Below are 52,856 nucleotides of genomic sequence, written 5' to 3'. Positions count from 1 at the left end.
TCCGCATGTTTTCGATCGCGGCCGCTGGACCGGCGGTGCAGCCGCCAAAGGTCGAGATATCGCGGAAATAGTTCATCGGGTCGCTGGTGTCGTCCTTGAACATGTCAAAGACTTCCTCGGTGGTGACCATGCATGCAATCGCGGCATAGCCTGAGGCAACGCCTTTGGCCATGGTCACGAAATCGGGCTTGATACCATACTGCTGATAGCCGAACCAGGTGCCGGTACGGCCAACGCCGCAAACGACCTCATCAATATGCAGCAGGATATCGTATTTCTTGCAGATCTCCTGTACGCGCGGCCAATACCCTTCTGGCGCTTCGATCACACCGCCACCGGCGGTGACCGGCTCAAGGCACAATGCGCCAACCGTCTCGGGGCCTTCACGCAGGATCACCTCTTCGATCTGATTGGCCGCCCATTCACCAAAGTTCTCAACAGGCGCGCCATCCAGCTCGTGCTTACGATACTCCATGCAATGGGGCACCCGCACGAAACCCGGCGCGAAGGGGCCATATTGCGCGTTACGCTCGTCTTGCCCACCCGCCGACATGGTCGCCAGAGTCGATCCGTGGTAATCGCGATCGCGATACAGGATCTTGGTCTTTTTGCCACCATAGCGCTTGTGCGCGATCTGGCGGATCATCTTGAAGGCTTTCTCGTTCGCCTCAGAGCCTGAGTTCGTATAATAAACCCGGCTCATGCCTGGCATCTTTTCGATCAGCTTTTCGGCAAACAGGGCACCGGGGATCGAGCCGGCTGAATTGGCGAAGTAACACAGCTTCATCAACTGGTCGTACACCGCCTTACAGATCGATTCGCGGCCATAGCCCACGTTCACAGTCCAGACCCCGCCCGAGACCGCATCCAGATGCTCTTTGCCCTTCTGATCCCAGACACGCATGCCTTTGCCTTCGACAATGATGCGCGGATCATTGGTTTCAAAGGGTTTATGCTGGATCAGGTGGTGCCAGATATGGGCGCGATCGGCCTCGACCACGCGGGAAAGATCGTTTTCGTTGAACGTGCCGTCCATGACATGTCCTTTCAATGAGATGCGGTGCGCGGGAGATGGACTGACCATGTCCCTGCATGTGTTTAAGATGCTTCAGATCACCGCGAAAGACCGGATGTAGATAGGGCCAGATCACATCATCCCGTATCGCCAGTCGGCGCGAGCGACGTATTTCTACGGGTTTGTCAGACGGGTGACTTTATGCTCAAGTCGCGTGCACTGCGATTACGGAGGATCCGCGGATGACTGCCCCAAACATCTACGAACGTCATTTGGATAAATGCCGCGCAAACTACACGCCTCTGTCGCCGCTCAGTTTTATTGAGCGCACCGCGCAGGTGTATCGGGATTACCCGTCGGTGGTGTATGGGGTTCGCAGATACACTTGGGCAGATACCTATGCCCGCTGCCGTCGGCTGGCCAGCGCCTTGGCCGCGCGGGGCATAGGGCAGGGTGATACGGTTTCGATCATCGCCGCCAATATCCCCGAAATGTATGAGGCGCATTTTGGGGTTCCCATGGCAGGCGCGGTTCTGAATGCGATCAACACGCGATTGGATGCGCCGGTCATCGCTTTCATTCTGAACCATGCAGAGGCCAAGGTGCTAATCGTCGACCCCGAGTTTTCGGAAGTCGTCAAAGAGGCCCTAAAGCAGGTCGAGCGTGACCTTCTGGTCATCGATATCGAAGATCCCAGCTTTGATGGCGGCGTGCGTCTGGGGGACCTGACCTTTGACGCATTGCTGAGCGAGGGAGACCCGGAGTTCCAGTGGTCCCTACCTGCGGATGAATGGGACGCGATCACTCTGAATTACACGTCGGGAACAACCGGTAACCCAAAGGGCGTGGTCTATCACCATCGTGGGGCCACGCTGAATGCGCAGTCGGACATTCTGGACTGGGATATGCCCAAGCATTCTGTCTACCTGTGGACGCTGCCGATGTTTCACTGCAATGGCTGGTGCTTTCCTTGGGCCATGGCGGCCAACGCGGGGGTCTCGGTCTGTTTGCGTGCGGTGCGGGCCGAACCAATCTATGCGGCATTCCGGGATGAACAGGTTACCCATTTTTGCGGCGCGCCAATCGTTTTGAACATGCTTGCCCATGCGCCAGATCACCTCAAGGATTTCGACCACCAGATCAAGGTGATGACCGCCGGTGCGCCGCCGCCTGCTGCGGTAATCGAAGCGATGGAGGCGATGGGTATCGAGGTGACCCATGTCTACGGGCTGACCGAAACCTACGGCCCATCGGTCGTGTGTGCATGGAAAGAAGAATGGGATGGCAAGACCGCCGAAGAAAGGGCCGGTCTCAAAGTGCGGCAGGGGGTCAGATACACGGCCTTGTCTGGGCTGATGGTAGCCGACCCGGAAACCTTGGATCCGGTGCCCGCCGATGGCGAAACCATGGGTGAGATATTCATGCAGGGCAACGTGGTGATGAAAGGGTATCTGAAAAACCCCGAGGCTACGGATGGCGCCTTTTCTGGCGGCTGGTTTGCCTCTGGTGATTTGGGTGTGATGCATCCCGATGGCTACATCGCTTTGAAAGACCGGTCCAAAGACATCATCATCTCGGGGGGGGAGAATATTTCATCTGTCGAGATTGAAGGTGTGTTGTACAAACACCCCGCCGTGATGGAGGCCGCAGTCGTGGCCCGGCCGGATGAGAAGTGGGGCGAAACGCCTTGTGCGTTTGTCGAACTCAAACCAGATGCCTCAGTCACCGAAGCAGAGCTGATCGTCTTTTGCCGGGACAACATGGCCCATTTCAAAGCGCCAAAATCGGTGGTGTTCGGAACCTTGCCCAAGACGTCAACGGGCAAGGTCCAGAAATTCGTCCTGCGAGATCAGGCGCGCGCCCTGATTCAGGCGTGAGCCTTGTCAAAAATGGATAGATCCAAGTCCAGCATCTCGCCCATCCAGATTGCGCGATCACGGTGATCTGCAAGATGATCACCGGTTTCCGGATGAGTGAAGATCGTCAACCCTTGTCGGTTTAGCATCAGCCATGGAATGACCTGATCAAACGCGCCTGCCGCAAAGCCCAGCTGGCAACTCCAGCGCGGATGCGGTCCTACATTCCGCGTGTGCATCCGTCCCATTTGGACGGGAAAAAGGCGCGCCATCTCTTCGCAGACCTGTTGCGCTGTCGCTTGCGTGTCTGCGTCGAAATAGACATGTGCATGGTAACCGGTGATTTCTGGCATCTGAACCTCATTTTGCATTGGAACAATGCTACGTCCAACCGACGCTCTGGACTACCCGCACGTGCACACAGGGTCTGTGCTGAGCGCCACGAACCGAGTCACCGGAAGGCTTTGGAAAACGTATTTGTTCTGGCTAGTCTGACGCGTGCTGGTCAGGATGGGCTGCAGCAAAGGCCGGATGATCGCTGCAGGCGGCCTCGACAGCCAACAGGTGTGGCATGTGTGACAGATCAACCTCCCAACGCCGCGCGTTGTAAAGCTGAGGAACCAGGCACAGATCGGCCAGCCCGGGTTGCGCGCCTGTGCAATAAGGCGCTTGCTTGAACCCGGCCAGCAGTGCTTCGAACGCCTTCAGTCCCGGGTGAATAAAGTGCCGCATCCACGCGCCGGGCATGTCGGTGGCATCCGCGCTGAGCGTGGTCGCATGTTTGGCGACGGCAAGATTGCAGATCGGGTGTATATCGACCGCTAAGGACTGGGCCAGCGCCTGTGCTTTGGCGCGATCAGCCGGGTCTTCGGGCAACAGGTTTAGCTGCCGTGTGCGGTCCAGATATTCAATGATGGCTAAAGATTGTGTCAATTTCAGCCCGTCAATCTCCAGAACAGGGACCAGACATTGCGGGTTGCGCGATCGATGCGCGTCGCCCTTTTGGTCTCCGCTGACCAGATCCACGACAACTGCGTCGTATGTGATCCCGGCCAAATTCAGAGCAATCCGGACCCGGTAGCTGGCCGAGGATCTCCAAAAATCATAAAGAACGGTTTTGTTCACGCGGTGCCCTCGCTAAGTTGTCTTCAGTCGTGCCGCGTCGATCGCTTGGGCCAGAACCGCGTTGTCGCCGATGTGATTGGCAAGAACCAGAACCAGCCGCGCGTTCAACGCGTCACTGTCGACTTTAGCCATGTGATCATGCGCCGCCAACAACTCCGCATAGAAGTCATCCGCCTTCTCGATATTCGGGGTGAGGATCAGATCAGCCATGTCGGTTACTCCTTCCCACTGGCCCGGCGGATCGCATGCCGGAACGCGTTTTCTTCATAGGTGCCGCGCCGCGCAGCCACATGCTGATCCGGGCGGATCAAATAGACCGCGCTTGGCGCATCGCCCAGATAGCGCCGTTTAAGCGCCAGCGTCATGTCATCCTTGACCGACAGCGCCAACCGCCTGACTTCGGTCTCGTCTTCTTGCAGCATGCCCGGCGCATCGGCGTCAATAGTCAGCAGGGTGAACTGTCCGGCCAGTTTGGGCAAAAGAAAATCGTCGCCCAAAGGTACGTCAGGACAGGTCGAGCCGGGGCGCGTTTGCGCGGGCCCATCCAGCGCATCGGCCGAATTCAGGGAGGACCCGTCATATGTGCAAGGCTCGCTCAGCCGGCCCGAGTTTACCATGGGGCGGGCAAATTCGTAGTGCTCGCTCAGGTCCAGAACCGCATCCCTTAGCACGCGGGACATATCGGATTTCGGCGTGATGAAATCGGTCGAGCGGCCGGATTTTCGGATGTTTTCGTCCGCGCCCTGTATGCGTTCGAAATCATAGCTGTCCAGCAAGCTTTCGGGCGCGTCGCCATCCAGCACCAGTTTGAGTTTCCAGCACAGGTTGTCGATGTCCTGCAGGCCGGAGTTTGCCCCCCGTGCCCCAAATGGGCTGACCTGATGTGCGCTGTCTCCGGCAAATATCGCGCGACCGCGTCTAAAGCTCTCCATGCGGCGGCATTGGAACGTATAGATCGAGACCCATTCAAGCTGAAACTCGACATCTTCACCTAGCATCTCTTTTAGGCGCGGGATCACATTCTCAGGGCGTTTCTCGCTCTCTTTGTCGATGTCCCAGCCCAGTTGCAGGTCGATACGCCAGACATTGTCCGGCTGCTTGTGCAACAGGGCTGATTGCCCCCGATTAAATGGGGGGTCGAACCAAAACCAACGTTCAGATGGAAAGTCCGCCTCCATGATCACATCCGCGATCAGGAAATTGTCTTCAAACACCCGCCCGTCAAAATCGATCCCCAACATCCGCCGCGTGGGCGACTTGGCACCGTCGCAGGCAATCAACCAATCGGCCTCGACCGTATAGGGGCCTTCTGGGGTTTCGACCTCCAACCGGACATGATCGTCATGCGTGCCGATAGCCTCGACCTTGTTGCGCCCGTGTATTTGAACCGGCGCGCCTTCGGCCTGCAATGCGCGCAGCCGGTTCATCAGGACGTTTTCAAGATAGTATTGCTGCAGATTAATAAAGGCCGGGTTGGCAAAACCTTCGTCAGGTTGCAGATTGAACTCATAGATCTGGCGGTCGTCAAAAAACACTTTGCCACGGTCCCAGCGCACACCTTTTTCCAAAAGGTTTTGCCCACACCCGAGCCGATCAGCAATATCCAACGTGCGCTGGGAAAAGCAGATGGCACGGCTTCCGAAACTAACTTTGTCATCGTCGTCCAGGACCACAACCTCGACATCTTGCTGCGCCAGATCGATGGCTGCTGCCAGACCCACCGGCCCGGCACCGATCACAATCACCTTGTGTCGAACAGGTGTCGCAGCGTCCTGATCCGGACTGCGTTCATAAGCATAAAGTGGAACTTCGAAAATCTTATTCATGGGCTTTCCCCCAAGCAGATGCGCGAAAGGTCGCTTTTCAGTTCCGCTGGCAGCTAGCACCAGCGGTCTTGAGCTTATGGTTTCACCGATTTGCGTTTGTGAAAACGATCTGGATCAATGTCCGCGGACTTTCTTAGTCCTGCAGCGCCTCCCACATCTCCAGATCGCGCTGGGCAGTCCAGATGCGGGGCGTATCGATGCCGCGTGCTTCGTCATAGGCACGTGATACGTTGAATGGCAGGCAGTGTTCATAGATCGCATAGTCTGAAAACTTGGGGTCACATTCGGCCCGCACCGCGTCCCGCGCCTCTTTCAGGGTACCGCCACGGGCAGCCACTTTGGCTGCTGGGCGATATGTGCTGTCCACGAAGTCGCGCGTGCTTTCGATTGCGGCGTTCACCATGTCCTTACCAAGCAACGCATCCCCGCGACCCGGAGCAATTGCGTCTACATCGAACCACTTGATCTCGTCCAGCGTGTCTCCCCAATCGCCAAAATGTCCGTCGCCGCAATAACAGGCCGAGTGGTATTCGACGATGTCACCGGTAAACATCACGTTTTGATCCGGCACATGGATCACGACATCGCCTGCCGTATGGGCCCGGCCCAGATGCATCAGGTCGACTCGGCGGTTGCCAAGATACACAGTCATCGTGTCGCTGAATGTGGTTGTCGGCCAGGTCAGACCGGGAATGCTTTCATGCCCCTGGAACAGACGCGGAAAGCGTTGAAACTCGCTGTCCCAATCTTCTTGCCCTCGTTCGACAACCATAGAACGGGCCATGTCGGACATAAGGATCTGTTGCGCGCCAAACGCGCTGGCCCCTAGCACACGCACCGCGTGATAGTGGGTCAGTGCTACGTGGGTGATTGGCTTGTCGGTGACCGAGCGCACGCATTCGATCACCTTATTCGCCAGACGCGGGGTGGCCTGCGCCTCGACGATCATCACGCTGTCATCGCCAATGATGACCCCGGAATTCGGATCGCCCTCGGCTGTGAAGGCATAAAGCCCCTCACCAACTTCGGTGAACGAGATTTTCTTTTCCGCCATGTCTGTCTGAGACGCAAATGCCTTGGCCATGACAAGTTCCTTATCGCGCGTATGGGGTGTCTAAGGCGGGCAGGATGGTGCCGACACAATCGCCAAATCCGATCGTGTAACCATCGCCCTTTGCCGCGCCTTTCAGGGTCAACGTATCGCCGTCCTCGATAAAGCTGCGTGTTTCACCCGTGTCCAGCGTCAGCGGCTCTTTACCACCCCAGCTGAGTTCCAACAGGGATCCGCGTTCAGGTTTGGTGGCGCCGGAAATTGTACCAGATCCCAGCAGATCACCGGTGTTCATCGGGCAGCCCGATGTCGAGTGGTGCGCCAGTTGCTGCGCGGCAGAGTAATACAATTCACTGTAGTTGGTCCGGGTGATGGTGCTGGCATCTTTGCCATCCGGGGCCATCGTCACTTCCAGATCGATATCATACAGCATCGGACCGCAGTCCTTCAGGTGATCAAGCAATTCGAAGGTGCGTTCAGGCGTGTCGCATCGGAAAGGTTCCAGGGCAGCCTTGGTGACGATCCACGGGCTGACAGAAGTTGCGGTTGTCTTGGCTTGGAACGGGCCCAGCGGCTGATACTCCCAGGCTTGGATGTCCCGCGCGGACCAGTCGTTCAGCAGGACATAACCAAAGATGTTGTCGTCGGCTTCTTGCACGGTGATCGGGCCGTCAGATGCCGTACCGACGATGGCACCCATTTCAAGCTCGATGTCAAAGCGGCGGCTGGGCAGGAACGCAGGCAATTCCTGATCTGGGGATTTCAATTGCCCCCATGGGCGGCGAATATCAGTGCCCGAGACAACAACAGATGACGCCCGACCATTATAGCCAATCGGAATGTGCAGCCAGTTTGGCGGCAGCGCGTTTTCAGCACCGCGGAACATTGTGCCGACATTTTGCGCATGATGCCGACCTGCGTAGAAATCGGTGTATTCACTGACCGCGAACGGCATATGCATCTCGACAGTGTTTTGCGCGACCAGCAAAGGTGCGACCTGGCTTTGCTCCTCCGCCCCGTCTTCCAGCAGGGTTGTCACCCGGTTCCTGAAGGCGGTCCACACAGCTGGCCCTTCCTCCATCAACGGGTTCCAGAAGGGCAGGTCGAACAAGGGCTCATCGGTCAGCGCGATCACCCCCTCGGCTTCGGCCGCAGTGACGTCGAGGATCATGTCCCCGATTGCAACGCCGCATCGGGGCTCAGTGCCATCGATCGAAAAGACCCCATAGGGCAAGTTGTTCAGGGGAAACGGGTGTGACGCATCATTGGCCGAGGTCACCCAGGATTTCATCAAAGGCATGTTTTCTCCAAACCTTGGAAGTTAATACGGTTACTTCTTGCCGGGCGTGCCGTCGAATTTCTTCTCAAGCGATGTCCAGCAATCGATATAGTCATCCTGCAGCGGGGCCTCGGTCGCTGCAAATTGCGTCAGATGCTGCGGGAACCGGGTTTCGAACATAAAGGACATGGTCTGATCCAGCTTGTCGGCTCCCAGATTGGCGTTGGACGCTTTTTCAAAGGCTTCCTTGTCCGGGCCATGTGGGATCATCATGTTGTGCAGGCTCATCCCGCCGGGAACAAAGCCCTGAGGCTTGGCGTCGTATTGGCCGTAAATGTTGCCCATCAACTCGGACATGATGTTTTTGTGGTACCAGGGCGGGCGGAACGTATCTTCCATCACCATCCAGCGCTCGCGGAACAAGACGAAGTCGATATTGGCCGTTCCCGGCTGACCCGAAGGCGCGGTGAGCACGGTAAAGATTGACGGGTCCGGATGGTCGAACAGGATCGCGCCGACCGGGCAATAGTTGCGCATGTCGTACTTGTAGGGCGTGTAGTTGCCGTGCCAGGCGACCACATCCAACGGGCTGTGAGGGATCTTGGTGGTATGAAACTGTCCGCACCACTTGATGGTCACGGTCGAAGGCACCTCTCGATCCTCAAAGGCGGCTATGGGTGCTTTGAAGTCGCGTGGGTTGGCCATGCAGTTGGCGCCAATCGGACCGCGCCCCGGCAATTCGAATTTCTGCCCGTAATTCTCGCAAACAAACCCGCGCGCAGGGCCTTCCAGAACCTCGACGCGGTACAGCAACCCGCGTGGGATGATCGCGATTTCTTTGGGTTCCAGATCAATGATCCCCAATTCGGTCGCGAACCGCAGACGGCCCTCTTGCGGCACCACCAGCAATTCGGAATCAGCCGAGAAAAAATAGTCATCCACCATCGATTCCGTGACCAGATAGATGTGGCTGGCCATACCGACCTGAGTGTTGACGTCGCCAGCGGTCGTCATCGTCCGCATGCCGGTCAGCCAGCTCAGCCCGGCGTCTGAATGCGGAACCGGATCCCACCGATACTGACCCAGACTGATCACATCCGGGTCAACGTAGGGGGCGGATTTCCAGTAAGTCAGGTCGATTTTTTCGTAGCGGTGTGAGTGCTTTACCGACGGGCGAATGCGGTAACACCAGGTGCGTTCCGGCGGGTTGGCGGTAAAGGCTGTGCCGCTCAGCTGCTCTCCGTAAAGTCCATAGTTGCACTTTTGCGGGCTGTTCATGCCCTGCGGCAACGCATCCGGCAGGGCTTCGGTTTCAAAGTCGTTGCCAAAGCCGGGCATATAGCCGGCATGGGTTCCAACGGGCGTACTGGCCTGTGTCATCGAGTGTGGGTTTGTCGGACGATTCATCGTGTGTTCCTCCGTTTGCTACTTGTCGAATAATAGTTGTTTTTGTAACTAACAAGCATGACAAACGATGACTCCGACAAAAAAGATGATTTTGAACTGCAACATTTCCTGCCGTTCCTGTTGAATCAGGCAGCCGAGGAAAGCTCGCTTGATTTTCAGCGGGTCTACAAGGACCGCTATGGCATGCTCAGGACCGAATGGCGGGTGCTGTTTCATCTTGGGGTTTTTGGCCAGATGACTGCAAAAGAGATTGGTGAACGCGCCAAAACCCACAAAACCAAAATCAGCCGCGCGGTTCGCAAGCTGGAACAACGTCGATACCTGACCCGGACCCGGGATCAGGATGACCGCCGGGTGGAATGGTTGACGCTGACACCCGCCGGTAAAACGGTTTATCGTGAATTGCGCGGGATCGCGGAACAGTATGATGCAAAGCAGGCAAACCTGTTCAGTGCAGACGAAGCAGCGCTGCTACGCCGCATGCTCCGGCGCCTTGCCGGAATGGACTAACTACTGGTAATTCTGCGATGGCATCCCCAGATGTGTCACATGCTTGATATGGACAAAAACATGACGTCATTCGATCCCGCGACGGCCCCAGTGACCAACCTGATCGATTGGCTGGTTACCAAAGGGCTTGAAGGCGCTGGACAGGAAGAATTGCTGGAAGAGTTCTGCAATCGGCTTGTCGGGATGGGCGTTCCGCTGATGCGGTTTCATGCGGCGCAATCAACCCTACATCCGGTCTATGGCGGAACGGGCTATAGCTGGTATCAGGACAGAGGCGGTGAATCCGAAAAGTTCGAGAACACTGACACGCCCAGCGAAGTCTGGCAGCGCAGCCCTCTTTACGCTTTGCTGCACGAGGATCTGGGCGAAATTCGTGTCAAACTGGTTGATCAGAATGAACCCAGTCGTTTTCCATTGCTGGACGACCTGCGCGAGGTTGGAGCAACGGACTACTACGCGACAGCCATGTCTTTTGAAAGCTCCGGGCAGGTGCGTCCGAACGGGGTGCAAAAGGCTACCGATGGTGTTTTGATGTCGTGGACCAGCAATGCCCCGAAAGGGTTCGAAGACACAGATCTGTCTGTGATTCGCGAGGTCCTTCCACATCTGGGCCTGGCGCTGAAGTCAGCCAAGAACCAGACAATGGCACGCGATCTGCTGCGTGTTTATCTGGGGCGGGATGCAGGTCAACGCGTCCTGTCAGGTGAAATCCGGCGCGGTTCGCTGCAGCAGATCGATGCGGTAATCTGGAATTTCGATCTGGAAGGGTTCACCAACCTGTCCGAAGAGCTGCCCGGGTTGGATATCATCGAAATGCTGAACGACTATCTTGCCGTTGCCGTTCGCGTGGTTCACGATTGCGGCGGAAACATTCTGAAATTCATGGGCGACGGACTGATGGCCATGTTTGACGTGGGCGAGATCGACGCAGATGCGCGCGCCGCCTTGTCCGCTGTTCCGTTGCTGCAGGCCCGTATGGCCGAGCTCAACGCGCGACGACAGGCCGCCGGACAACCCGTGGCCAATTTTACGCTGGCGCTGCACTCGGGCGAGATTCTGTATGGCAATATCGGCTCGGAAACACGGCTGGACTTCACCGTGATCGGACCTGCCGTCAATCAGGCGGCCCGGATTGCCGGGATGCACCGCTCGTTGGGGCAACGGATTCTGATTTCGGACGATGTCGCCAGTGCGGCGAAGCCGTGCCCGCAGGAACTTGTGTCGGTGGGTCGCTATATGCTGCGCGGCGTGTCCGAGCCCAAAGAGCTGTTCACGATCTATACATCGGCAAGTTAAAAGTCGATCTCAACGCCCGGCAGGTTCAATTCGCGCATCATGTCGCGTAACTCCTGTCGCGCGGCGATGTTCGAGATGTTCAGCTGTTTGACCCCGATATCCTTGAGGTCCAGCAGTGTCAGGCCACGCGGAAACAACTCGCGAAAGATGACCCGCTCGGAAAAGCCCGAGGCGACGCGAAACCCGATGCGCTGCGATAACATCTCGATGGCGCGCTGCATCTTTTCCTTGTTGAGCATACGCTGGGTGCCGACCCGGTTGCGCACAACGACCCAGTCGATCGGTTTCAACCCGGCCTGTGCGCGCAACTGCCGCGCGTTCCAAACCATTTCGGAATAGACCGAAGGGCCTAGAATTTTCTCACCCTTTGAATCGATCCGCGCCAGCAGATCGAAATCGATGAAACTGTCATTCAGCGGTGTGATCAGCGTATCAGCCAGCGAATGCGCCACCTGACTAAGCCGGGTATGCGAGCCGGGGCAGTCGATCAGGATGAAATCGCTGTCGCTTTCCAACTCGGCCACGGCGGCGGACAAGCGGTGGTCATAGATGTTTTCGCCGGGCTTCAATTTGCTGGCGTCAATCTCGGGCAAATCATGATGACGCGGGCTGGGCAAGCCTGTGTCCGCGCCATTCAAAAAGTTGATGCGGTTCTCAAAGTAACGTCCCAGGCTGCGCTGTCGCAAGTCGAGGTCGAGCGTGCTGACCTTGTGTCCCAGCCGTGCCAAAGCGGTGGCCACGTGCATCGACACGGTCGATTTTCCCGCGCCGCCCTTTTCGTTTCCGACCACAATGATATGTGCCATGCTTGTGTTCCCAAGTCGTACCGTGTTTGTCCACACGTTGTTGTGAGCCACTATATGTTGTGTCAGCGGGGAAGGAAAGAACCTCAAGCGGCGCTTTGGGTCAATATCAGTCTCTAATTTGGAAAACCAAGCCCGTATCACGCTTTACAGCGAACCACTTGCTAAAGGCATCCCCCTGATTCACTGTCCAAACCAGTTTTCAGCGAGGAGAGCCCGGGGTGGAGCACCTGTTCCTGAATGTTTTGAACGTCATCCTACCCGTCCTGATTTGCGCTGGGATCGGGTATGGCCTGGCGCTTATCAAGGCGCCATTTGACAACAAGGTCGTTGGTGGGATCGTCTCGAAAGTCGGATATCCGACACTGATCATTTCGCATCTTTCGACGACCAAGCTGGATGTCAGCACCTTTATCGACATGATGGTCGCCGCGACACTGGCTGTCACCGGGTTCGGCCTGCTGGGGTTTGTTGCGCTCAAAGGGATGCGTTTGCCTGTGCGTGCGTTTCTGACGCCGCTGATGCATGGCAATGTGGGCAACATCGGATTGCCGATCACGTTGTTGGCGTTGGGCGATACAGGCATGGCATACACGATGGCCTTCGTTGTTGTTGTGCTGATAAGCATCTTTACCGTTGGTATGTGGATCCCGGCTGGTGAGTTCTCGCCAAAGAAACTTGTGACGTCTCCAATCATCTATGCGGTGATCGTTGCGCTGACCCTGATGGCAACGGGGCACAGCCTGCCGCAACCCATCGCCAAGTCCTTTGACATTCTGGGCGGTCTGTCGATTCCACTGATGCTGCTGACGCTGGGCCACACCCTGGCCACGATGAAGATCAACAGCCTTGGCCGTTCTGTGTTGCTGACGGTGCTGCACCTGCTGATGGCCGTGGCAATCGCCAGCGCGCTGATCTGGCTGTTTGGCTTTACGGGCACTGAACGCGGCGCGTTGATCCTGTGTTGTTTGATGCCTTCATCGGTGGCGACCTACCTGTTCATTGACCAGCACGTTCCAGAATACGGGCCGGACGTTGCCGGGTTCATTCTGGTCTCGACATTGGCGACGATCCTGGTGTTGCCAGTGGCGCTGGCGTACTGGGTATGACCCTACTGATTGAGTGGATTTCCTGTTCACAAAGCGTGACCAAAAGCTGGCGAAAAGTCATACTCATCCATTATGAGAGAGATATGATACCAGAACAATTCAGCACCGAGCGTCTCGTGGTTCACCACTGGGGGACCGTTGTCAGAGATAAGCAACGCCGCAAAAACCTCGTTTCTGCGTTGTACGGCATTCTCACTTCCTCGGTACTCGAACACCTTCCGCCGGCTCTTCAGCTGGATGACGCGGCAGGTGGGGTTTCATCTTGGATTGATGCGCGCGTGGCTGAAAGTGATGTGTTTTTGGTCAATCACAAACAGGGCAAAGAACTTGTTGGCCTGATGATCCTGGCGTGCGATCCAGACGCCGATGAGTTACCGACCATTCACATCGGTTATCTGATAGCGGAAATCGCATGGGGGCAGGGTATTGCCTCGGAACTTCTTGCTGGCCTGGTTTCCGCAATGGCGTCCCGGCGACAGGTGAGGTTGATAGGTGGAGTTTACAAAGGCAATCCCGCCTCAGCCCGGGTGCTTGAAAAAGCCGGTTTCGTTTTAGATTCGAACCTTTCCGAACCTGAGATCGATATGTTTGTCCTTGTTTTGGATTGAGAGGATCACGTCGTGTTCGCGTTGAACTCAGACCCGCCTCTGCTCCAACAAAAAAGCCGCCCCAACGGGACGGCTTTCGCAATCGAATTCTTGGGTGGTCTTAAAAACCCAGACCTTCGTATTTCTTCTTGAACTTCGACACACGGCCGCCCGCGTCCATCAGGCGCGACGAACCACCGGTCCATGCAGGGTGCACGGAGGGGTCGATTTCCAAGGCCAGCTGGTCGCCTTCGGCGCCCCAGGTGGATTTCATCTGAACCACGGTGCCATCTGTCATTTTGACGTCGATGACGTGATAATCGGGATGGATGTCTTTTTTCATCTTTCCGTTCCTTACGCTTCGGCGCCAGCTTTGGGCTTGTAGTTGGTGACCTCTGCGATACGTGCGGATTTACCACGGCGCGAGCGCAGGTAGTACAGTTTGGCGCGACGAACGCGGCCACGGCGGACAACGGTGATGCTGTCGATGTTTGTCGAGAACAACGGGAACACACGCTCCACGCCTTCGCCAAACGAGATTTTGCGAACGGTGAACGAACCGGCAATGCCATTGCCGTTGTTGCGCGCGATGCAGACGCCTTCGTAGTTCTGCACACGGGTGCGCGACCCTTCGGTCACCTTATAGCCGACACGAATGGTGTCTCCGGCTTTGAAATCGGGAATGTCTTTCCCCAGGGCGGCGATCTGTTCCGCCTCAAGCTGTGCGATCAGGTCCATCGCAGGTACTCCTATTTGCTCGTGGTTGGTCCACGAAGTTTGGGCACGGCCTGAGAGCTCTTGGTCTTCACCGGGTCCTGAGTACAGCCCGCCAGAGGTCAGATCGAATGTTCCTTTGATCTGGTCTGCCCTGTCGCGCCATGGCAGAAGAAAGCCGGGCGTCACGTCAGGATGCAAACCAAAACACCGGAGTCGCAAAAAGCGGCACCGGATTGCGGTCGTTTAAGGGCTTTGCGAGGAAGGATCAAGACTAAATCGCTGGGAATTGCAGCATAGGCTGGTGAGATTCCGCCATATGCAAAATGCAGCGTTGCCTTGCGCCCACGATCAGGCATTCTGAAGCCAATAAAAAGAGCAGAGATTTAGAACAGGAACACATCATGCGATTTGCGCTTTTGCTGGCTTTTGCAGGTGCTGTGCTTGTGTCTTGTGGGCGTGGCGGCCCACAACCTCAGGTTATCGAACCTGCACCGGGCGTCGACAGAACAGCACCATCGGTTGTCTACCCGGATTTTGGCGACGATGACCCACATGAATGGGAAGGGCGGCATCCCGGTTTATACCCTGTTCATGGGCTGGATGTTTCGCGCTGGCAGGGGCCGATTGATTGGCGCACAGCCAAGGCTTCGGGGGTCAGCTTTGCATTTTTGAAAGCAACCGAAGGCGGTGACGTTGCCGATCCGCTGTTTGACGACCACCGGCGTGGTGCGCAGGCGGCGGGGGTGCCTTGGGGGGCGTATCATTACTATTACTTCTGCCGCCCGGCACGCGAACAAGCCCGCTGGTTTATCCAGAACGTCCCGAAAGGCGCCGATCTGCCGCATGTCCTGGACATGGAGTGGACGCCGCATTCCAGAACCTGCACCTTGCGACCCGACGGTGCAACCGTGCGCGCCGAAGCCCAAAGGTTCCTTGATATTCTCGAGCGTCATTATGGCCGCCGGCCCATCGTCTACACCACCGTAGATTTTTTCGAAGATACAGACATCGCTCGGCTGCCCCGGACCGAGTTCTGGCTCAGATCGGTGGCGGGTCACCCGCGTCAAGTCTACCCACGGGCGCTTTGGCGGTTCTGGCAATACACGGGCACCGGGTTGGTGCCAGGCGTGCGCGGCCGGGTCGATATCAACACCTTCAATGGTACGCCTGAGACCTGGGCTCAGTGGAAGGCTAGTGGGTCTTAGACCCTAGGCACGCCGTAGGTTGCGACGGTGCCGCCGCTAATCCGCGTTATCCTCTTGGAAAGAAACATATTCCTCCCACATGTCCGGCCGCCGTTCCCGAGTGATATCCGTGGCTTTCTTGTGTCGCCATTCTTCGATGCGCCCATGGTGACCGGACATAAGGATGCCGGGGATCGGGCGGCCGTTCCACTCGGCCGGGCGGGTATATTGCGGATGCTCCAGCAGGCCGGACGAAAAGCTTTCTTCTTCCGTCGAAGCCTGGTTTCCCAGAACTCCGGGGATCAGCCGAACGGTGGCGTCAATCAAGGCTTGCGCAGCGATTTCTCCGCCGGTCATGACAAAATCACCCAACGACACTTCCTGGACCCCGTAGTGTTCGAGCACCCGTTCATCCACACCTTCGAAGCGACCGCACAGCAAGGTCATCCCATCGCAGCGTGCCAGGGTCTGCATCATGCGCTGATCCATCCGGCGTCCACGTGGGCTGAGGTAGATCAGCGGCCAGTTGCCCTGAGCACCTTTCATGGTGTGCTCGATCGCCGCGCCCAGCACGTCGGCGCGCAAAACCATGCCTGCGCCACCCCCTGCGGGTGTGTCGTCAACATTGCGGTGCTTGCCAATCCCAAACTGTCGCAGATCCACGGTTTCCATCTGCCACAGCCCGTCTTGCAGGGCCTTGCCAGTCAGGCTTTCACCCAGAACACCGGGAAAAGCCGACGGGAACAAGGTGATGATCTTGGCTTTCCACACGCCGTGCAAGTCCGGCGTTGGGGTCATCAACTCACGCGGTGTCAGCGTCGGGCGCAGCGCCTTGCGGCCGTGGGATTTGTTGGGCTTCTCTGTCATTTTTGACCGATCATTTCGCTCTGAGCGGATTTAATGACCGCCGTCTTGCGGGCGCTCAGCGCCGCATCTTCCAGTGATGAGCGGTTCAGAGCCAATAGGTCCGCCAGTACCTCTTTAGTCGGGCTGGAGTTGGTTCGGTCGGGGGCTACAAGCCGTGAAGCCTTGCTTCGCGAAAGGTCCAGAAAGTCTGCAAATGGGGTGCCTGGGCCGAATTGATGCTTCTGCAGGTCTTCCAGCCAAGCGGTCTTGACGGTGACCGAAGGAAGCCTCTGACGGATGGTGTCTGCGGTGTCTTGAAGACCTGGCAACTGGTCGAGGTCCGTGCAGAATTCATCGAAATCCCTGACAACCCGGCTGTGCTGCAGGTCATGTGCCCACAAGCTGTACAGCCAGCTGTCCCGCTGCCGTAGGGACAGATACACCGTCATGTCGACCTCTTCCCCCAGAAACCGCCGCCGAACAGCGCTGACAACAGTGGCCACAAGATCCGGTGCCGCAGCGTATCCTTCGACCCTGTTTCGGCTTGGGCGCAGACCCGAGAAATTTTCTTCGCTCAGGATCAATCCGCGTCGGGTGCCGAAATCCAGCTTGCCCAGAAAGTCGTTCAGCCTGATCCCGAAATCGGACAGCGTTGAATCCAAACGGTAAATCGAATGACGTGTTGCGGCTTCGGACAGCCCGGCCTTGCGGGTCTTGTAAGGTAGGGCCAGTGAAAAATGCGGCCAGATCAGCTCACGGTTTTCGTACAGAAACGATTGCGCCGCCGTGGTGCCGGTTTTGTGCAGCCCCAGATGCAGCAGGACGCGTCGCATCAGATCAGGCCCTCGGGCGGGTCGGCAACGATACGGCGCTGATCCAAATCGACTGTGGGTACGGCTTCGAGAGTGAAGGGCAGCAGAACCGTGGATTTCAATCCCGCGCCGTGAAGCTCCAGCAAATCTGTCGCGCCATGGTTCTGAACGGATTTGACCTGACCCAGCAACGTGCCACCGGTGTCATACACATCAAGCCCGATCAGGTCGGTGTGGTAGAATTCATCGTCGGGAAGCGACGGCAACTGATCGCGTCGGGCATAAAGGCGCAGGCCGTTGATCGCGTCTGCCTGTTCCTTGGTCTCGATCCCACCCAACCGGGCCGCAAAGCCGTTTTTGATCGGTCGGGTCAGAACCACAGGATAACGCTCTTGGCCCGTCTCATCCGTTAGCGGGGAATAGGTCTCGATATCTTCAGGCATAGCGCAAAAGCTTTTCAGCCGCACCTCACCGCGTACCCCGTAAGAGCCCGCAATGCTGCCGACGCAGATAAGATCATTCATTGGGCTGGCCCGTCGTTAAGCATATTCCGTTTCGCCATTCTCCAAGCCCATCGCAGGCCTCTTGCTGATTGTTGCGTTCAAAGAACACGCCGACAATAAATGCGATCAGCAGCAGGATGGGAAGTCGTATCAATCCAAACATTATCAATCACCGCGTTTCGATGGGCAGGCAGTTGTCACGGGTTTCCCAGCCGACGCGCTCAAGCTCGGGTATCTCAGAGGGTTCTTCGGGCCAGCCAACGCAAAAATACCCGATGAGCCGCCAGTCACCGGGGACCTGCAGGTCCCGGGCCATCTGGTCGGGGTCAAGTATGGACACCCATCCCAAACCCAGACCTTGTGACCGCAGTGAAAGCCAAAACAGGGTGATGGCAGAAACCACGGAATACCGCCGCATCTCTGGCATAGTGTCGGCACCCAGACCCTGCCCTTTGTCCGTGGCATCGTCGCAGAAAACGGCCAGCTGTACCGGGGCCTCCTGCATGCCGGACAGTTTCAGGCGGCTGTAGAGCTGTGCCTTCTCGCCGGAGTAGCCTGCCAGAGCCTTATCATTTGAACTTTGGAAATTCTCTAGTGCGGCAGTACGTGCCGCTGCGCTTTCGACGCGGATCACGCGCCAGGGTTCGCTCAGCCCCACAGAAGGGGCCAGTCGAAACGTGCCGAGGCAGCGCGTCAGCACTGCCTCGTCTATCGCGTCGGTGCGGAACCGGCGCACATCACGCCGGAGCCGCATCAACAGATCGAACTGCGTGCGAAAATCGTCAGTGAAAGCCTGATCCTGCACGCGCCCGCCTGCTTACTCTTCTGCAGCCGCTTCTTCAGCCGGTGCAGCCGCCGCTTCAGTCGCTTCAGCAGCCTTGGCAGCTTTTTCTTCTACGCGCTCCTGAGCTTTCTTGCCCGGGGTACCCTTGTTTGGGTTGTTGCGCTCGGCCTTGTCACGGGTGCCTGCTGCTTCCAGCATACGTGCGATCCGGTCGGTGGGCTGAGCGCCCTGATCCAGCCAGTACTGAACGCGCTCAACATCCATTTTTACGCGGTCTTCGCTGTCTTTCGGCAGCAGCGGGTTATAGGTGCCCAGCTTTTCGATGAAACGACCGTCGCGCGGCATGCGGCTGTCGGCAGCCACGATGCGGTAGAAAGGACGTTTTTTCGAGCCGCCGCGGGCGAGACGAATTTTCATTGCCATGGTGGTATCTCCTTTGAATGGCGTGACCGGAAGATGTCCGGTTATTTCTGGTGTTTGTTGAACCAAAGGTTCACTTTTGATGTTTCCTGTGGTGTCGGATGACTTCCTGAATAATGAAATTCAGAAAAGCCTTGGCGAAATCGGGGTCCAGATCGGCCTCTTTCGCCAGGTCTTCTAACCGTGCGATCTGCGCGGCTTCGCGCGACGGATCGGACGGGGGAAGGTCGTATGCGGCCTTGAGCTTGCCAACCGCCTGCGTGTGTTTGAACCGCTCGCCCAGCGTATAGACAAGGATCGCGTCCAGCCGGTCGATGCTTTCGCGATGCTCTTTCAACAGCGTGGCAGCCTGTGTCACGGGGTTGGTCATTGGCCGGTCCTCTCAGCGGTCAACGCAGGGGTATCTACGTCAATTTTCGGGTGGCGCCAGATCTGGCAGCGTTTGCCCAACAACTCGGCATTCTCTTGCTCCAGTGTTGCGCCTAGGCGTTCGGCCAGTGCGCGCGAGCGGTCGTTAGCATGGGCGATGTACGAAATCACTCCGTTCAGACCCTGGTGCTGCGCGGCGTAGGTGCGCGCGGCCTGCGCGGCCTCAAAACCAAGCCCCTTGCCTTCGGCCTGCGTCATCAGGGTCCAGCCCAGTTCGGGTTCGTGCCAGCCAGGGGCGTAGATCATACCGGCCCAGCCGACGAAATCCCCACTGGATTTCTCTGTAAGGTGCCACAGGCCATATCCGTTCAGCGCCCAATGACCCAATCGTTTGACCAGAGAATCCCAACTGCCCGAAGCGTCTTTTGGTCCGCCGACCATGTGGCTGCGTTCTGTCGCGAAGAATTCGGTCATCGTGGGCAAGTCGTCCAACGCAGGCGCGCGCAGGACCAGGCGCTCAGTTTCAACCGACGGGATGGTAAAGGTCGTCATACGCCACCCTCCGACAGTTGGTCGGGGCCAGGGTGTCGATAGACCAATTCGGTTCCGTGAGAGACGTTTTCATAGCTGCGCTCGTACTGTGCGCCCAGCCGCTCTGCTAAAGCAATCGAGCGGTTGTTGCCCGGTATGATATTCGAACTCAGCGTCTCGAAACCCAAAACCTCATAGGCATAGCGGCGTACCTCTTCGGCAGCTTCGCGGGCGTAGCCTTTGCCTTCGCCGCCTTCGAACATGACCCAGCCCAGTTCCGGCTCGGGCCAGCCTTCCGGCCCCCAAACGCCAACGATGCCTAAGGGCTGGCCGTCCTTGGTTTCCACTGTCCAGAAACCGTACCCATGCAGAACCCAATGGCCAATCATCGAAGCGAACCAGCGCCACGCCTCGTTGCGGCCCAGCGGACCGCCAAAGCCCCAGCTACGCTCTTTGTCGGCAAAGAACGCAGCAATGCTTTCGAAGTCGCGCGCTTCGGGGCCGCGCAACGTCAGACGTTCGGTTTCGAGCGAGGGAACATGGAGGTCAATCATGCGTAGGCCTCTAGTCCGCCATTCACCAGGTCGGATGGCGCGGGATGCCGCCAAATCTGCGTTTTGCCGAAGGCCGGGTGTTCAAAGATGTAGTCGAACTTTGCGCCCAACCGTTCGGCAACAGCCTTGCTGCCCAGACTGTCAGGGTCGATCAGCGATATCGCCGTATCCCAGCCCAGAACATCATAAGCATGCGCACGCGCGGCCAGCGCAGCCTCGGTCGCATAACCCTTACCGGTGGCGTGGTTCATTAGGGTCCAGCCAATCTCGGGTTCGGGCCAGCTGTGTGGGAACCACAGGCCGATATGGCCGACATAAGTGCCGGTGTCTTTCTCCTCAACGCCCCAGAAGCCATAGCCGCGCATCGCCCAATGCCCAAGCAGCATGGCGATGGTCCGCCACGTCTCATCCGGGCGCTTCGGGCCACCGACAAATTTCGAGGCATCGCTAGCGAAAAACTCTGCCTCGGCCGCAACGTCCGCTTCGCATGGCGCACGCAGGATCAAGCGTTCGGTTTCAAGCCGTGGGATGCTCATGGCGAGTGTCATGCCTGCACCTCGCCATAACGCCAGACACGCTGTTCTGCACCAAAGTTACGTTCAGCAACCTTGTCCCGGGTTGCGTCCAGCCGCTCTGCAAGAGCATTTGAGCGGGCATTGGATTGCGACACGTAGCTTACGAATTGTCCCGATCCCAACAGGTCGAAGCCAAAATCGCGCACAGCTGTGCAGGCCTCGGTGGCGAAGCCTTGTAGCCTGTGTTCGGTGCTGAACATGTAGCCAAGTTCCGGTTCTTGATCGTCCCACTCAAGGCCGAGAATGACGAAGCCAATGACCTGATCATCCTCTTTCAGTGTGACCGAAAACAGGCCGTGGCCGTGCAAAAGCCAACCAGATGTGTAGTACGAAAATTCGGTCCAGGCTTCCTGCTCAGTATCGCCAAAGCTCTCCTTGCAGATCGAAGTCCAAACAGGCAGGTCGTCCAAACTGGGGGCACGCAGAACCAACCGCCGAGTCTGAATGACCGGCAGAGCTGCGCGATACTGCGCTGCTGCCATCGCCGCCTTTCCGGACGGGGGCTGGGTGCAGCGTGCTGGTGTCACTTCTTCTTTCCGAACCCGCTCAGACCCTGAGGCAGGCCCATACCGCCACCAAGACCGGGCAGGCCGCCGGGCATCTTGCCGCCCATCGCCTTGGCCGCCTGTTCCAGCGCCTTGGGGTCCATGCCTGCGGCCATGTCTTCGGGCGAGGGGCCGCCTTTGCCGAACATGCCTTTCATGGCCTGTTTCAGCATCTTGCCTTTGCCCATCTTGCCCATCTTCTTCATCATGTCCGACATCTGCCGGTGCATCTTGAGCAACTTGTTGAGGTCGCTGACATCCATCCCAGAACCCGCCGCGATCCGCTTCTTGCGGCTGGCCTGCAACAGTTGAGGGTTGGCGCGTTCGCGCTTGGTCATGGACTGGATCATGGCGATCTGGCGCGTGAGCACCTTGTCGTCCATGCCCGCGTCTTCGACCTGTTTGGCCATTTTGCCCATGCCCGGCATCATGCCCATCATGCCCTGCATGCCGCCCATCTGGATCATCTGTTCCAGCTGCATTTTAAGGTCGTTCATGTTGAACTGACCTTTGACCATGCGCTTCATCATGCGCTCGGTCTGTTCCATCTCCATCGTTTCCTGGGCCTTTTCGACCAGAGCAACAATGTCACCCATACCCAGAATACGACCAGCGATCCGGTCCGGCTCGAAGGTTTCGAGCGCGTCCATCTTCTCGCCCAGACCGACAAAGCGGATCGGTTTGCCGGTAACCGCGCGCATCGACAGCGCCGCACCGCCGCGCCCGTCACCGTCCATCCGGGTCAGAACGACGCCCGAGATGCCGACCTTGGCTTCGAACTCTTCAGCGACTTCAACGGCGACCTGACCGGTCAGCCCGTCGACCACCAGCAGGGTCTCGCGCGGATCCACCGCGTTGCGAACGTCTTCGACTTCCTGCATCAGCACTTCGTCGATGTGCAGACGGCCCGCGGTATCCAGCATGTAGACGTCATAACCACCCAAGGTGGCCTGCTGCTTGGCGCGCTTGGCAATATCAACCGGCTTTTGGCCCGGTACAATCGGTAGCGTATCCACACCAACCTGCGTGCCCAGAACCGCCAACTGATCCATCGCTGCCGGGCGATAGACGTCCAGCGAGGCCATCAGGACCTTCTTGCCTTCTTTCTCTTTCAGACGCTTGGCGAGCTTACCGGTGGTGGTCGTCTTGCCCGAACCTTGCAGGCCGACCATCAGGATCGGTGCAGGCGGATTATCGATCTTCAGAACGCCGGAATCTTCCTCGCCGCGCAATACCTCGACCAGCGTGTCATGCACGATCTTGACAACCTGCTGACCGGGGGTGATCGACTTGGTGACAGCCTGACCGGTGGCCTGATCCTGAACCTTTTTGACGAATTCACGTGCGACCGGCAGCGAGACGTCGGCCTCAAGCAAGGCCACGCGCACTTCACGCAGGGCGGTTTTGACGTCTTCTTCGGACAGCGCGCCCTGTTTGGTCAGCCGGTCAAAGACACCAGAGAGGCGTTCGGATAAATTTTCAAACATGCCTGCGGCCTCCTAGCCCGGTTTAGAATTGGCGCTTCTTAGATAAGAAACACCGGTTAAATGCACAATTGCCCCCTCCCACACAAATAGACGTGGGGGTAATGCCAAATGGCATTGCCCCCACGGGCGAAACTCGCTGGTGGGGGGCGATCCCTGAACGACTCAAGGGACCGGAAGATCAGACGCTTCCGGATGTTGGGGTGGCATTTAGGCGGATTGAATGTCCGAGTCAACCTTATGCGCTGGCAACCAGTCATTGATTGCCTCAACCAGCCGCGCAGAGTCCGACCCTTTGGTGTATCTTTTCAGAAGGGGATGCCGACCGGCGCTCATCCCCTGATCCAATACCAGAACCGGCCTGTGTTGGTTTGGGACCAAAATCGAGCCTTTGGGCATCGCGCTGTCCACCTCAGCATGGGAGACTTCAGACAGGGAATGGTCGATGACCTCATATCCGAATATTGATTTCTGTCGGATTTCCAGATTCCCTTTCGTGCGGTCAAAAATGACCTGCACGCGCCTGACAAATATGTGGAACGTCCAAAAGCCGAAGGCAGAACCAAAGATGATCATGGCCAGCCCATACAGCAGGGCCGTGCCTCCGGTAAACGTCAAAATAAGGCCCAGTGCGACAAAAATTAACGTGTTGAGGGCAAACAGAATTCCAAAAAACCAAGGCGTGTCGGTAAGGATCAGTTGGCTCGGAGTGCTGCGGGCGACTTTCATGGGCGCAGTCTAGCACTAAGGGTTTGACATGTCCCGCGCTTGAAATCTGTCGCCCGTTGCGCGATGAGCGCCGGACAGGAGGTTCTCATGGACGCATCATCGACTTTTCAGGATACATTGCCCGTCAGTTCCGATGCGCTTTTGGCGCGATTGGACGACTGGAACCTGCCTTATCGACTGTATACTCATGTGCCACTGCGCACTGTCGAAGATGCCAAGAGTGTTGAAGGACAACTCATGGTTCCGGGTGAGGACGCCCTGCGGCTCAAGAACCTGTATCTGCGTGACAAGAAAAAGCGAAACTACCTGGTGACACTGGAACAAAGCCGCGAGATCGACCTCAAGGCGCTGGGCGCCGAGCTTGGGGTGGGAAGCCTGTCATTTGGTTCGGCGGATCGCCTGTTTCAGAACCTCGGAATTCGCCCAGGCGCGGTCAGCCCGCTGGCGATGATCAACGGTGTACAAAACAACGTGCAGTTCTTCATGGATGCCGCCGCGCAGCAGGCAGATGTCATTTACATGCACCCGCTGGTCAATGATCGAACCGTCGCGATGGCGCGCGGGGATGTGATGGGGTTCTTAGATCGCATCAAATGCGACTTTAGCTGGTTGCCCTGAACCAAAACTCAGCTTTCGCCAAGCGCTTCCGTCAAAGCTGCGGCAACATGGGCCGCGGACGGATTCACAAATAGATGCCCCTCGGCCTCGAATACCGGATCATCCAGATGGTTGGGAAAGGCCAGCGGCAATTCGGTGCAGGCCAGCAAAATGGCGGTACCCGGCGCGGCGTGACGATTGCAATAGGCCACCAGTCGGTCGCGGGCGTTCGCGGACGCTCCGCCATAGAAATCCCTATCGATCATCGCCTGCATTTCGGCGATCTCGGGCTCGGGTAAGCGATTATTGGCGGTGATGCCTTCTTGCGCCAGACGGTCGGCATAGTTACGCGCCTGCATCGTGACCGTGGTTCCAAGAACCAGGGCATTGCGGGCTCCGGTGCTTGATGCAGCATCAGATGTTGCGTCGAAGATACTGATTATCGGCAACTGCACGCCTTGTCGAATGGCGTGCAGCCGTGCATGTGGCGTGTTGGATGCGATGATCGCAAAATCACAACCGGCGCTCTCCAAAACCAGCAGTGCGTCCCGAAACACGGTGTCAAAGGCGGTCCAGCTGTCCTCATCCCCTGCAACACCCCGCAATTCACGTGTTTTGGCCTGGGTAACGGATTCGATTGTCATGGGCGGAATTGGCAGCGGGGATGAGTAGCCGCGCTGCGAGAAATGTCGGCTCGCACCCTCGGCAATGGCTCGGTAATAGTCCACGGTCGATGCCCATCCGACCCCACCCAAAATCCCGATCTTCTTCATCGCTTACGTCCAATCTGCAGAACCGCTGTTTAGGCTCAGATTGGACGTTTCGTTTTGCAAAGGCCAGCACCGGATCAGGCGGCCAGTTCCGAGACGGCCCTATGGGCGTTCTTGACAGCGGTCTCAGCGTCCAGCGCCATTTGATCGGCTGCGATTACATCCACATGGTGGATTCCAATGAAACCCAGAACGTGTTTGGCGTATCCGGTAGCAAAATCGATTTCGGATCCCACTGCGGTGCCACCGGAGGCGATTGCCAGGACCGCGCGCTTGCCGTCCAGCAAGCCTTTGGGGCCGTTTTCCGTATAGGAAAAAGTCAGCCCCGCACGCGCCACCAGATCGATCCACGCTTTGAAGGCGGCGGGGACCGAAAAGTTGTAGATGGGCAAGCCGATAATGATGGTGTCGGACTTCTGGATTTCTTCCACAAGCTCATCCGACAGGGCCAGTTGGTCGCGCTGAACGGCGTCCCTTTGGTCTTCGGGGGCAAATTTGGCGGTGATCCAGTCTTCGGTCAGCAAGGGCAGAGGGCTGGCCAAATCGCGTCGGATGATGCGGTCAGCACCTAAGTGCTTGACGATGCGGTCGGAAAGATCGCGGGTTGCAGATCCGGTGCGTCGGGCAGAGGCGTCAATGTGAAGGATAGTTCTGGTCATGTTGTGGCGTCCTTTGAGGGGTTTGGTCGTTGTCTTCCCTTCAATATGAATGTTGCACTCACGAACAAAACTCGGATATATCAACAGTTACTGTTGGAAATTGCACAAAGACGGCACTGCCATGGACAATTGGGATGAAGTGAGAACCGCGTATCAGGTGGCGCGGATGGGAACGGTCAGCGGCGCCGCCGAAGTACTTGGCGTGCACCATGCCACCGTGATCCGCCACATCGACGCAATTGAGGCCCGGCTGGCCGTCAAACTGTTTCAGCGTCATGCGCGTGGCTATACGCCGACCGAGGCCGGGGAAGATCTGTTACGTGTGGCCCAGGCGACCGAGGATCAGTTCAACCAGCTAGTCGGTCGGATGAAGGGCCGTGGTGATGATGTCTCGGGCGAGTTGGTCGTGACCTCGCTGGCGTCATTGGCCCCTTTGATCGTGCCGACACTCAGCGAGTTTCAAAGAGCTCATCCCGATCTGATAGTGCGCTATTTGACCGGCGATCGCCTGTTCCGGCTGGAATATGGCGAGGCGCATGTGGCAATCCGGGCCGGGGCCGCACCGGATCAGCCCGACAACGTGGTGCAGCCGTTTATTTCGCAAGAGATCGGACTGTTTGCCAGCAAGGACTATATCGCGCGGCGCGGCAAACCTTCCGGTGTGGAGGATTTCGCTAACCACGCTTTTGTCGGCAACGATGATGAAAACAGTCGTGCACCTTTTTCGCGCTGGTTGCGCCAGAATGCGCCTTCGCAGGCAATTACGTTCCGCTGCTCGAACAACTTCACGGGTGGTGAGGCCGTGCGGGCCGGGGCCGGGATTGGATTCATGGCCCGTTGGGAAGCCGCCCGCCTCCCCGAGCTGGAAGAGGTCATGGAGCCCCTGCCGGAGTGGTCCGGCAAGCTGTGGCTGGTAACCCATGTCGATTTGCACCGCACAACCAAGGTGCAGGCTTTTTTGAAATACCTGAAAGAACAGGCCAAGGACTGGCTACCATGAGACCACAAGCGCGTGGCCATCTGGCCATGCTGGTGTTCTCGGCGCTGGTTGCGGGCAGTTTCTCACTTGGATCGATGATTGCCAATGAAATCGCCCCGGCCGCGTTGAATGCCGTTCGATTTGCCATCGCCGCAGTGGTGATCGGGTTTGCTGCACTGATGACGACAGGGGTGTCACGGGACGCCGTGCAAGCACCCTGGCGGTACCTCATATTGGGCGGCTTGTTTGCGACCTACTTCCTGCTGATGTTTTACGGCCTCAAGACGGCGCCGCCCGTCAGCGCAGCAGCAGTGTTTACCTTAACCCCGGTGATGTCCGCTGTCGCCGGTTGGTTTTTGTTGCGACAAATCACGACGCCGCGCATGGCATTGGCGCTGACAGTCGGGGCCATCGGAGCACTATGGGTGATATTTCGTGCCGACTGGCAGGTGTTCTATGCTTTTGAGATTGGCATGGGTGAATTCATCTACTTCTGCGGCTGCGCGGCGCATGCGGTCTACACACCGATGGTCCGGAAGCTGAACAGGGGTGAACCGGCGGTGGTGTTCACCTTTGGCACTTTGCTGGCCGGCTGTCTGTTGCTTGGTGTTTTCGGATGGTCCGATATAGTTGCAACCAATTGGGCCGCGCTGCCGGGCATTGTCTGGATTGGCCTTTTGTACCTGTCTTTCTTTGCCACCGCAGCTAGCTTTGTTCTGGTGCAGTTCGCCGCGTTGCGCCTGCCATCGGCCAAGGTCATGGCCTATACTTATCTGGTGCCCAGCTGGGTCATCCTGTGGGAGGTGGCACTCGGCAACGGCGTGCCGCCGGGGCTGATCATCATTGGCGTAGTGTTGACCATCATCGCTTTGCTGTTGCTGCTGAAAGACGAGATTTCGAGCTCTGTACCAACGCCAGGCATTTCTGATTGAAACTTGCTTTCCGGGCAGGTTCTCATCGCCGCAACCGCCTTTGAGGCAGATCAAGGCCATCACCAAGCGTCCCCTCTACCATCCTTTTGAGTAAGAGGAGAAAGCCATGTTTGACCACATCATGATCCCCGTTGATCTGCATATGCCGCCAGAGGTGCGCAAAGCCACAACAGTCGCGGCAGAGGTGGCCAAATGGCAGAATGCCAGGATCACCCTGGTCAGCGTGACCGGTACGCAACCCGGCGATGTCACCCAATCCGACTCGGCGATTGCCAAGGACCTTGCGGCGTTTGCCGACCAACTGGCCGAACAAAGCGGCTCGCAGGTGGACACACGTAACATCCATTCGGTTGACGTGGCTGCCGAAGTTGATGGTGATCTGACACGAGCTGCCGAGGAAATCGGCGCCGATCTGATCGTCGTGGGAACCCATGCACCGCGGATCACCGACTATATATTCTCTAGCCATGCGGGATATCTGGCCAAGCACGCTAAAGTTTCGGTGTTCGTGGTCAGATAGACTCAGCCTAAGTGTCTTCCGCAGCCGGAAGCTCAACTTCCAGAAACCGTTCGAACGCGTCCAGATTGACGGGTTCGAACTGACCAAACCCCTGCATCCAGACAGACGCAGCCCGCAAGGCGTCGGGTTCCAGCTTGCACCATTTTACACGTCCGCGTTTTTCCTGTGAAATCAGACCGGCCTTGGTCAGGATGACCAGATGTTTCGAGATTGCGGCCAGCGAGATATCGAACGGTTCGGCGACATCGGTCACGGCCATATCATCCTCTAGCAGCATCGCAAGAATGGCGCGTCGGGTCGGATCGGCAAGGGCGGCAAATACAGTGTCGAGATCTTTGGACATGCTTTTGCTGAACCACAGTGCCTGAGTTTGGTCAACCATTTGGTTGAATATACGATTTTGCGCGTTTGTAGCCGTGGCAGGGTGTTGTTGGCCTGAGTGGCCTTTGCTGGGTGTCGATTTAATCACCTAAAATCAATAGGTTGAACTGCGTCAATTGTGGCAGTCATTGGCGTTGACTCTGTGCCCCGCGCCCCTTAGCACCATGCCCAAGACTGTACGAGGGAAACGCCCGTGACCGATGATGACCAAAAGCAGCGTATGGCGCAGCTGGAGGCCAAGATCGCGGCGACGAAAAAGGCCCAAAAGCCCGAGACCCGTGCAGACGCCGACTTTTCCGGGGGCGAGCTTGCCTGGCGGATGGTCATTGAAATGGTATCCGGTCTGGGGATCGGATTTGGCATCGGATACGGGCTCGACAGCCTGCTCGGGACGCTCCCGATCTTTCTGGTGCTGTTTACATTGCTGGGTCTGGTCGCCGGGGTGAAGGTTATGCTCCGCAGCGCACAACAGGCTCAAGAGAAACAAACGGCGGCCGAGGCCACCGATAAGGACGAGAGGGATTGAACGTGGCGACTGAGACCACCGCAGCAGAAGGCAGCAGCCTGGTATTCCACCCGATGGATCAGTTCATCGTCAAAATCCCTGACTTTCTGGGCGGCGGTACGGATCTACAGTTCTATTCCATCACCAACGTTACAATTTGGTTGTTCTTTTCAGTTCTGGCGGTCGTCGGTCTGCTGGTTCTCAGTACGTCTAAACGTGCCATCGTGCCGTCTCGCATGCAGTCGGTGGCTGAACTGGCCTATGGTTTTATCTACAAGATGCTCGAAGACATCTGCGGTAAAGAAGGCATCAAATACTTCCCTTATGTCATGACCCTGTTCATGTTCATCGTGACCGCGAACTTCCTGGGTCTGATCCCGACATCGTTCACCACCACATCGCATTTCGCCGTGACCATTCCGCTGGCGCTGGCCGTGTTCCTGACCGTGACCATTTTGGGTTTCGTCAAGAACGGCGCCGCGTTCCTGGGTCTGTTCTGGGTGTCCAGCGCACCGCTGGCGCTGCGTCCCATTCTGGCCATCATCGAGCTGATCTCGTACTTCGTACGCCCCGTCAGCCACTCTATTCGTCTTGCCGGTAACGTCATGGCAGGCCACGCGGTTATCAAGGTGTTTGCAGGCTTCGCCGCAATCGCCGTGATCTCGCCCGTGTCCGTTCTGGCGATCACCGCAATGTACGGCCTCGAGGTCCTGGTGGCCTTCATTCAGGCCTACGTCTTCACCATTCTGACCTGTGTTTATCTGAAAGATGCGCTGCATCCGTCGCACTAAGGTCTGATACCCAAACATAGAAACTTCCAATTCGTAAGGAGAAACATCATGGAAGGCGATCTCGCACACATCGGCGCAGGCCTGGCAGCAATCGGTTCCGGCGCAGCCGCAATCGGGGTGGGCAACGTAGCAGGCAACTTCCTGGCCGGCGCCCTGCGCAACCCGTCGGCGGCTGCTTCGCAGACCGCAACCCTGTTCATCGGTATCGCATTCGCAGAAGCCCTGGGGATCTTTGCATTCCTGGTCTCGTTGCTGCTGATGTTCGCCGTCTAATCTGCGGAACCTGATCCTTACGCGCGGGTGGGCCCAAGCCATAGCGGCCCACCTGTTGTAAAGACAACGTTCCGACGGAGGACAACATGGCGACTGAACCCATTGCCGAAGAACTAGCTGGCTCGTGCGTCGACTCCTATGGTTCTGCCATCGGGATGCCACAGCTTTGCTTCGATTGGTTCCCCAACCAGATTTTCTGGCTGGTTATCACACTGGTCGTCATCTTTCTGGTCTTGTCCCGCGTGGCTCTGCCTCGCATCGCGGCAATCCTGGCGGAACGTCAGGGGACCATTACTAACGACCTGGCTGCAGCCGAAGACCTGAAAGCCAAGGCTGTTGAGGCTGAAGAGGCCTACAACAAGGTGTTGGCCGATGCCCGTACCGAGGCACAGCGGATCGCTGCCGAAGCTCGCGCTGAAATCCAGTCTGGTCTGGATGATGCGATTGCCGAGGCAGATTTGGAAATTGCTGCCAAAACGGCTGAATCGGAAAAGGCTATTGCCGACATCCGGGCCAGTGCGCTGGATAGCATTCAGGTGGTTGCCAAGGACACGGCAGCTGAACTGGTCACTGCACTGGGCGGCAAGGCAGATGCCAAAGCCATCGACAGTGTCGTTGACGCGCAGACGAAAGGATAAGTGACATGCGGAACACTCTTGCTCTTATCCTGACCATTGGTGCCGCCAGCCCTGCGCTGGCCGCGAGCGGCCCGTTCTTCTCGCTGGGCAACACCGACTTTGTCGTGCTGCTGGGCTTCATCGTCTTCATCGCGGTTCTGTTCTACTTCAAGGTCCCGGGGATGATTGGCGGTGCGCTGGACAACCGTGCCGAAGGCATCAAGTCCGAACTGGACGAAGCCCGCGCCCTGCACGAAGAAGCCCGCAGCCTGCTGGCCTCTTACGAGCGTAAGCAGCGCGAAGTTCAGGGTCAGGCGGACGCCATTGTTGCAGCCGCAAAAGAAGACGCAGTGCTTGCTGCCGAACAGGCCAAGGTTGATCTGGAACAATCCATTGCCCGCCGTTTGGCTGCGGCACAGGATCAGATCGCTTCGGCTGAAGCGTCGGCCGTCAAGGAAGTTCGCGATCAGGCCATCACCGTTGCGGTTTCTGCCGCCAACGCTGTGCTGGCCAAGCAAATGACCGCCGCGCAGGCAAATAAGCTGATCGACGATTCCATCGCGGATGTCGGTGAAAAGCTGCACTAATCGGCTGCATAATGATTAAGTAAAGACCCGAGAGCCTATGGCCCTCGGGTTTTTCTTTGTGTCAATGGTCCAGCCGCGATAGCGAATTGCGCAAGCCGGATCTGGATCTGCAAAGACCGGATGTGTCCCAGAGGTGCGCCTTAAATTCATCAGCTCTGTGTGGTTTCATGATCCAGACGCTGCTGCGCAATCGCTTCGTTCCGTGCAGCTTTCTGCTGATCCGCCATACAGCTTTCGACAAAACCGAGATGATGCTCGACGGCTTCACGTGCGCCCTTTGGATCACGGTCTTGCAATGCGTGGTTGATCGCGCGGTGCTGATCCAGAATGGCGTCGCGCGTCGTGCGTTGCTGGAACATCATCTGGCGATTGTAAAACACGCCCTTCTGCAAAAGATCGAACATGGACCGCATCATGTGCAGCATCACGACATTATGGCTGGCCTCGATGATGGCCATGTGAAACTGGGCGTCCAGATGGGCTTCTTCCTCGGTGGCGTTTCTGTCATGCGCAGCTTCCATTTTGTCGAAAATCGTCTGTACAACCTTAAGATCGCTCTCGGATCCAAGCCGCGTGGCGCGCTCGGCGGCCAGTCCTTCCATGTCCCGGCGGAACGACAGATAGTCGAACACTGCTTCGTCATGGTTGCTGAACAACTGTATCAATGCCGGGGAAAAGGCCGATCCAAGAACCTCGGCCACATAAATCCCGGACCCGGCCTTAGCAGTCAGCAACCCTTGATCCTGAAGGTCTGAAATCGCTTCGCGCAGCGACGGGCGCGACACCCCCATACGTTCGGCCAGTTCTCGTTCCGAAGGCAAACGTTCGCCTGGTCTCAGAATACCGCGCAGGATCAGCAGTTCAATCTGTCGGACGACGGCAAGAGAGAGTTTTTCGGTCTGAACTTTTTGGAAAGGCATGGTGATTTCCGAAATTGGTCAAATCATATGACCACGTAATCCGACCGTATTCAAGAAGGACGGGTCACATCGATTGAAACATTGGGTCAGCAATGTTGACTTTATTGTGCGCGTGCCTAGGCTGCCCCGAATTGAGATCGGAGGAGCCTCATGTCCCTGCACCCACTATATGCCACCCGGACCTCTCGGATGAAGGCGTCGGAGATCCGCGAGCTGCTTAAACTGCTCGACCAACCCGGCATCATTTCGTTTGCCGGAGGGATCCCGGACCCCAAGCTTTTTCCGGCGGAGGAGTTCGCTAAAGCCTATCAGACAGCGCTCGGATCCGAGAGCAAGGACCAGGCCCTGCAGTACTCCGTCAGCGAAGGGTATGCCCCTTTGCGTCAGTGGCTGGTGGATCATATGCGGCAGATTGGTGTGGAGTGTGGCATCGACAATGTGCTGATCACGTCGGGGTCTCAGCAGGCGCTGGACTATCTGGGTAAGCTGTTCTTGTCGCCTGGTGATACCGCTTTGGTGGGCTGGCCCACCTATCTCGGCGCGATCAATGCGTTTGACGCGTATGAACCGCGCTTTGATCAACTGAGTATCAATGGCAACCGGCGCGCTGCGGAATACACGGCGGCGGCCGGCGATGGTGCTGTCAAGTTTGCCTATCTCTCGGCAGATTTTGCTAACCCAACAGGTGAAACCGTCGACTTGCGGGGGCGAGAAGCCGTGCTCGATCTGGCCGAAGACCTGAACTGTGCGGTGATCGAGGATGGTGCCTATCAGGCCCTTCGGTATGACGGCGCGCCGATCCCGCCTATTCTGGCATTGGAACTGTCCCGAAAGGGATCGATCGAGGCGTGCAGGACCATCTATTGTGGCAGCTTTTCCAAAACGCTGTCACCGGGGTTGCGCGTAGGCTGGGTGGTCGCCGCCAAGCCGGTTATTTCGCAATTGGTTTTGATGAAACAAGCGTCGGATCTGCATTCAGCTACCATCAATCAGATGGCGGTGCATCAGGTGGCACAGACCTGCTTTGACACGCATGTGTCGATGTTGCGGACGGCCTACCGATCCCGAAGGGATGCGATGTTGTCGGCCCTGGAACAGTACATGCCGGACGGCGTGGAATGGACCAAACCCGAAGGCGGCATGTTTGTCTGGGTGACCTTGCCCAAAGGGATCAGCGGGGCTGATCTGCTGGCGCGTGCGCTGGATACGGTCAAGGTTGCCTTTGTTCCCGGTCGAGCGTTCCACCCCGACCAAAGCGGCTCCAATACCATTCGGCTGAGCTTTTCGAATTCCGACGAGGAGAAGATTCGAGAAGGGGTGCGCCGGCTGGGCGATCTGTTGCGGACCTGACCGTAGGAACCAGAAAACCGGAAAGGTTCTGTTAACCAAATTGCCGCAAAGCTGCAGCATGATCCGGTTTCTCGCCCCTCTGCTGTTGACCGCATGTTCCGCGGGCACGCCCCATTTCCACGACGTGCCCGCAACCCGCGTGGCCGTCAACGGCAGCGTGTTCGACATACGTGTACGCGGCGAACTGGCTGAGGCGGTGCGCGTGAACTCTCAGTACGCCCCGAGGCTCGGGCCAATTCGCGACCGGGCGGCATTGGCGATGGCTCAGGTGTCGGGCTGTCCGATACTGGATGTACTAGGCGACGCAGCGGTGACCGTTGGGGTCTTGGGTTGTGATCGTAGGGCGGGGGAACAGTTATTGCTGACGGCCGTGTCGACACCAAACTACGAATGTATCGACTTTGGCCTTTACGAAGGTGATGGCAAGAATGATGGGTACCAGGTGTTTGAATGCACACCTTATTGAACCGCGTTTTCCTGCTCATATCGCCAAGATGTTGTGGATAACTCGGCTCAATATCCCATATCCTGCGTATCTTCGTTGACTCACCCCAATCCCTTGCGCAGACTTCTTTGACGTAGGAATCATGGGATCCGCCGCCTTTGCGCTTTAGCAAACTCAAACTGACCGGCTTCAAAAGCTTTGTTGACCCGACCGATCTGATCATCGCGGACGGGTTGACCGGTGTGGTGGGCCCAAATGGCTGCGGCAAGTCCAACTTGCTGGAGGCTCTGCGCTGGGCCATGGGCGAAAATCGCCCCAAATCCATGCGTGGCGGCGCGATGGAAGATGTGATCTTTGCGGGCGCAGCCACCCGTCCGGCCCGCAACTTTGCCGAGGTTGTCCTGACCATGGACAACTCGGAACGGTTGGCCCCCTCAGGTTTTAACGACAGTGACCAGCTTGAGATTGTGCGCCGCATCACCCGCGATGTGGGCAGCGCCTACAAGACCAATGGCAAGGACGTCCGCGCCCGCGATGTTCAGATGTTGTTTGCCGATGCCTCGACGGGCGCGCACTCGCCCGCGTTGGTCGGGCAGAACCGCATTGCTGAGTTGATCAATGCCAAACCCCGCTCTCGTCGTCGTATTCTGGAAGAAGCTGCGGGAATTTCAGGTCTGTATCAGCGACGCCACGAAGCGGAACTGAAACTGAAGGGCACAGAATCCAACCTGACCCGGGTTGACGACGTGTTGGAGCAGTTGGGGACGCAGTTGGCGCAGCTCGCCCGTCAGGCTCGTCAGGCCGCGCGCTACCGTGAGATTGGTGAGCAGCTGCGGCAGGCCGAGGGAATGTTGCTTTACCGTCGCTGGAAGGAGGCCGATATGGCCCGCCAGCAGGCCGAAGACAAGCTGCGCGAACGGATCACCGAAGCCTCGCGCGCCGAGGCTGAGGCCCGCGCTGCCGGTGCCAAACGGGTTGAGATCGAAGAGGCCCTGCCGCCCCTGCGCGAAGAAGAGGCTATCGCCGCCGCCGTCCTGCAACGCCATCAGGTGCAGCGCGACCAGATGTCTGATCAGGAGACCCGTGCGCGTCAGACGATCGAGACACTGACCAATCGTATTCAACAGCTCGGCAACGATATCGAACGTGAAACCGGGCTGAACCGCGACGCGGGCGAGATGATCGAACGGCTGGAATGGGAAGCGCGCGAACTGGCCAAGGCGGCCGAAGGGCACGAGGATAAAGTGGCCGAAGCTGCAGAAGTCGCACGCGAGGCGGCCTCGATCCTGCAGGAACGCGAAGATCATCTGTCGCAGGAAACCGAAGATACAGCCCGCCTTGTTGCGCGCCACCAGTCGGCGCAACGTCTGGTCGAGGACAGTCGCAAGACGCTGGACCGTTCGGAAGGTGAAGAGGTCAAGGCGCGGACTGCGGTGGAAGAGGCACGCGGCGCGTTGACCCGCGCCAGCGAGGCGTTTGACACCGCGCAAGATGGCGAAGAAGAAGCCCGCGAAGCAGCAGAAGCTGCCGAAGAAGCACTGGCCGCCGCAGATGAATTGCGCAACGAAACGCAAGCCCGCGAAGCCGAGGCGCGGGCGCAACGGTCTGAGGCCGAAGGCGAGTTGGGCGCGATCCGCGCCGAGACCACGGCGCTGGCGAAATTGGTAGAACGCGATACTGCTGAGGGTGGGCAGGTGCTTGATATGCTGCGTGTGGCGCCCGGATATGAAAAGGCACTGGGCGCGGCACTCGCTGACGATCTGCGCGCGCCGCTGGTCGAAGGTGATGGCCCGTCTGGCTGGGTTCAAATGGCCGGCTATGACGCCGACCAATCACTGCCGGACGGGGCGGAGCCCCTGGCCCTGCATGTCTCGGGTCCTGATCGCCTCAGCCGCCGGATCGCGCAGATCGGGCTGATCGACGCGGATCAGGGCGCACGATTGCAGGCCGCGTTGAAGCCGGGACAGCGTCTGGTCTCGCGGTCCGGCGATCTGTGGCGTTGGGACGGGTTCCGCGCCTGGGCCGAGGATGCACCAAGTGCAGCTGCCCTGCGGCTGGAACAGCTCAACAAGCTCGAAGCGCTGAAACAAGAACTGACCCGCACCGAAGCACAGGCCGGTGGCGCCCGCGCCGCGCATGAGGCGCTGTCGCAGCAACTGTCGGAAGTCACCGAAGCTGACCGCCGCGCGCGCGAGGCGCGCAGGGCTGCTGATCAGCGTATGGCCGAAACGGCCCGCGCGCTCAGCCGGGCCGAAGCGGATCGCAATCTGGCACAAGGCAAGCTCGAAAACCTGACCCTTGCCGTGGACCGCCACAAGGAAGACGCCATGTCCGCCCGTGCGCAACTGCGCGAGGCCGAGGGCGCGCTGACAGGCTTGGGCGATCTTGATAGCGCCCGCGCGCAGGTTGAAGACATAAAGCAAACGGTCGAGGCCGCGCGGATCACGATGCTGACCCACCGCTCGACCCATGATGAGCTGCGCCGCGAAGCCGAGGCCCGCACCCGGCGGAATCAAGAGGTGACGAAAGACCTCAGCGGCTGGCGGCACCGGTTGGAAACGGCCGAAAAGCGCATTTCGGAACTGGCCGAACGCAAGGAAAGCTCCGAAGAGGAACTGACCGAGGCGATGGCCGCGCCCAGCGAAATCGCCGAAGCGCGCGAAGAGTTGAACGAGCTGATCGAAACGGCTGAAGCCCGCCGCGCCGAGGCCGCCGACAAGCTGTCCCTGGCCGAAACACAGCAGCGCGAGGTTGTGTTGGCCGAGCGAGAAGCTGAGCGTCTGGCCTCGGAAGCGCGCGAAACCCGGGCTGCGGCGGAAGCGCGCTGTGACGCCGCCAAGGAAAGTGTCGTGGCCGCTGCCGAACGTATTGCGGAAGACCAGCAACTGACACCCAATCAACTGCTGAACCAACTGGATGTGAACCCGGATCAGATGCCCGACGCCGATGCGCTCGAAGCGGAAGTGAACCGCCACAAACGCCAGCGTGATGCCATGGGTGCGGTGAACTTGCGGGCGGAAGAAGATGCCAAAGAGGTTCAGGAAGAATTCGACAACCTGAGCAGCGAAAAGGCTGACCTGGAAGAGGCGATCAAAGCCCTGCGCAGCGGCATCGCCAGCCTCAACCGCGAAGGCCGCGAGCGTCTGTTGACGGCGTTTGAGCAGGTGAACTCGAACTTCGCCATGCTGTTCAAGCACCTGTTCGGGGGTGGTGAGGCCAATCTGGTCATGGTCGAAAGCGACGATCCGCTGGATGCGGGCCTTGAGATCATGTGCCAGCCACCGGGCAAGAAACTCTCGACCCTCAGCCTGCTGTCAGGCGGTGAACAAACCCTGACGGCCACGGCGCTGATCTTTGGCGTCTTCCTCGCCAACCCCGCGCCAATCTGTGTGCTGGACGAGGTCGACGCGCCCCTGGATGACGCCAACGTCACCCGCTTCTGCGATCTGTTGGATGAGATGTGCCGCCAGACGGACACGCGCTTTCTGATCATCACCCACCACGCAGTGACGATGGCGCGGATGGACCGTTTGTTCGGTGTGACGATGCAGGAACAGGGCGTCAGTCAGTTGGTCTCGGTCGACCTGAAGAAAGCCGAGCAGATGGTCGCCTGATCGATCACTGCAACGTTATGCCCGTTTTGCCGTAGACCGGGTTAGGGTGGCGGTATGATCCGATTGCTTATCCTCGCTATGTTTGTTGCCACGCCGCTTGGGGCTGCCGAGTGGTTGACCAAACCCGGTGACATGCCGCTGAACCCGCAAGAGTTGGACGGATTGGCAGGCCGTACACTGACATTCTACGACGATGGTCAATCAAAGTTTTCAGCGGGTGGAGCCTATTCCTACACTTATGCCAGTGGAGAATCTGCATTCGGAACTTATAGTATTGCCGAGGATGGCAGCGTCTGCATCCAGTACCGCAACGGGTTCAATCGTTGTGACCTATATGTGCGCAGCAGCGACCGTTTGATCTTGATAAATGCAAAGGGTGAGCGCTTTCCGGTGCGGCCCGAGTAATTAGTCGAAAAAATGGCCTTTTGCGCTATCAAACGATAGAAATATGTAAAAATCCTGACAAAAATTGGTGACTATTTCGCCCGTTTGACGGGCATATTGCTGCAAACCTGAAACAACATGTGGGGTAAGGCTGATGTGCCGATTTCTGGCTTGGGTGGGCGCAAAACGCTATCTGGACGAACTTGTAATGAACCAGGAGCAATCGCTTGTCATTCAAAGCCGGAATGCCCTAATCGGAAAAACGCCGATCAACGCGGATGGGTTTGGTCTTGCTTGGTACTCTGACCGCACGACGCCGTGTTTTTATAAGGATACGAACCCAGCTTGGTCAGATGCCAACCTCAAGCAGCTGACACACCACACCCAGTCGCATCTGTTCCTGGCGCATGTCCGCGCGTCCACGGGCACGGCCACGTCGCGCAACAACTGCCATCCCTTTGGCGTTGGAAAATGGAGCTTTATGCATAACGGGTAGGCCGGCGGCCATGACCGTATCCGCCAGGAATTGGATGGGATGATCCCTGCAGATCTGTACGGGCATCGGCTTGGGGCGACAGAAAGCGAAGCGATTTTCCTGATTGCCCACGGTGAAGGTCTGGATGGTGAACCGCTCGCAGCGATGGAACGCGCGGTCGAACGTGTGGAAGCGCTGGCACGAGAACGGGGAACGCTGCCCTATCTTCGGTTCGCGGCGTGTTGGTCGGATGGGGACCGGCTGTTTGCAGCCCGATACGCCTCGGACCGTTTCGCGCCAAGCCTGCACTACAGGACCTGCGATGACGGCATCATCGTTTCATCCGAGCCGCTGGATGCAAATAGCGGTGAATGGACCGAGATTCCGGCCAATACAGCGATCGAAACACGCGGCAGTTCCCTGAAAATGCACCCGTTTGAACCAAACGCGCAATACTGCCGCGCGGACGTCGCCTAGCCGTTACAGCTGGTTCAAAAGCTCTGCGGTTGGCCACGCATCGGCGGGCAGGCCCAGCCGGGCTTGCTCAGCCTGCACCGCAGCCCGTGTACCAGCACCCAATATGCCGTCGATCTTGCCCACATCATACCCCCGGCCTTGCAGCTTGGACTGCAATTGCTTCATTTGCGCCCCGGACAAGCCCTGCGCCGGGTTGCCCGCATCATAGACCTGCGCACCTTCCAGCCGCGTTCCGAAGTAGGCTGCGGTCAGAACATAGACGAAGCTCTGGTTCCATTCGAAATAGACATCGAAATTCGGGTAGGCCAGAAAGGCCGGTCCCTTGTGGCCCTGCGGCAGGATTAGCGAAGCTGGCAGGTTGGGCAGGGATCCGTCGCGCGCCGAAACCCCCAGCGCTTGCCAGTCGGATACCGAACGCGGTTTGCCGGGGCCGGACAAAGACCAATCCATCTTGGCAGGCACCGTCACCTCCTGCAGCCAAGGCTGACCGGGTTGCCACCCTAGATGCGACAGCATCTTTGCCCCCGACATCAACGCATCCGGCGCTGAGGTTTTCAGCGACACCGTGCCGTCGCCATCGCCATCGACGCCATTTTCCAGTATGTCGCGCGGCAGCATTTGGACCATGCCAATCTCTCCGGCCCAGGCGCCGGTTGTGCGGTTGGGATCGAAATTGCCCTGCTCAAACAACTCCACGGCGGCAAAGATCTGAGGGCGGAACAGCTCGGGGCGGCGGCAGTCATGCGCCAGTGTTACCAGCGCGTTGCGGGTGTTGAAGTCGCCCTGAAACGCGCCATAATCCGTTTCAAAGGCCCAGAAAGCCAGCAAAACACCGCGTGAAATTCCATACTGCGATTCGATCTGGTCAAACACCGCGTCGTACTTGCGGGACATGGAGTGCCCCCGGTCGATCCGGTTTTGCGAGATCAGTCGGCGTGAGAAATCGATAAAGGGTTTCTGGAACACCCCTTGCGCCCGATCCGCCTGCAGCACTTTGCCATCCTGCTGAACGCCTTTGAAAAAGGTATTCACGCTGGATTTGTCGTATCCCTGTTGCACCGCTTCGGATTTCAGCCCTTTGACAAACTGATTAAAGCCGCCGCCGCATTGGGACAGGGCAGGTGAGGCGAACAGGGCGGCGGCAACAAAGCCAGAGATAAGGCGCATGGGCAGGCGGGTCCTTCAGAAAACCAGGTTGATCACAACCCACACCGACAAGAGCGCAAGTGCAAGCCCCCAGACCTTCCATAACATGTCGCATGCGCGAAAAACCTCGTATGCGCCGATGTTGCGCGGGGCGTCGCCGTTAACCCAGGCCAGATCACGCATCTGCCCGTCATAGCTGCGGGGCCCGGCCAATGCGACGTTCAGCGCGCGGGCCATCGCCGCCTCGGGCCAGCCCGCATTGGGCGAGATATGCTTGCGCGCGTCGCCCAGAATATCCGACCACCGTCCCCACTGACCGGACAGCGCGACGATCATCACGCAGGTCAGTCGGGCCGGTATCAGGTTCAGCAGATCGTCTACCCTAGCCGAGGCCCAGCCGAATTCGCGATACCGCTCGGTACGATAGCCGATCATACTGTCGGCGGTGTTCACGGCCTTGTACACAAGTAAACCCGGCAGCCCAGCAATCAGAAACCAGAAAGCAGGCGCAACAACACCGTCGCTCAGGTTCTCGGCGGCGCTTTCGATCGCAGACCGGGCAACCTGCGTCTCGGACATATCGGTTGTATCGCGGGATACGATCCGGGCAACCATGGCGCGCCCTTCAGGCAACGACGCGCGCAGCCCGTCGCCCACATCCCGCACATGGGTGACCAGTGATTTCTGCGCCAGCAGGATGGCGCAGACAATGATCTCGATCAGCGATCCGAACAGGGTCAGAAACTGGCCGAGCGCGCAGGCCACCAAAACCAACAGCATCAGAACGACAACACCTTTGATCCGCCGCTGCCCAGAGTGATTGAGCCGTTTTTCCAGCCAGCCGATCCCCTGGCCAATCAGAACGGCGGGATGGCGCAGGCGTGACCACAGCCAGTCCGGTTCCCCTAATGCGGCGTCCAGACACATGGCGCAGACCAGCAGCAGAGCCACACTCAAAGCGCGGCCTCCAGCCGCTGCCACCCGTCAGTCGGGGGCAGGCCAAGGCGCAGGTAGGTCGCAGAGTACGGAAAGACCCGGCTCCAAATATGGGCGCGGGCCAGCCGGGTCTGCCAATCTGTGGCGCTGTCGACCTGATACAGACGGAAAAGCGATGTGCCGCCAACCAGAGCCGCACCTTGACGCGTCAGCAAGGCGTCCAAGCGGTCTGCATCCTTTGCCAGCTGCGTTCGGGTTTTCTCGGCCCAGATAGTATCCAGCAGGGCTTCAGTTCCAATCCGCAAAGCTGGCCCTGAAACAGCCCAGGGCCCGGTCAGATCATTGAGGCGCGCTATCAACTCGGGCCGACCAATAGCAAACCCAAGCCGCATCCCGGCAAGGCCCCAGAACTTGCCAAAGCTTTTCAACACGACCACACCCGATTTCTCAGCCAGATGAATCAACGACGCATCGGGTGACACGTCGCAGAAGCTTTCATCAATGATTGTCAAAGGCGCGTTTGCGTCTGCCTGCTGCCAGATCCGCCCATCCGGGTTGTTGGGGTGCACAATGACACGCGCCTCGGCAGGACCAGTATCCTGAACGCTCCATCCTTGGGCGGCAAATGCGGCCGCATGTTCATTATAGGTTGGGGTGTTGATTTGCACGCGGCCTGCCGTGGCAAGGGTTGGAACGCGTGCGATGATAGCTGACGCACCAGGCGCGGGTAAAATCGCAGCACCTGCTGGGACAGACCAGAACCGACGCGCGGCATCGGTCAGCCTTTCAAACGCGCCGTGATCTGGCAGTTCCATCCAGTCAGAGGCCTGTAACCCCGCGACGCCATAGGGGTGGGGATTGATCCCGGTGGACAGATCTATCCAATCCGCCCGCGTTCCGCCAAAGCGTTTGATCGCCCCATCCAGGCCGCCGCCATGATCGCGCCGGGTGCGGGGGTCTAAGTCGTCATCGTTCATTTGCACAATCCGGCCAAAACGCGGGTTTTGGACTGCTTCAAGCGGATTTCTGCCGTTTTGACAAGCAAATCTGTGTGATTAGGGACGGCTGCGACCATCGTTAACACTTTGTTAAGGAAATCACGGGATCACGGTCCACGGGGGTCGGCACCACTCACCATACCAAGTGCCGAGGTTGTTGCAAATGAAAGTTCTGATTGTTGAGAGTAACCCCGACCTAGGTCAGGTCTGGAAAAGACATCTGGAAAGGCAAGGCGCCGATGTTGAGTTGGTGCCGGGCCAAGAGGCTGCGATCCTTGCGCTATACGGGACGGCCTTTGAGATTATCGTGCTGGATCTGGTTCTGGAAACCGGCAGCGCCTTGGCTGTTGCCGATTTCGCCAGCTATCGCCGCCCCGACGCCCGGGTGATTTTCGTCACCAACACAACGTTTTTCTCGGACGGCTCGATCTTTGCCCACAGCCCCAATGCCTGCGCCTATGTGCAAAGCGGTACGCCGCCCGAGGATCTGGCGGCGTTGGTGGAACATTACGCAGCAGGTCGCTGACCGCGCCCATGCGGCTCCATGTAATCCAGCACCGGATTGACCGGGATGATCCGGTTCGGATTGATGCTGTCATGGCTGTAGTGATAATGGCGCACGATATGGTTTAAATTCACCGTCTCTGCGACGCCCGGCCACTGATACAGCTCTCGTGTATAGGCCCAGAGGTTCGGGTAATCTATCAGCCGCCGCAGGTTGCATTTGAAATGCAGGTGATAGACCGGATCAAAACGGATCAACGTTGTGAATAGCCGCCAATCCGCCTCGGTCACGCGATCCCCTATAAGATAGCGGTTCGAGCTTAGGCGATCTTCCAACCAGTCCAGCGTGTCGAACAGTGGATGCACGGCGGCGTCATAGGCGTCTTGCGAGGTTGCGAAACCGGATTTGTAGACCCCGTTGTTGACGTCGGAATAGATGCGGGCATTGACCTCTTCGATCTGATCGCGCATCGCCTCGGGCCAGTAGTCATCGGTGTTGCCAGTGATGCCGTTAAAGGCCGAATTGAACATGCGGATGATTTCCGAGCTTTCGTTCGACACGATGGTGTCCTGCTGTTTGTCCCACAGGATCGGCACGGTTACGCGACCCGAATAGGCAGGATCGGCCTTGGTATAGACCTGATGCGCAAAGCCCTGGCCATACAGCGTATCACCGGTCGCACCATCGGCGTCTGTCTCGAACGTCCAACCCTTGTCCAACATGTCAGGATGCACGACCGAGACCGAGATCAGGTCGCTGAGGCCCTTCAACTCGCGAAAGATCAACGTGCGATGCGCCCAGGGGCAGGCATGGCTGACGTAAAGATGATAGCGCCCCGGTTCCGCCTTGAACCCGCCCTTGCCCGAGGGGCCGGGGCTGCCATCTGCGGTCAGCCAGTTGCGAAACTGCGCAGCGCTGCGTTTGAACGCCCCGCCAGTGGACTTGGTGTCATACCAGGTGTCGTGCCATTTTCCGTCGACCAGCAGGCCCATATCAATTCCTCCGCTCAGCGATTTTAGCCAAGATAGGCGTTTGCGCGTAGGCTTCCTATGCCAGCGCCCGCGCATCATGCCTGCGTCGGCGCACATTCATCTTTGGGATGTCTGCGCAACAAACCGCCAGCATCGCGAAAGGGTGTGAAACAGTTCATTGGATTTTTACATCTTAACCCCCGCAATAGAGAGCATTAGGGGGAATTGTTTTATGAGTACTTATGTTTCCAAGGAAATACGCGCGGAATTGGATGCTGCGCGAATCGCCACACTGAAGAAGTCCAGCCGTTTACGGGTGGAGATGGGCGACAATACTTTCAAGATCCTGAAATTGTGGAAAGACGGATTCACTGTCGAGTCTGAGACCACGCCGCGCCTGCGCGGGCTGGTCGATGTCTATGACGGGGCAAACCATCTGTATCAGTGTTTGATCATCGCGGATCAGGAAGAGGGTGGCGAAATGCGCTATGAGTTCAAGCGCAGTACGGCCGCCCACGACAAGGCGCCGCTGGATTTTTACCGCGCACCCGACGCGCCAATCGCTTTGCTGGGCCACGAGGACTAAGGGCGAATTTCAACCGTCGTACCGGTGGCCGTGAGGCTCCAGAGCTGCGCTATCTCGGTATTCGAAATGGCGATGCAGCCTGCTGTCCAATCTCCTGGCAGGCTCAGGCCGACGACACCGTTGGGCTGGCCATGGATGAAGATGTCACCGCCAGGGTCAATCCCTTGCTGCTGCGCACGTGTCACATCATCTGGCTGAGGGTAATCGAGCCCCAGTGACAGGTGATAGGCGCTTTGGGGATTGCGACGGTCCACCTTGAACACTCCCACCGGCGTTTTACCATCGCCTTCTATCTGCTTGTCGCCTTCGGGTGCAAAACCCAACGCGATATCGACCCGCATTACGACCGCCCCGTCCAGCGAAGCGGTCAAGCGTCGCGCGGACTTTTCGATCAGTATGTGATCAACGCGCGCTGCCTCCGGGGCCATCACAGGCGCCGAAGGGCGCGGACCATAGCGCTGCCAACCGAACCACCCGGCACTGGCCGCCAGCATAAGTAATGCTATCAGACCAAGCCGGCGCATACCCTACTGAAGGTCAGCAAACGCGCTTTTGAGACGGGCGCAGGCTTCTTCGACCCGTGCACGTTGCGTGGCCAAGTTGAAGCGTTCGAAGGTCTCGCCACCAGCGCCAAAGCCGGGTCCGGGTGAGGTTGCAATCCGGGCGTCTTCGCGCAGGCGGCGCGTGAACTCGGTATGATCCATGCCGGTGCCCGAGAAATCGACCCAAGCCAGATAAGTCGCCTGCAGCGGCATCGACCACAGGCCGGGAATTTCGGCGATAGTGGCGTCAAAGAGTTTCCTGTTGGCGTCCAGATGTACGATCTGCGCGTCGACCCATTCGGCACCTTCGGGCGAATAAGCTGCAGTGATCATTGCCACACCCAATGCGCTGGGATCATAGTCCAGTGTTTGTATGCGATGCCGCATTTTGGCACGTAGTTTGGCGTCCGGTATGATCATGTTCCCGGTGCGTTGACCGGCAATGTTAAATGTCTTCGACGCCGCCGTCAGCGTCACAGTCCATGGGCGCGCGTCTGGTGCGGCGACATCCATCGGCATGAATGTGGAGCCTGGGTAAACCAGATCATGGTGAATCTCATCCGAGACAAGGATCAACCCGTTGCGTTCGGCAAACGCTGCCACCGCGCGCAACTCCTCTGGCGTCCAGATCCGACCTGACGGGTTTTGCGGAGAACACCACAGCAACAGCTTCTCGGACCCGTCCAGATGGGACTGTGCATCGTCCAGATCAAGGCCATAGCTGTCGCCATCGCGCACCAATGGGCATTCCACCACGCGGCGGCCCGTCTTGTTCACCTTGTGGGCAAACTCGTGGTAAACTGGCGTGAAGATGACCACGCCGTCACCGGGCTCACTCCAGACATCCAGACAGAGAGCAATCGCGTTGCCCAATCCTTGCGATGTCAGGACCCAATCCGTATCAATCTTCCAACTGTGACGGTTACCCATCCACCATTGAACTGATGCCAGATAGTCAGAGTGCATCCACGAATACCCGAAAACGCCGTGTTCGGCCGCTTTGCGGACCACGTCGATTACACAAGGCGCTGTTTGATAGTCGGAATCTGCTGTCCACATCGCCAGCCCGTCTTTGGGTGATACCCCATAGAGGCTTTCCATCTTATCCCATTTGGAACTGTTGGTTCCCCGGCGATCAATCAGGTCGTTGAAAGTCATGTCTGCTCCATTTTCCTCGACGAAAGCTAACGGCAAATCGGTCAGGTGCAAGGGGGGCGTTGCGGCTTGGCTCATGTTGTCCTAAATCAGCCTCATGAAACGCAATATCCTGATCCATCCCGATCCCCGCCTGAAAAAGGTCTGCGCGCCCGTGGCTGACCTGTCGGACGAGCTGCGCACGCTGGCCGACGATATGCTGGAGACGATGTATGACGCGCCGGGCATCGGGCTGGCCGCGCCGCAGATCGGCATATTAGAGCGGCTGATCGTTCTGGACTGCATCAAGGAAGAGGGTGAAACGCCCCGACCGCTGGTTATGTTCAACCCCGAAGTCATCGCCTCCTCGGACGAAACCAATGTCTACGAGGAAGGCTGCCTGTCTATCCCGGATCAATATGCCGAGGTGACCCGCCCCAAGGTTGTTGATGTGTCTTGGATTGACCGTGACGGAAAGCTGCAGCAGGAGACCTTCGATGGCCTTTGGTCCACCTGTGTGCAGCACGAGATTGACCACCTGGATGGCAAATTATTCATCGATTATCTCAAGCCGCTGAAACGCCAGATGATCACGCGCAAGATGCAAAAGCTCAAACGCGAACAGGCCCGTTCATGACTGTCAGAACCTGCCTGCCCTGGCCAGATAAGCGCCTGCGCAGCAAGGCCGAGGATGTGGTTGAAATCACCGATGCTATCCGTGCCATCTGGAACGACATGATCGACACGATGGAGGCGATGCCAGGCGTCGGTCTCGCAGCGCCTCAGATTGGGGTGATGCTGCGTCTCGCGGTTGTCGATGGCTCGACCGAGCGAGGTCGGGCCGTGCGTCTGGCGAACCCTGAAATCCTGCACAGCTCGATCGAACTGCGCGAACATGACGAGGCCAGCCCCAACTTGCCCGGTGTTTCGGCCAAGGTGAAACGGCCCCGCGCGGTGACGGTGAAGTTCCTCAATGAACAGGGCGTGGTGGACCGCCGGGATTTTGTCGGTATCGAGGCCACAAGTGTGCAGCACCAGATTGATCACCTGAACGGTCAGATGTATTTCGACCGGCTCAGCAAAGTGAAACGCGACATGCTGCTGCGCAAAGCCAAAAAGATGGGATAAACCCCCATCCTACGGAGAGTTGGATGCGAATAGTTTTCATGGGAACGCCGGATTTCTCGGTGCCGGTGCTGGATGCGCTGATTGAGGCCGGGCACGAAATCGCGGCCGTCTATTGCCAGCCACCACGCCCCGCTGGGCGCGGAAAAAAAGACCGCCCGACCCCAGCCCACGCGCGGGCCGAGGCGCTGGGCTTGACTGTCCGCCATCCCATCTCTCTCAAAACTGCCGAAGAACAGGCAAACTTTGCGGATCTCAACGCGGATGTGGCCGTTGTGGTTGCCTATGGTTTGATCCTGCCGCAAGCCATACTCGACGCGCCCGCGCAGGGATGTCTGAACATCCATGCCAGCCTGTTGCCGCGCTGGCGCGGGGCTGCGCCGATCCATCGGGCGATCATGTCGGGGGATGCCGAAACCGGGATCTGCATCATGCAGATGGAGGCCGGGTTGGACACCGGTCCGGTGCTGTTGCACAAATCCACCAGCGTCAGGCCCGAAGAAACCACCGCCGAACTGCATGACCGCCTGTCTGTTATCGGCGCTGATTTGATCATCGAGGCGCTGACCCACCTGCCAGATTTGAAGCCGCAGCAGCAGCCCAAAGATGGCGTGACCTATGCCGCCAAAATCGACAAAGCCGAAGCGCGGATCGATTGGACAAAGCCAGCTGTCCTGATCGACAGGCAAATCCGCGGCCTCTCACCATTCCCCGGCGCATGGACCGAGGTTGAAAGCGAGAGGATCAAACTGCTGGCATCGCGCCTCGCTGAAGGGCAGGGGGCACCGGGTGAAGTTCTGGATGACCAGCTTCGCGTTGCCTGCGGGTCTGGTGCTTTGGACCTGCTGCGCTTGCAAAGGGCGGGCAAAGGCGCGCAGGATAAGGAAACCTTCCTGCGGGGCTGGCCGATACCGGCAGGCACCCACCTGCCTTCGGAGTGAAAGCTGCATGTTCATGATCCTGATGGGCACCGTCGTGATTGCTGGGATTGTCGGATACCTGTCCGAGAAGTCGGGCTTTACCCACAATGGCTACCTTCAATCCATCATCATCTGTGTTGGTGGTGCCTTTCTGTTTTATTTCGTGCGGATCATGTTTGGCATCAGCTTTGGCCCGCCTGGCCTGGATGCAGTGCTGTCATCCATCGGTGCGCTGATCATCGTGCCGACCCATTGGAGGAAGTAAGATGCCCGTTGTTGCCCTGATCATCATCGGCGCTGCCGCCGGATTTCTGGCCACTCGCCTGATGCGGATCGAAGCGGACATTCCAACCACCATGTTGATCGGTATCGTGGGTGCCTTGGTCGGTGGCTTCTTGTTGCGCACGCTGTTGGCGGTTATGGGTTGGCTGTCGGGATTTGTAGGCGCCATTTTGGGTGCGTTGCTGGTGATCTGGATCTGGCAGACCTACATCAAACGCTGATGACCGGTCCCTAGCGTGTGTCGCAGTCCGTCGCGGCCCCCAGCCGAGGCGATCCTTTGGTGGTCATGCCAAATCGGTTCGCTTCCGACGCAGTCATCCAATGAATTCTATCTGCGGGCGCGGCGTCCAACGTGAACCAGTAGAAATCGTCGTCAAAGCCGATATCCTCGAAATAGCTGATGTATCGGTCATGTTCTGGATCATCCAACGGAAGCTCGGTCGCTACAATCCCTGATCCGGCCCAACTGTGGACGCCGACACATGCGCCGGGCCGCAAAGTGCGCCGGTTCCCGGCCAGAAACAGATCCGTCCCACCCGAGGCAATCAACCCGTCAGACGGCACAACGGTGTCAAACCCCGCATTGTGTACCACGCGGCTGAAGACAACATTGGCGTCATCGTCCAATGACCCCTCAATATACTGCAGTACCAGTGTTCGTATCTTTGGATTGTCCGATGTCACGTCCTGAAATGCGGCCAACGTGGTATCGTCGATTGTCCCTGTTGCAATGATCTCATCGCCCTGTGCGACGAAGCTGACAGGCACATACTGTTCTGCGCAAGACGCTAGCACTGACAGACAGACCGCAATCTTTAAAAACCTGGACTTCATCAGTGACCTCGCAATGCCCATCGGCCTATTGCCGGGGAGGGCGGCTTTTATAGACTGGCAATTGCCATCCAAACAGCAGCGATCCCGCCCTAAGGGCCCAGCATATCAACGCACAAACGCCAAGTGCGGGCAACGTTTCCAAACCCACCTGTGTTGCAATGACCGCCGCCAAAGCCCCTGCCAACGCGCACGAGACATAAAGCTGGCCTTGTTTCAAAACCAAAGGCACCTCGTTGCAGACCACATCCCGCATCAACCCGCCGAGGCATCCGGTGGTGATCCCCATCAATACCACGATGATGCCGGGCTGACCCAGTGACATTGCCGCCCCGGTGCCAGCAGCGACCGCTATCGACAGGGCAAAACTGTCCAACCAGACCAGCCAGTTATACCGGCTTTCCATCAGATGCGCGGTAAAGAACACCAGAACAGCAGCACCTGCGGCAATCAGGATATAGTCGGGTTGGCCGACCCAGAACACCGGGTGCCGATCCAACAGAACATCGCGAACCGTGCCACCACCAACGGCCGTCAGGCAGGCGACAAAGGCGAATCCAACCAAATCCAGTTGTGCACGGCTGGCCACCAACGCACCGGTCAGGGCAAACACCAGAACCGAGGCATAGTCCAGCAGCGCAAGACCGTTCACGCCTGCGCCTTTTTCGGCTTGAAGGGCGCCATGCCTGCACGGGCTAACTCGTCGGCCTTTTCGTTCTCGGGGTGCCCCGCGTGGCCTTTGACCCATTCCCAGATGACGTCATGGCGCGATTGCGCCTCGTCCAGCCGTTGCCACAGATCAACATTCTTGACGGGCTTTTTGTTCGAGGTTTTCCAGCCGTTCCGCTTCCATCCGAAAATCCAGCCGGTGACGCCGTTTTTGACATAGGCGCTGTCCGTGACAATGGTGATCTTCGAGGCGCGTTCCAGTGCCTCCAACGCGCTGATTGCGGCCAATAATTCCATCCGGTTGTTGGTGGTCTCGGCTTCGCCGCCGTTCAGTTCACGCTCTTTCAGGACGGTCTCACCGTCCTTTGCCTGCAGCAACACACCCCAGCCCCCCGGCCCGGGATTGCCGGAACAGGCCCCATCCGTATAGGCAAAAAGCTCAGGCATGGGCCGCCAGTCTGATCCATTCCGACTCTGATCCGTCCAACCCTGTTCCGCTGCCATGCCATTGGTTGGTTACCGTGAAACCGGCGTCTTGCAGATATGTCTTCAATGCGTCCTCGCTGTAGTAGCTATAGTACCGACCCAGCCGGTCGGGGCCTTCGCCTTCACCCAGTTTCAAGGCGATGAAGAACACGCCACCTGGTTTGAGCGACGTGTGAATGGCGGCCAGATGGTTCGGGAATTCACTGCGTGGCGCGTGCAACAGGCTAAAATTTGCCCACACGCCATCATAGGCGTTTTCTGCATCCAGATCCGTAAACGTAGCCTGACGGGCCGAAACACCCGCATGAGCCGAGGCCAGTTTGATCATTTCTGCCGAGGCATCCGTCGCGTCGACCTGAAGCCCCGCTTCAGCCATGACCAAGGCCGATGCCCCGGGGCCGCAGCCAAGGTCCAATACTGTTCCCCCATTCGGCACAGCGGCGATGAAGTCATCCATGCCCCGGTCAGATTTGTTCGAGTCATCTGTCAGTTCTGCATACCGCGCGGCTTGCGCGTTATAGACGGAAATCGTGTCACGATCGCTCATAGATATACTCCTACAGCAAGGCAAAAAACGACCACGGCGGTCAGCAGGATGCGCAGTTTCATCCACCAGCGCGGCGCCAGCCCCCAATACCAGAACATCACATCCAGCAGTAGCAGTCCCGCAAACCCGACAATAAGGTTGAAGCCTGCGGTGACCGGTCCGCCACCGGTCATGAAAAAGGCCCACGACGCCGGCAGAACCGACAGCGCATAACAGGTCGCTGCCTTGCTGCCGGATGTTTTGGTCGCAAAGCCCCACAGCACGCCGGACATAAAGCTGAGGATCACAGAGCCATAGAAAAGTTGGATGTAGGGCCCGACAAACCGGGATCCGAATGTGCCTGAGCCCCAGGATTGCAAATCCCCGTTCCAATAGGTCAGCGCACCCCAGACAAACGGGATCAGACCCGCCAGCCCCAGATACAGTGGCGCCTTTGGAACTCCGTTCACGCGGGTTGCCTCAAAACGCGGGGGACTTTGAACTCGACATTTTCAACTGCGGTTTCGACCAGCTCTACCGTGACGTCGTAATGATCGCTGAAAGCCTCGATGACTTCATCGACCAGAACTTCGGGGGCGGATGCGCCAGCTGTGATCGCAATGCTCGAAATCCCTTCCAACGCGCGCCAGTCAATCTCTGTCGCACGTTGAACCAGTTGTGCATAATTGCACCCGGCGCGGGAGGCGACCTCGACCAGTCGGCGCGAGTTGGATGAATTCGGGGCCCCGACCACGAGCAAAGCGTCAGAATTCGGAGCGACCTCTTTTACGGCCTCTTGCCGGTTGGTCGTGGCATAACAGATATCTTCTTTGTGCGGCCCGACAATGGCCGGGAACCGCGCCTCTAACGCGGCGATGATGTCCTTGGTGTCATCGACCGATAGCGTTGTCTGTGTGACAAAGGCCAGCTTCTCGGAGTTTCGCACCCGAACATGGGCCACGTCGTCCACGGTCTCGACCAGCAGTACCTCGCCATCTGGCAACTGACCCATCGTGCCAACCGTTTCCGGGTGACCCTTGTGACCGATCATGATCATCTGCAATCCGGCATCGGCGTGACGCTGTGCCTCGACATGGACTTTCGAGACTAAAGGGCAGGTCGCATCCACGTAGATCATCTCACGCTGTGCGGCAGTTGCGGGAACCGATTTGGGTACCCCGTGGGCGGAAAAGATCACTGGCCGGTCGTTCGGGCAGTCGTCCAGCTCCTCGACAAAGACGGCGCCTTTGGCACGCAACCCGTCGACGACGAACTTGTTGTGCACGATCTCATGGCGCACATAGACCGGCGCGCCCCATTTTTGCAGGGCCATCTCGACGATTTTGATGGCACGGTCCACGCCTGCGCAGAACCCGCGCGGTGCGGCCAGATAAAGTGTCAGTGGCGGCTTGCTCATGTCGCTGTCTCCTTAAGGCACAGGTAAGTCTTTTCCCCGCCTTGGTCCAGACAGGACCGCGTCATTGATCTGACATGAATCGTTGATAGCCCGACAGTGTTTGAGCACCTGTTTATAGTTAAAGAAGCGCGGTCAGGATGACATGTCCTGACCGCGCGAATTTTGTCCCCATCACGTGTCGATCGTCAGATCAACTGCCGCTGGCCACTGCAACGCTGCGCGGCTCGGCGGGCATCTCGCGCGGTGGGCGGCCCACAACGTCGCGCAGGTCTTCCAGCTCGATGAAGTTGTCGGCCTGGCGGCGCAACTCGTCCGAGATCATCGGCGGTTGACTGCGGATGGTTGAAACCACCGATACACGCACGCCCTGACGCTGCAGGCTTGCAATCAACGGGCGGAAATCTCCATCCCCCGAAAACAGCACGATATGATCAACGCGCGGTGCCAGTTCCATGGCATCGACGGTAAGCTCGATATCCATGTTCCCTTTGACTTTCCGACGCCCCATGCTGTCGGTGTATTCCTTGGCCGGTTTTGTCACCATGGTGAAGCCGTTGTAATGCAGCCAGTCAACCAGGGGGCGGATCGG

The 52,856-nt window shown here is 58.1% G+C and carries 68 protein-coding genes and 1 pseudogene (2 of these 69 cut by a window edge); 27 read left to right on the top strand and 42 right to left on the bottom strand.

Annotated elements, in window-relative coordinates; translation table 11 throughout:
* Nucleotides 1-1,036: the 5' portion of an aspartate aminotransferase family protein gene (locus tag D9K61_RS17630; protein WP_120634480.1), read on the bottom strand. 356 nt of this gene lie to the left of the window's left edge; only the first 1,036 of its 1,392 coding nucleotides appear in the window; its start codon is at nucleotides 1,034-1,036; its stop codon lies beyond the left edge, outside the window.
* 221 nt (nucleotides 1,037-1,257) lie between these two features.
* On the opposite strand from D9K61_RS17630, the gene D9K61_RS17625 reads away from it, so the two are divergent.
* Nucleotides 1,258-2,892, top strand: coding sequence for an acyl-CoA synthetase (locus D9K61_RS17625; RefSeq protein WP_120634479.1), 1,635 nt, complete (start codon nucleotides 1,258-1,260; stop codon nucleotides 2,890-2,892).
* Here the strand turns inward: D9K61_RS17625 and D9K61_RS17620 are convergent.
* From D9K61_RS17620 to hmgA, 7 genes are all read right to left on the bottom strand, one after another.
* On the bottom strand, nucleotides 2,883-3,224 hold the full coding sequence (locus tag D9K61_RS17620; protein WP_120634536.1) for a DOPA 4,5-dioxygenase family protein: 342 nt from the start codon (nucleotides 3,222-3,224) through the stop codon (nucleotides 2,883-2,885). The two genes, D9K61_RS17625 and D9K61_RS17620, sit on opposite strands and share 10 nt — an antisense overlap.
* 133 nt (nucleotides 3,225-3,357) lie before the next feature.
* A complete protein-coding gene (maiA, locus tag D9K61_RS17615) occupies nucleotides 3,358-3,996 on the bottom strand; it encodes a maleylacetoacetate isomerase (RefSeq protein WP_120634478.1) in 639 nt (212 codons plus the stop codon).
* 12 nt (nucleotides 3,997-4,008) lie between these two features.
* Nucleotides 4,009-4,206: a DUF2783 domain-containing protein gene (locus D9K61_RS17610; RefSeq protein WP_120634477.1), complete on the bottom strand. Its 198-nt coding sequence runs from the start codon at nucleotides 4,204-4,206 to the stop codon at nucleotides 4,009-4,011.
* Nucleotides 4,207-4,211: 5 nt separating this feature from the next.
* Nucleotides 4,212-5,822 (bottom strand): FAD-dependent oxidoreductase, encoded by a 1,611-nt coding sequence (locus D9K61_RS17605; protein WP_120634476.1) that lies wholly within the window; start codon nucleotides 5,820-5,822, stop codon nucleotides 4,212-4,214.
* A 133-nt stretch (nucleotides 5,823-5,955) separates the two neighbouring features.
* Complete coding sequence (locus D9K61_RS17600) at nucleotides 5,956-6,906, bottom strand: MBL fold metallo-hydrolase (RefSeq protein ID WP_120634475.1); 951 nt, start codon at nucleotides 6,904-6,906, stop codon at nucleotides 5,956-5,958.
* A gap of 10 nt (nucleotides 6,907-6,916) precedes the next feature.
* Entirely contained in the window at nucleotides 6,917-8,173 is a 1,257-nt protein-coding gene (gene fahA, locus D9K61_RS17595; protein WP_120634474.1) for a fumarylacetoacetase, read from the bottom strand.
* Between the two features lie 30 nt (nucleotides 8,174-8,203).
* Nucleotides 8,204-9,559 carry a homogentisate 1,2-dioxygenase gene (gene hmgA, locus D9K61_RS17590; protein ID WP_120634473.1) on the bottom strand — a complete coding sequence of 452 codons (1,356 nt, stop codon included), beginning with the start codon at nucleotides 9,557-9,559 and terminating at the stop codon, nucleotides 8,204-8,206.
* A gap of 57 nt (nucleotides 9,560-9,616) precedes the next feature.
* Between hmgA and D9K61_RS17585 the strand changes: the two genes are divergently transcribed.
* Nucleotides 9,617-10,069 carry a MarR family winged helix-turn-helix transcriptional regulator gene (locus tag D9K61_RS17585; protein WP_120634472.1) on the top strand — a complete coding sequence of 151 codons (453 nt, stop codon included), beginning with the start codon at nucleotides 9,617-9,619 and terminating at the stop codon, nucleotides 10,067-10,069.
* A 60-nt stretch (nucleotides 10,070-10,129) separates the two neighbouring features.
* Nucleotides 10,130-11,365 (top strand): adenylate/guanylate cyclase domain-containing protein, encoded by a 1,236-nt coding sequence (locus D9K61_RS17580; RefSeq protein WP_120634535.1) that lies wholly within the window; start codon nucleotides 10,130-10,132, stop codon nucleotides 11,363-11,365.
* Here the strand turns inward: D9K61_RS17580 and D9K61_RS17575 are convergent.
* A complete protein-coding gene (locus tag D9K61_RS17575; protein WP_120634471.1) occupies nucleotides 11,362-12,171 on the bottom strand; it encodes a division plane positioning ATPase MipZ in 810 nt (269 codons plus the stop codon). The two genes, D9K61_RS17580 and D9K61_RS17575, sit on opposite strands and share 4 nt — an antisense overlap.
* Nucleotides 12,172-12,389: 218 nt before the next feature.
* On the opposite strand from D9K61_RS17575, the gene D9K61_RS17570 reads away from it, so the two are divergent.
* Nucleotides 12,390-13,277 carry an AEC family transporter gene (locus tag D9K61_RS17570; RefSeq protein ID WP_120634470.1) on the top strand — a complete coding sequence of 296 codons (888 nt, stop codon included), beginning with the start codon at nucleotides 12,390-12,392 and terminating at the stop codon, nucleotides 13,275-13,277.
* On the top strand, nucleotides 13,274-13,885 hold the full coding sequence (locus D9K61_RS17565; protein WP_120634469.1) for a GNAT family N-acetyltransferase: 612 nt from the start codon (nucleotides 13,274-13,276) through the stop codon (nucleotides 13,883-13,885). The genes D9K61_RS17570 and D9K61_RS17565 overlap by 4 nt, the downstream gene beginning before the upstream one ends.
* A gap of 100 nt (nucleotides 13,886-13,985) precedes the next feature.
* Here D9K61_RS17565 and rpmE read toward each other — a convergent pair whose 3' ends face one another.
* From rpmE to D9K61_RS27345, 3 genes are all read right to left on the bottom strand, one after another.
* Entirely contained in the window at nucleotides 13,986-14,207 is a 222-nt protein-coding gene (rpmE, locus tag D9K61_RS17560; RefSeq protein ID WP_050605278.1) for a 50S ribosomal protein L31, read from the bottom strand.
* Between the two features lie 11 nt (nucleotides 14,208-14,218).
* Nucleotides 14,219-14,602: a 50S ribosomal protein L19 gene (gene rplS / locus D9K61_RS17555; RefSeq protein ID WP_120634534.1), complete on the bottom strand. Its 384-nt coding sequence runs from the start codon at nucleotides 14,600-14,602 to the stop codon at nucleotides 14,219-14,221.
* Between the two features lie 161 nt (nucleotides 14,603-14,763).
* Nucleotides 14,764-14,937 carry a hypothetical protein gene (locus D9K61_RS27345; protein ID WP_216825827.1) on the bottom strand — a complete coding sequence of 58 codons (174 nt, stop codon included), beginning with the start codon at nucleotides 14,935-14,937 and terminating at the stop codon, nucleotides 14,764-14,766.
* Nucleotides 14,938-14,982: 45 nt separating this feature from the next.
* Between D9K61_RS27345 and D9K61_RS17550 the strand changes: the two genes are divergently transcribed.
* Nucleotides 14,983-15,786: a GH25 family lysozyme gene (locus tag D9K61_RS17550; protein ID WP_120634468.1), complete on the top strand. Its 804-nt coding sequence runs from the start codon at nucleotides 14,983-14,985 to the stop codon at nucleotides 15,784-15,786.
* Nucleotides 15,787-15,822: 36 nt separating this feature from the next.
* Here D9K61_RS17550 and trmD read toward each other — a convergent pair whose 3' ends face one another.
* From trmD to D9K61_RS17490, 13 genes are all read right to left on the bottom strand, one after another.
* Nucleotides 15,823-16,632, bottom strand: coding sequence for a tRNA (guanosine(37)-N1)-methyltransferase TrmD (trmD, locus tag D9K61_RS17545; RefSeq protein WP_120634467.1), 810 nt, complete (start codon nucleotides 16,630-16,632; stop codon nucleotides 15,823-15,825).
* Nucleotides 16,629-17,444: a hypothetical protein gene (locus D9K61_RS17540; protein WP_120634466.1), complete on the bottom strand. Its 816-nt coding sequence runs from the start codon at nucleotides 17,442-17,444 to the stop codon at nucleotides 16,629-16,631. The genes trmD and D9K61_RS17540 overlap by 4 nt, the downstream gene beginning before the upstream one ends.
* Complete coding sequence (gene rimM, locus D9K61_RS17535) at nucleotides 17,444-17,947, bottom strand: ribosome maturation factor RimM (protein ID WP_120634465.1); 504 nt, start codon at nucleotides 17,945-17,947, stop codon at nucleotides 17,444-17,446. The genes D9K61_RS17540 and rimM overlap by 1 nt, the downstream gene beginning before the upstream one ends.
* Entirely contained in the window at nucleotides 17,940-18,089 is a 150-nt protein-coding gene (locus D9K61_RS27025) for a hypothetical protein (protein WP_162946946.1), read from the bottom strand. The genes rimM and D9K61_RS27025 overlap by 8 nt, the downstream gene beginning before the upstream one ends.
* 6 nt (nucleotides 18,090-18,095) lie before the next feature.
* Nucleotides 18,096-18,731: a 5,6-dimethylbenzimidazole synthase gene (bluB, locus tag D9K61_RS17530; protein ID WP_120634464.1), complete on the bottom strand. Its 636-nt coding sequence runs from the start codon at nucleotides 18,729-18,731 to the stop codon at nucleotides 18,096-18,098.
* 12 nt (nucleotides 18,732-18,743) lie between these two features.
* Nucleotides 18,744-19,133: a 30S ribosomal protein S16 gene (gene rpsP, locus D9K61_RS17525; RefSeq protein ID WP_120634463.1), complete on the bottom strand. Its 390-nt coding sequence runs from the start codon at nucleotides 19,131-19,133 to the stop codon at nucleotides 18,744-18,746.
* Nucleotides 19,134-19,203: 70 nt separating this feature from the next.
* Nucleotides 19,204-19,500, bottom strand: coding sequence for a chorismate mutase (locus D9K61_RS17520; protein ID WP_120634462.1), 297 nt, complete (start codon nucleotides 19,498-19,500; stop codon nucleotides 19,204-19,206).
* Nucleotides 19,497-20,051: a GNAT family N-acetyltransferase gene (locus D9K61_RS17515; RefSeq protein WP_120634461.1), complete on the bottom strand. Its 555-nt coding sequence runs from the start codon at nucleotides 20,049-20,051 to the stop codon at nucleotides 19,497-19,499. Before D9K61_RS17515 ends, D9K61_RS17520 begins: the two co-directional genes overlap by 4 nt.
* Nucleotides 20,048-20,584, bottom strand: coding sequence for a GNAT family N-acetyltransferase (locus D9K61_RS17510; RefSeq protein WP_120634460.1), 537 nt, complete (start codon nucleotides 20,582-20,584; stop codon nucleotides 20,048-20,050). The genes D9K61_RS17515 and D9K61_RS17510 overlap by 4 nt, the downstream gene beginning before the upstream one ends.
* Nucleotides 20,581-21,132, bottom strand: a complete 552-nt coding sequence (locus D9K61_RS17505) for a GNAT family N-acetyltransferase (protein WP_120634459.1) — start codon at nucleotides 21,130-21,132, stop codon at nucleotides 20,581-20,583. Before D9K61_RS17505 ends, D9K61_RS17510 begins: the two co-directional genes overlap by 4 nt.
* Complete coding sequence (locus D9K61_RS17500; protein ID WP_162946945.1) at nucleotides 21,129-21,686, bottom strand: GNAT family N-acetyltransferase; 558 nt, start codon at nucleotides 21,684-21,686, stop codon at nucleotides 21,129-21,131. Before D9K61_RS17500 ends, D9K61_RS17505 begins: the two co-directional genes overlap by 4 nt.
* Nucleotides 21,683-23,191: a signal recognition particle protein gene (gene ffh, locus D9K61_RS17495; RefSeq protein WP_120634457.1), complete on the bottom strand. Its 1,509-nt coding sequence runs from the start codon at nucleotides 23,189-23,191 to the stop codon at nucleotides 21,683-21,685. Before ffh ends, D9K61_RS17500 begins: the two co-directional genes overlap by 4 nt.
* Before the next feature lie 207 nt (nucleotides 23,192-23,398).
* Nucleotides 23,399-23,917, bottom strand: a complete 519-nt coding sequence (locus D9K61_RS17490) for a hypothetical protein (RefSeq protein WP_120634456.1) — start codon at nucleotides 23,915-23,917, stop codon at nucleotides 23,399-23,401.
* 87 nt (nucleotides 23,918-24,004) lie between these two features.
* Between D9K61_RS17490 and D9K61_RS17485 the strand changes: the two genes are divergently transcribed.
* Complete coding sequence (locus D9K61_RS17485; RefSeq protein WP_120634533.1) at nucleotides 24,005-24,535, top strand: prolyl-tRNA synthetase associated domain-containing protein; 531 nt, start codon at nucleotides 24,005-24,007, stop codon at nucleotides 24,533-24,535.
* A gap of 8 nt (nucleotides 24,536-24,543) precedes the next feature.
* Here D9K61_RS17485 and D9K61_RS17480 read toward each other — a convergent pair whose 3' ends face one another.
* Both D9K61_RS17480 and D9K61_RS17475 read right to left on the bottom strand, forming a co-directional pair.
* Nucleotides 24,544-25,287: an aspartate/glutamate racemase family protein gene (locus D9K61_RS17480; RefSeq protein ID WP_120634455.1), complete on the bottom strand. Its 744-nt coding sequence runs from the start codon at nucleotides 25,285-25,287 to the stop codon at nucleotides 24,544-24,546.
* Nucleotides 25,288-25,361: 74 nt separating this feature from the next.
* A complete protein-coding gene (locus tag D9K61_RS17475; RefSeq protein ID WP_120634454.1) occupies nucleotides 25,362-25,943 on the bottom strand; it encodes an FMN-dependent NADH-azoreductase in 582 nt (193 codons plus the stop codon).
* A gap of 121 nt (nucleotides 25,944-26,064) precedes the next feature.
* Here D9K61_RS17475 and D9K61_RS17470 point away from each other — a divergent pair, with 121 nt between their 5' ends.
* The 3 genes from D9K61_RS17470 to D9K61_RS17460 all read left to right on the top strand — a co-directional run bounded on the left by D9K61_RS17470 (nucleotide 26,065) and on the right by D9K61_RS17460 (nucleotide 28,374).
* Nucleotides 26,065-26,943, top strand: a complete 879-nt coding sequence (locus tag D9K61_RS17470; RefSeq protein ID WP_120634532.1) for a LysR family transcriptional regulator — start codon at nucleotides 26,065-26,067, stop codon at nucleotides 26,941-26,943.
* Nucleotides 26,940-27,854: a DMT family transporter gene (locus D9K61_RS17465; RefSeq protein WP_120634453.1), complete on the top strand. Its 915-nt coding sequence runs from the start codon at nucleotides 26,940-26,942 to the stop codon at nucleotides 27,852-27,854. The genes D9K61_RS17470 and D9K61_RS17465 overlap by 4 nt, the downstream gene beginning before the upstream one ends.
* Before the next feature lie 106 nt (nucleotides 27,855-27,960).
* On the top strand, nucleotides 27,961-28,374 hold the full coding sequence (locus D9K61_RS17460; protein ID WP_120634452.1) for a universal stress protein: 414 nt from the start codon (nucleotides 27,961-27,963) through the stop codon (nucleotides 28,372-28,374).
* A gap of 7 nt (nucleotides 28,375-28,381) precedes the next feature.
* On the opposite strand, the gene D9K61_RS17455 is transcribed toward D9K61_RS17460, so the two are convergent.
* The gene (locus D9K61_RS17455; protein ID WP_120634531.1) at nucleotides 28,382-28,717 is read right to left on the bottom strand and encodes a helix-turn-helix transcriptional regulator; all 336 of its coding nucleotides are present in this window, start codon (nucleotides 28,715-28,717) and stop codon (nucleotides 28,382-28,384) included.
* Nucleotides 28,718-28,948: 231 nt separating this feature from the next.
* Between D9K61_RS17455 and D9K61_RS17450 the strand changes: the two genes are divergently transcribed.
* The 5 genes from D9K61_RS17450 (at nucleotide 28,949) to D9K61_RS17430 (ending at nucleotide 31,528) form a co-directional block, all read left to right on the top strand.
* Complete coding sequence (locus D9K61_RS17450; protein ID WP_120634451.1) at nucleotides 28,949-29,281, top strand: AtpZ/AtpI family protein; 333 nt, start codon at nucleotides 28,949-28,951, stop codon at nucleotides 29,279-29,281.
* 2 nt (nucleotides 29,282-29,283) lie between these two features.
* Nucleotides 29,284-30,051 (top strand): F0F1 ATP synthase subunit A, encoded by a 768-nt coding sequence (locus D9K61_RS17445; RefSeq protein WP_120634450.1) that lies wholly within the window; start codon nucleotides 29,284-29,286, stop codon nucleotides 30,049-30,051.
* Between the two features lie 48 nt (nucleotides 30,052-30,099).
* Entirely contained in the window at nucleotides 30,100-30,324 is a 225-nt protein-coding gene (locus D9K61_RS17440) for a F0F1 ATP synthase subunit C (RefSeq protein WP_005981269.1), read from the top strand.
* Nucleotides 30,325-30,410: 86 nt separating this feature from the next.
* Complete coding sequence (locus D9K61_RS17435) at nucleotides 30,411-30,962, top strand: F0F1 ATP synthase subunit B' (RefSeq protein WP_120634449.1); 552 nt, start codon at nucleotides 30,411-30,413, stop codon at nucleotides 30,960-30,962.
* 5 nt (nucleotides 30,963-30,967) lie between these two features.
* Nucleotides 30,968-31,528, top strand: a complete 561-nt coding sequence (locus D9K61_RS17430; RefSeq protein WP_120634448.1) for a F0F1 ATP synthase subunit B — start codon at nucleotides 30,968-30,970, stop codon at nucleotides 31,526-31,528.
* Nucleotides 31,529-31,677: 149 nt separating this feature from the next.
* On the opposite strand, the gene D9K61_RS17425 is transcribed toward D9K61_RS17430, so the two are convergent.
* Complete coding sequence (locus tag D9K61_RS17425) at nucleotides 31,678-32,448, bottom strand: FadR/GntR family transcriptional regulator (RefSeq protein ID WP_120634447.1); 771 nt, start codon at nucleotides 32,446-32,448, stop codon at nucleotides 31,678-31,680.
* A gap of 150 nt (nucleotides 32,449-32,598) precedes the next feature.
* Here D9K61_RS17425 and D9K61_RS17420 point away from each other — a divergent pair, with 150 nt between their 5' ends.
* The 5 genes and pseudogenes from D9K61_RS17420 (at nucleotide 32,599) to D9K61_RS27920 (ending at nucleotide 39,193) form a co-directional block, all read left to right on the top strand.
* Nucleotides 32,599-33,798 carry a PLP-dependent aminotransferase family protein gene (locus tag D9K61_RS17420; RefSeq protein WP_120634446.1) on the top strand — a complete coding sequence of 400 codons (1,200 nt, stop codon included), beginning with the start codon at nucleotides 32,599-32,601 and terminating at the stop codon, nucleotides 33,796-33,798.
* A 58-nt stretch (nucleotides 33,799-33,856) separates the two neighbouring features.
* A complete protein-coding gene (locus tag D9K61_RS17415; protein WP_120634445.1) occupies nucleotides 33,857-34,264 on the top strand; it encodes a hypothetical protein in 408 nt (135 codons plus the stop codon).
* 137 nt (nucleotides 34,265-34,401) lie between these two features.
* Nucleotides 34,402-37,857: a chromosome segregation SMC family protein gene (locus D9K61_RS17410; RefSeq protein WP_120634444.1), complete on the top strand. Its 3,456-nt coding sequence runs from the start codon at nucleotides 34,402-34,404 to the stop codon at nucleotides 37,855-37,857.
* 54 nt (nucleotides 37,858-37,911) lie between these two features.
* Nucleotides 37,912-38,262, top strand: coding sequence for a hypothetical protein (locus D9K61_RS17405; protein WP_120634443.1), 351 nt, complete (start codon nucleotides 37,912-37,914; stop codon nucleotides 38,260-38,262).
* A 133-nt stretch (nucleotides 38,263-38,395) separates the two neighbouring features.
* Nucleotides 38,396-39,193: pseudogene (locus D9K61_RS27920) on the top strand (class II glutamine amidotransferase).
* Between the two features lie 3 nt (nucleotides 39,194-39,196).
* On the opposite strand, the gene D9K61_RS17395 reads toward D9K61_RS27920, so the two are convergent.
* The 3 genes from D9K61_RS17395 to D9K61_RS17385 are packed head-to-tail and all read right to left on the bottom strand — an operon-like array spanning nucleotide 39,197 to nucleotide 42,252.
* Entirely contained in the window at nucleotides 39,197-40,360 is a 1,164-nt protein-coding gene (locus D9K61_RS17395) for a lytic murein transglycosylase (RefSeq protein ID WP_120634442.1), read from the bottom strand.
* A 15-nt stretch (nucleotides 40,361-40,375) separates the two neighbouring features.
* Complete coding sequence (cbiB, locus tag D9K61_RS17390; RefSeq protein ID WP_120634530.1) at nucleotides 40,376-41,296, bottom strand: adenosylcobinamide-phosphate synthase CbiB; 921 nt, start codon at nucleotides 41,294-41,296, stop codon at nucleotides 40,376-40,378.
* Nucleotides 41,293-42,252 (bottom strand): threonine-phosphate decarboxylase, encoded by a 960-nt coding sequence (locus tag D9K61_RS17385; protein ID WP_120634441.1) that lies wholly within the window; start codon nucleotides 42,250-42,252, stop codon nucleotides 41,293-41,295. Before D9K61_RS17385 ends, cbiB begins: the two co-directional genes overlap by 4 nt.
* Before the next feature lie 184 nt (nucleotides 42,253-42,436).
* On the opposite strand from D9K61_RS17385, the gene D9K61_RS17380 reads away from it, so the two are divergent.
* The gene (locus D9K61_RS17380) at nucleotides 42,437-42,799 is read left to right on the top strand and encodes a response regulator transcription factor (RefSeq protein ID WP_120634440.1); all 363 of its coding nucleotides are present in this window, start codon (nucleotides 42,437-42,439) and stop codon (nucleotides 42,797-42,799) included.
* Here D9K61_RS17380 and D9K61_RS17375 read toward each other — a convergent pair.
* A complete protein-coding gene (locus tag D9K61_RS17375) occupies nucleotides 42,781-43,770 on the bottom strand; it encodes a glutathione S-transferase family protein (protein WP_120634439.1) in 990 nt (329 codons plus the stop codon). The genes D9K61_RS17380 and D9K61_RS17375 overlap by 19 nt on opposite strands.
* Before the next feature lie 211 nt (nucleotides 43,771-43,981).
* Between D9K61_RS17375 and D9K61_RS17370 the strand changes: the two genes are divergently transcribed.
* A complete protein-coding gene (locus tag D9K61_RS17370) occupies nucleotides 43,982-44,335 on the top strand; it encodes a hypothetical protein (protein ID WP_120634438.1) in 354 nt (117 codons plus the stop codon).
* Here D9K61_RS17370 and D9K61_RS17365 read toward each other — a convergent pair.
* Both D9K61_RS17365 and D9K61_RS17360 read right to left on the bottom strand, forming a co-directional pair.
* Nucleotides 44,332-44,859 carry a murein L,D-transpeptidase family protein gene (locus tag D9K61_RS17365; protein ID WP_120634437.1) on the bottom strand — a complete coding sequence of 176 codons (528 nt, stop codon included), beginning with the start codon at nucleotides 44,857-44,859 and terminating at the stop codon, nucleotides 44,332-44,334. The two genes, D9K61_RS17370 and D9K61_RS17365, sit on opposite strands and share 4 nt — an antisense overlap.
* Nucleotides 44,860-44,862: 3 nt before the next feature.
* Nucleotides 44,863-46,035: a MalY/PatB family protein gene (locus tag D9K61_RS17360; protein ID WP_120634529.1), complete on the bottom strand. Its 1,173-nt coding sequence runs from the start codon at nucleotides 46,033-46,035 to the stop codon at nucleotides 44,863-44,865.
* A gap of 94 nt (nucleotides 46,036-46,129) precedes the next feature.
* Here D9K61_RS17360 and def (D9K61_RS17355) point away from each other — a divergent pair, with 94 nt between their 5' ends.
* The 5 genes from def (D9K61_RS17355) to D9K61_RS17335 are packed head-to-tail and all read left to right on the top strand — an operon-like array spanning nucleotide 46,130 to nucleotide 48,559.
* Nucleotides 46,130-46,648 carry a peptide deformylase gene (def, locus tag D9K61_RS17355; RefSeq protein ID WP_120634436.1) on the top strand — a complete coding sequence of 173 codons (519 nt, stop codon included), beginning with the start codon at nucleotides 46,130-46,132 and terminating at the stop codon, nucleotides 46,646-46,648.
* Nucleotides 46,645-47,139 (top strand): peptide deformylase, encoded by a 495-nt coding sequence (gene def, locus D9K61_RS17350; RefSeq protein WP_120634435.1) that lies wholly within the window; start codon nucleotides 46,645-46,647, stop codon nucleotides 47,137-47,139. Before def (D9K61_RS17355) ends, def (D9K61_RS17350) begins: the two co-directional genes overlap by 4 nt.
* Nucleotides 47,140-47,162: 23 nt before the next feature.
* Entirely contained in the window at nucleotides 47,163-48,077 is a 915-nt protein-coding gene (gene fmt / locus D9K61_RS17345) for a methionyl-tRNA formyltransferase (RefSeq protein ID WP_120634434.1), read from the top strand.
* Nucleotides 48,078-48,084: 7 nt separating this feature from the next.
* Complete coding sequence (locus tag D9K61_RS17340; protein WP_120634433.1) at nucleotides 48,085-48,321, top strand: hypothetical protein; 237 nt, start codon at nucleotides 48,085-48,087, stop codon at nucleotides 48,319-48,321.
* Between the two features lies 1 nt (nucleotide 48,322).
* A complete protein-coding gene (locus D9K61_RS17335) occupies nucleotides 48,323-48,559 on the top strand; it encodes a GlsB/YeaQ/YmgE family stress response membrane protein (protein WP_120634432.1) in 237 nt (78 codons plus the stop codon).
* 10 nt (nucleotides 48,560-48,569) lie between these two features.
* Here D9K61_RS17335 and D9K61_RS17330 read toward each other — a convergent pair whose 3' ends face one another.
* From D9K61_RS17330 to D9K61_RS17300, 7 genes are all read right to left on the bottom strand, one after another.
* Complete coding sequence (locus D9K61_RS17330) at nucleotides 48,570-49,106, bottom strand: alpha/beta hydrolase (protein WP_254055810.1); 537 nt, start codon at nucleotides 49,104-49,106, stop codon at nucleotides 48,570-48,572.
* Nucleotides 49,107-49,197: 91 nt separating this feature from the next.
* Entirely contained in the window at nucleotides 49,198-49,821 is a 624-nt protein-coding gene (locus D9K61_RS17325) for a trimeric intracellular cation channel family protein (RefSeq protein ID WP_120634430.1), read from the bottom strand.
* Complete coding sequence (gene rnhA, locus D9K61_RS17320; protein ID WP_120634429.1) at nucleotides 49,818-50,285, bottom strand: ribonuclease HI; 468 nt, start codon at nucleotides 50,283-50,285, stop codon at nucleotides 49,818-49,820. The genes D9K61_RS17325 and rnhA overlap by 4 nt, the downstream gene beginning before the upstream one ends.
* Nucleotides 50,278-50,871 carry a bifunctional 2-polyprenyl-6-hydroxyphenol methylase/3-demethylubiquinol 3-O-methyltransferase UbiG gene (locus D9K61_RS17315; RefSeq protein WP_120634428.1) on the bottom strand — a complete coding sequence of 198 codons (594 nt, stop codon included), beginning with the start codon at nucleotides 50,869-50,871 and terminating at the stop codon, nucleotides 50,278-50,280. The genes rnhA and D9K61_RS17315 overlap by 8 nt, the downstream gene beginning before the upstream one ends.
* Nucleotides 50,868-51,320 carry a DUF3429 domain-containing protein gene (locus D9K61_RS17310; protein ID WP_120634427.1) on the bottom strand — a complete coding sequence of 151 codons (453 nt, stop codon included), beginning with the start codon at nucleotides 51,318-51,320 and terminating at the stop codon, nucleotides 50,868-50,870. Before D9K61_RS17310 ends, D9K61_RS17315 begins: the two co-directional genes overlap by 4 nt.
* Nucleotides 51,317-52,267, bottom strand: a complete 951-nt coding sequence (gene ispH / locus D9K61_RS17305) for a 4-hydroxy-3-methylbut-2-enyl diphosphate reductase (RefSeq protein ID WP_120634426.1) — start codon at nucleotides 52,265-52,267, stop codon at nucleotides 51,317-51,319. Before ispH ends, D9K61_RS17310 begins: the two co-directional genes overlap by 4 nt.
* A 190-nt stretch (nucleotides 52,268-52,457) precedes the next feature.
* A protein-coding gene (locus D9K61_RS17300; RefSeq protein ID WP_120634425.1) for an NYN domain-containing protein crosses the window boundary here: on the bottom strand, nucleotides 52,458-52,856 show its 3' portion. Its footprint extends 177 nt past the window's final position; the window shows 399 of its 576 coding nt (coding positions 178-576); its start codon lies off the right edge, out of view; the stop codon is at nucleotides 52,458-52,460.

The organism is Ruegeria sp. EL01 (assembly GCF_900313035.1).
GTDB lineage: Bacteria > Pseudomonadota > Alphaproteobacteria > Rhodobacterales > Rhodobacteraceae > Ruegeria.
The sequence above is the reverse complement of the archived record's forward strand: the minus strand, read 5'-3'. Positions and strand labels throughout refer to the sequence as shown.

Bases quoted from the DNA above. Each gene is read 5' to 3' on its own strand.
- D9K61_RS17440 (WP_005981269.1), top strand. From the start codon at position 30,100: ATGGAAGGCGATCTCGCACACATCGGCGCAGGCCTGGCAGCAATCGGT.
- D9K61_RS17605 (WP_120634476.1), bottom strand. From the start codon at position 5,822: ATGAATAAGATTTTCGAAGTTCCACTTTATGCTTATGAACGCAGTCCG.
- fahA (WP_120634474.1), bottom strand. From the start codon at position 8,173: ATGCCTTTGATGAAATCCTGGGTGACCTCGGCCAATGATGCGTCACAC.
- D9K61_RS17510 (WP_120634460.1), bottom strand. From the start codon at position 20,584: ATGATTGACCTCCATGTTCCCTCGCTCGAAACCGAACGTCTGACGTTG.
- D9K61_RS17435 (WP_120634449.1), top strand. From the start codon at position 30,411: ATGGCGACTGAACCCATTGCCGAAGAACTAGCTGGCTCGTGCGTCGAC.
- D9K61_RS17620 (WP_120634536.1), bottom strand. From the start codon at position 3,224: ATGCCAGAAATCACCGGTTACCATGCACATGTCTATTTCGACGCAGAC.
- D9K61_RS17415 (WP_120634445.1), top strand. From the start codon at position 33,857: ATGATCCGGTTTCTCGCCCCTCTGCTGTTGACCGCATGTTCCGCGGGC.
- D9K61_RS17625 (WP_120634479.1), top strand. From the start codon at position 1,258: ATGACTGCCCCAAACATCTACGAACGTCATTTGGATAAATGCCGCGCA.
- fmt (WP_120634434.1), top strand. From the start codon at position 47,163: ATGCGAATAGTTTTCATGGGAACGCCGGATTTCTCGGTGCCGGTGCTG.
- def (WP_120634435.1), top strand. From the start codon at position 46,645: ATGACTGTCAGAACCTGCCTGCCCTGGCCAGATAAGCGCCTGCGCAGC.
- ffh (WP_120634457.1), bottom strand. From the start codon at position 23,191: ATGTTTGAAAATTTATCCGAACGCCTCTCTGGTGTCTTTGACCGGCTG.
- D9K61_RS17515 (WP_120634461.1), bottom strand. From the start codon at position 20,051: ATGACGACCTTTACCATCCCGTCGGTTGAAACTGAGCGCCTGGTCCTG.
- D9K61_RS17460 (WP_120634452.1), top strand. From the start codon at position 27,961: ATGTTTGACCACATCATGATCCCCGTTGATCTGCATATGCCGCCAGAG.
- D9K61_RS17405 (WP_120634443.1), top strand. From the start codon at position 37,912: ATGATCCGATTGCTTATCCTCGCTATGTTTGTTGCCACGCCGCTTGGG.
- D9K61_RS17455 (WP_120634531.1), bottom strand. From the start codon at position 28,717: ATGTCCAAAGATCTCGACACTGTATTTGCCGCCCTTGCCGATCCGACC.
- D9K61_RS17470 (WP_120634532.1), top strand. From the start codon at position 26,065: ATGGACAATTGGGATGAAGTGAGAACCGCGTATCAGGTGGCGCGGATG.
- D9K61_RS17395 (WP_120634442.1), bottom strand. From the start codon at position 40,360: ATGCGCCTTATCTCTGGCTTTGTTGCCGCCGCCCTGTTCGCCTCACCT.
- D9K61_RS17520 (WP_120634462.1), bottom strand. From the start codon at position 19,500: ATGACCAACCCCGTGACACAGGCTGCCACGCTGTTGAAAGAGCATCGC.
- D9K61_RS17360 (WP_120634529.1), bottom strand. From the start codon at position 46,035: ATGACTTTCAACGACCTGATTGATCGCCGGGGAACCAACAGTTCCAAA.
- def (WP_120634436.1), top strand. From the start codon at position 46,130: ATGAAACGCAATATCCTGATCCATCCCGATCCCCGCCTGAAAAAGGTC.
- D9K61_RS17565 (WP_120634469.1), top strand. From the start codon at position 13,274: ATGACCCTACTGATTGAGTGGATTTCCTGTTCACAAAGCGTGACCAAA.
- D9K61_RS17505 (WP_120634459.1), bottom strand. From the start codon at position 21,132: ATGACACTCGCCATGAGCATCCCACGGCTTGAAACCGAACGCTTGATC.
- rpmE (WP_050605278.1), bottom strand. From the start codon at position 14,207: ATGAAAAAAGACATCCATCCCGATTATCACGTCATCGACGTCAAAATG.
- D9K61_RS17580 (WP_120634535.1), top strand. From the start codon at position 10,130: ATGACGTCATTCGATCCCGCGACGGCCCCAGTGACCAACCTGATCGAT.
- D9K61_RS17485 (WP_120634533.1), top strand. From the start codon at position 24,005: ATGGACGCATCATCGACTTTTCAGGATACATTGCCCGTCAGTTCCGAT.
- D9K61_RS17385 (WP_120634441.1), bottom strand. From the start codon at position 42,252: ATGAACGATGACGACTTAGACCCCCGCACCCGGCGCGATCATGGCGGC.
- D9K61_RS17540 (WP_120634466.1), bottom strand. From the start codon at position 17,444: ATGCGACGCGTCCTGCTGCATCTGGGGCTGCACAAAACCGGCACCACG.
- D9K61_RS17340 (WP_120634433.1), top strand. From the start codon at position 48,085: ATGTTCATGATCCTGATGGGCACCGTCGTGATTGCTGGGATTGTCGGA.
- D9K61_RS17375 (WP_120634439.1), bottom strand. From the start codon at position 43,770: ATGGGCCTGCTGGTCGACGGAAAATGGCACGACACCTGGTATGACACC.
- D9K61_RS17380 (WP_120634440.1), top strand. From the start codon at position 42,437: ATGAAAGTTCTGATTGTTGAGAGTAACCCCGACCTAGGTCAGGTCTGG.
- D9K61_RS17335 (WP_120634432.1), top strand. From the start codon at position 48,323: ATGCCCGTTGTTGCCCTGATCATCATCGGCGCTGCCGCCGGATTTCTG.
- rimM (WP_120634465.1), bottom strand. From the start codon at position 17,947: ATGAATGATCTTATCTGCGTCGGCAGCATTGCGGGCTCTTACGGGGTA.
- rplS (WP_120634534.1), bottom strand. From the start codon at position 14,602: ATGGACCTGATCGCACAGCTTGAGGCGGAACAGATCGCCGCCCTGGGG.
- hmgA (WP_120634473.1), bottom strand. From the start codon at position 9,559: ATGAATCGTCCGACAAACCCACACTCGATGACACAGGCCAGTACGCCC.
- D9K61_RS17370 (WP_120634438.1), top strand. From the start codon at position 43,982: ATGAGTACTTATGTTTCCAAGGAAATACGCGCGGAATTGGATGCTGCG.
- rnhA (WP_120634429.1), bottom strand. From the start codon at position 50,285: ATGCCTGAGCTTTTTGCCTATACGGATGGGGCCTGTTCCGGCAATCCC.
- D9K61_RS17480 (WP_120634455.1), bottom strand. From the start codon at position 25,287: ATGAAGAAGATCGGGATTTTGGGTGGGGTCGGATGGGCATCGACCGTG.
- D9K61_RS17585 (WP_120634472.1), top strand. From the start codon at position 9,617: ATGACAAACGATGACTCCGACAAAAAAGATGATTTTGAACTGCAACAT.
- D9K61_RS17490 (WP_120634456.1), bottom strand. From the start codon at position 23,917: ATGAAAGTCGCCCGCAGCACTCCGAGCCAACTGATCCTTACCGACACG.
- D9K61_RS17610 (WP_120634477.1), bottom strand. From the start codon at position 4,206: ATGGCTGATCTGATCCTCACCCCGAATATCGAGAAGGCGGATGACTTC.
- D9K61_RS17430 (WP_120634448.1), top strand. From the start codon at position 30,968: ATGCGGAACACTCTTGCTCTTATCCTGACCATTGGTGCCGCCAGCCCT.
- trmD (WP_120634467.1), bottom strand. From the start codon at position 16,632: ATGACAGAGAAGCCCAACAAATCCCACGGCCGCAAGGCGCTGCGCCCG.
- D9K61_RS17475 (WP_120634454.1), bottom strand. From the start codon at position 25,943: ATGACCAGAACTATCCTTCACATTGACGCCTCTGCCCGACGCACCGGA.
- D9K61_RS17315 (WP_120634428.1), bottom strand. From the start codon at position 50,871: ATGAGCGATCGTGACACGATTTCCGTCTATAACGCGCAAGCCGCGCGG.
- D9K61_RS17600 (WP_120634475.1), bottom strand. From the start codon at position 6,906: ATGGCCAAGGCATTTGCGTCTCAGACAGACATGGCGGAAAAGAAAATC.
- D9K61_RS17465 (WP_120634453.1), top strand. From the start codon at position 26,940: ATGAGACCACAAGCGCGTGGCCATCTGGCCATGCTGGTGTTCTCGGCG.
- D9K61_RS17425 (WP_120634447.1), bottom strand. From the start codon at position 32,448: ATGCCTTTCCAAAAAGTTCAGACCGAAAAACTCTCTCTTGCCGTCGTC.
- rpsP (WP_120634463.1), bottom strand. From the start codon at position 19,133: ATGGCAATGAAAATTCGTCTCGCCCGCGGCGGCTCGAAAAAACGTCCT.
- D9K61_RS17420 (WP_120634446.1), top strand. From the start codon at position 32,599: ATGTCCCTGCACCCACTATATGCCACCCGGACCTCTCGGATGAAGGCG.
- D9K61_RS27345 (WP_216825827.1), bottom strand. From the start codon at position 14,937: ATGCCTGATCGTGGGCGCAAGGCAACGCTGCATTTTGCATATGGCGGA.
- D9K61_RS27025 (WP_162946946.1), bottom strand. From the start codon at position 18,089: ATGTTTGGATTGATACGACTTCCCATCCTGCTGCTGATCGCATTTATT.
- ispH (WP_120634426.1), bottom strand. From the start codon at position 52,267: ATGAGCAAGCCGCCACTGACACTTTATCTGGCCGCACCGCGCGGGTTC.
- D9K61_RS17365 (WP_120634437.1), bottom strand. From the start codon at position 44,859: ATGCGCCGGCTTGGTCTGATAGCATTACTTATGCTGGCGGCCAGTGCC.
- D9K61_RS17575 (WP_120634471.1), bottom strand. From the start codon at position 12,171: ATGGCACATATCATTGTGGTCGGAAACGAAAAGGGCGGCGCGGGAAAA.
- D9K61_RS17550 (WP_120634468.1), top strand. From the start codon at position 14,983: ATGCGATTTGCGCTTTTGCTGGCTTTTGCAGGTGCTGTGCTTGTGTCT.